The following is a 54,552-nucleotide window of genomic DNA, read 5'->3' on the forward strand; positions in this document are numbered from 1 at the left end:
CTTTCGAAAAACGGGTTATCCGAATCCTCGTTTTACTCCAGGGGCTTACTTGGGCCAGCCCTTCCATAGTATCTAAGGCCCGGTGGCAATGCGGTCAGCCCGCCTGTGCCGCGGCTATGCCGGATCGCCGCGGCGCAGCCTGGCGAAATCCGCAGGACGTTTCCCCAGGAAGGCGGCAATGCCCTCCGCGGCTTCGGCGCTGCCCTGGGCCACGGCCATCGCGCCCCGTTCAGCCTCGAGTTGCTCATCGAGCGAGCGCTCGTGCGCATGGCGGCACAGCGCCTTGATTGATCCCAGTGCCTGCTGTGGGCCCTGGGCAAGCCGCGCCGCCAGCGCGATCGCCGCCGCGCCGGCCTGGCCCGCCTCAACCAGTTGATTGACGACGCCGAAGTGCTGAAGTTGCTCGGCCGTGATGCGGTCGCCAGTCAACGCCAACTGCGTCAGCACCTGCCGCGAGAGGCTCTGCGCCAGCAGGCCGGTGATGCCGCCATCCGGTGTCAGCCCCACCTTCACATAGGCGATCGAGAACGCTGCGCCGGCGGAAGCCACCAGCAAATCGCAGGCCAGTGCCAGCGAGAAGCCCGCACCTGCCGCACCGCCTTCGACCGCTGCGACGATCGGCTTGGGAAAGTCGCGCAGCTTGCACACCACGTCGTGCAGATGCCCCAGCCTCTCGATGCGCTCCTCGTAGGTCAGTTCGCGCCGCTTGCTGATCAATTCCAGGTCGCCGCCCGCACAGAAGTAGTCGCCGGCCCCGGTCAGCACGATCGCGCCAACCGCCGGATCCTCTGCGGCATTGGCCAGTGCGGCGCGGATATTGTCATAGAGATCCGCCGCGATGGCGTTGCGTTTACCCGGATTGTTGATGGCAAGGACCAGCACGCTGCCTTCCGTGCGCTGCAACAGGGAGGAAAAGGTAGTCATGTCGTGATTCGTGATTTCCATGAATGGGCGAGGACTGCTCAGCCAGCAGTCTGGTGCGCAGCGCGCTGGCCCTGATAGACCTGCAGGTGGCAATATGCCGCACGGCTCAACGGAAGTTCATGCCCGTACCCGGCTGCGCGCTTGATGAGGTCGCCGACGATGACGTCGGCTTCTATGCGTGGGGCGCCCTGCGCAATATCCCGCATCATCGAGGCAGCCCAGGTCGATGCTTCGTCCAGCAGTCGGGCCTGCATGGCAGCGACAACGGGTTCAGGGATGGCATGGCCGTGCAGTTGCGCCACCGTGCGGCACTCCGCAATCGCGTCAAGCATCAGGCGGCGGCCATCCTGGGTCTTCATGATGTCCGCCACGGTCCCGCGCATCAGGCATGTCATCACTGCGCCGGCGGCAATCATGGCCCACTTGTTCCACAGCTCCTGCCCGATGGCGCCCGATAGCTCACGCGTACCCGCCGCCCTGGACACCAGCGCATGGAAATCCGCGGCCAATGCCGACGCCTGCGCGGCGCGCGGGCCGACTACCAGCCGGTCCATGCGGCCGGCATGCACGACGGTTCCGTCCGCCGCCAGCGTTGTCGCGATGTATGCGACTCCACCCAGCACGCGTTGCCTGCCAAAGCACTGGTCGAGCCGGTCATAGGCGTCAAGGCCGTTGAGCAGAGGCAATACCGCAGTGTCCCGGCCAACGGCCGGGCTGACGGTCCGGATCGCGTCGGCAAGGTCGTAGGCCTTGCATGCCAGCAGGACCAGGTCGAACTGCGCGGCGACCTGACCGGCCAGGACCATTTTTACCGGGCGATGGAAATCGCCAAGTTCGCTACGCACGGCCAAGCCAGCCTGTTCCAGTGCTCGCGCACGGCCGGGCCGCAACATGAAGGTGACATCGGCGCCCGCCTCGATCAGGCGAGCGCCATAGTAGCCGCCCATGGCCCCGGCACCGAGTACAAGAATCTTCATGATGCCTCTGCCTGCGCGGCGGCTGCGGGGCGCCGCTGGACGATCAGGTTGGCGGTGAAAACCTGCACTGCCTCGCCGGCCTGGTTGAAGGTTGTGGTACGCACCTTCACGATGCCCTGGTCGGGGCGCGATTTCGAAATCCGCACTTCCAGTATCTCGCTCTCGATATGCAGTTCATCGCCGGGGCGTACCGGTTTTGGCCAGCGCAGTTCCTCGAAGCCCGCGCCGAGGATGCCGCCTGCGGGCCGGAATTCGCCGTCGACCAGCAGGCGCATCGTCAGCGCAGCGGTATGCCAACCGCTCGCAGCCAGTCCACCAAATAGCGTGTCGCGGGCGGCTGCTTCATCGAGATGGAAAGGCTGCGGGTCGAACTCGGCAGCAAAGGCCTTGATCCTTTCAGGCTCGACGGTCAGACGCCCCGAACCGTATTTCTGGCCCGGCGCGAGGTCCTCAATGTATTGAATGTTCATTTTTGCTCCTCCAGAAGATTTGCCGCTGATCTCACCGATGCATGCACGCCCGTTACGGGAACAGACGGATCAGGCCAGCGCCTCGAGCGCCAGCGCAATCCCTTGTCCGCCGCCGATGCACAGCGTGACGATGCCGCGCCGTATGCCGTCGGCGCGCATGGCATGCAGCAGCCGCGTCGTCAGCACCGCGCCGGTCGCACCGATCGGATGGCCGTGGGCAACGGCACCACCGTCGACGTTGATGATGTCGTGCGGCAATCCGAGCTCGGCCGCGACGGCCAGCGGCACCGCGGCAAATGCTTCATTGATCTCGATGCGTTCAATGTCGCCCAGCTCCCAACCGGCGCGTTGCAGCGCCTGCCGCACCGCCGGGACCGGGCCCAGCCCGAACATGCCGGGCTCCACGGCCCCGACACCGTAAGCGGCCAATCGTCCCAACGGCTCCAGCCCCCTGGCTTCAGCCAGCGAACGTTCGGCAACGATCATGGCCGCTGCGCCGCTGTTGAGCCCGGGCGCATTGCCGGCGGTAATCGTGCCGTCCGGGCGAAACGCCGGCTTGAGCCGGCCAAGCGTATCGAGGCTGGTATCAGGGCGGTTGGCTTCGTCCACCTCGAACATGGCCGTACCGCCCTTCCCCTTGATGGTCACCCCGGCAATCTGGCCGGTGAATCGCCCGTTCGCCTGCGCCAGCGCGAAGTTCCGCTGCGAACGCTCGGCCCAGCGGTCCTGGGCCTCGCGGGTCAGCGCGTAGCGGGCGACAAGGTCCTCGGTATGCCATCCGGAGTGCTCACCGGAGAAGGCGTCAAACAGGCCGTCGTGCAGCATGCTGTCGTACAGGACGGAATCGCCCATGCGCTGCCCCCAGCGGCCGGACGGCATCAGGTAAGGCGCACGGTCCATGTTCTCCATGCCGCCGGCGACAGCGATGTCGACATAGCCGAGCCGCACCTCGTCCGCGGCCGTGGCAATCGCCTGCGCTCCCGAGCCGCAGACGCGGTTGACGGTCATCGCGGGAACCGAAACCGGCAGCCCTGCCCCGATGGCAGCCTGCCGGGCCGGGTTCATGCGGTTGCCGGCCTGGATCACGTTTCCGAACACCACGCTGCCGACCTCGCCTGGATCGATTCCCGCCCGTGCCACGGTTGCCCGTATCGCCGCGGCGCCGAGATCAACCGCCGGAACGGCCTTCAGTGAGCCGTTGTAGGCGCCAATAGCGGTGCGCACCGGCTGGCACAGCACGACATCTCTTGCATGCATCGCATTCTCCCTACCAAACAACCAGTTTCAATCGGCCGCACGCACTCCAACCGGTATGCGCCCGGTGGCCGGGCCTTGAAGGTTGGAACAAGAATTAGCTGCGCGGGAAATCCGGCTCAGGCTTCCGCCGAGCGGGACAGCCGCTGGCGCACGCGGTCGCTGGCGGCGGGGCCGGGCGCAAGGTGATAGTCGGCATCGGTGACCGGGCGCCCGCTGGCGGGGTCGACCAGCACAGGCTCCACGCGCACGCCGGTGCGCCGGTTGGCCAACTGCACGCTTTCGCCTTCAGGCGCGAGATGCTTGTTGCCCCAGGCCAGCATCGCCAGCAGCACCTGGCGGAAATCGCGCCCGCGCTCGGTCAGGATGTACTCGGAGCGGGGTGGGCGGTCGCAGTACTGGCGACGCTCAAGCATGCCTTCTTCGACAAGCGAGTTCAGGCGACGCGTGAGCATATTGGGCGCGATAGCCAGGTTTTGCTGGAACTCGTCGAACCGGGTCACGCCGTAAAAGGCTTCGCGCAGGATCAATACGCTCCAGCTGTCGGCAACGCGGGCCGCGGTGCGTGCGATCGGACACGGCGTTTCGCCCAGTGGCTTCTTCTGCATGATTGGCTTCCTCGAAAAACCTACTTGCTATCGGTTTGATAGTTAGTCTAGGGTAGTCACTATCATTATGCAAGTTCGTTTTTCGCTTGTACTGTATTCCGCGCCCGTCAGGCACCGAAAGCACGCGCCTGCCCACACCGTCTGTGTCGAGGACGCTACCCCAGCGCCGATTCCGTACACTGCCCGGCCCCAACCGTTTACTTCGCGCGCGAACTATCTATATACTTCGCATGCGAACTTAATCGCGATGCCTGCACGGCAGGCGTGCAACTCTCACCTGGAGACCGACCAATGACCCCCGAAATCCGCGTTGACCTCACCGGCGGCGTGCTGACCATGACGCTTGCCCGGCCGGACAAGATGAACGCCTTGACGAACGAGATGTACGGCGCGCTTGCCGATACTATCGAGCAGGCACAGCAGGACCGGGCTATCCGGGTATTGCTGTTGCAGGGGGACGGGAACACCTTTACCGCCGGCAATGATCTCGGCGAATTCGCGGCGATCGCATCGGGAAATGGCCCCGGCGAACGTCACGTGCATCGCTTCCTGCGCGCCCTTGCCAATTCGACCGTACCGATTGTCGCCGCGGTCAATGGCAAGGCCGTCGGCGTCGGGACCACCATGCTGCTGCATTGTGATTACGTCGTGCTCGGCCAGGACGCGCAACTGATCACGCCTTTCGTCAATCTCGCCCTGGTTCCCGAAGCGGCTTCGAGTTACCTGCTCCCGCTGCGGATCGGACACGTCAGGGCCTTCGAGATGTTCGCGCTGGGCGAGCCGCTTGATGCGCAAACCGCCGTGGCATGGGGCATTGCGAACAAGGTTTGCGCAAATGACCAGCTGCGCACGGATGCGCGCCGGATGGCCGAGAAGATTGCCGCCAGGCCGGCGGGCTCCCTGAGCGCAATGAAACAACTCATGCGCGATGCGGAAAAACTGGTTTCGCAGATGAACAGCGAAAGCGCCAGGTTCGAGGAGCGGCTGGCCAGTGCGGAAGCCCGGGAAGCATTCTCGGCCTTCGCCGAAAAACGCAAACCAGACTTCACCAGGGTTGCCGGGCAGTAAGTCGACTGCCTCGCTTTCCGGCCGCTGCCAGGCTACACCTCGCCCTCGTCCGCGGCCGGAAACTTTGTCTGCAGGCTGGTCAGCCAGCGCGCCACCACGTCGATCTCGGCGGCGGTGAAACCTTCGGTCAGCCTGGTATTCAATGCCTTCATGCTCGCCTTGGAACGCTGGCGTGCCAGGCGCCCTGCCTCCGTCAGCCACAGGCGCGAGGCACGGCCATCATTCTCGTCCGGCCGGCGCTCGATCAGGCCGGCCCTTTCGGTCCGCTCCGCCAGGCCGCTCATCCCCGGCGCGCCCAGGTCCAGCGCCGCGGCAGCCTCGCTCGTCAGCGCGCCATCGTTGCTGCCCAGGAAGAAAAGCAGTCCGGCCTGGGCTGATGTCACGCCACCCGCGGCAGTGCGCGCTTGTGACCACCGGTGCAGGCGCCGCTGGCCCACGTTCAACAGGTAGACGAGGCGATGTTCCATGTCTGGTGCGTCATAAAGGGTGAGATTTCGTTCGCATGCGAATATTATCATGCGCCGGTGTCCCGAATAGCGAAGCGAAGCGCAGCGCCCGGCCTGCACTTGCATTGATGCGAAGCTGTCGCCTTGCCGCTCTCCGTCACACGGCGGCCGACTCCGCGATGCGCCGCGCACGGGCGGCACGCTTGAGGGATTGCGGCGGCTCGCCGAAGATCCGCAGGAACGCTCGCCGCATGCGCTCCGGGTCGGAGAAGCCGGTCTTGCTCGCGATGCGCTCGATTGTCAGCGCGTCGGCCTCCACGAGCACGCGGGCCATGTCGGCGCGCAAGCGCTCGACGGCACGTGCCGGGGACTGGCCCGTGCTCTGCCGGAACTCGCGGCTGAAATGTCGCGGGCTCATGTTGGCGGCGCTGGCGAGCAGCTCCACCCCGCGCACCTGGGCTGAGCGCGCCTACCCCAGGCTGACCTACTTCAACAAGGTCGACAAGGGAGGCCACTTCGCGGCATGGGAAGAGCCGCAGCTGTTCGCTCAAGAGCTGCGCGCAGCGTTCAGGTCGCTGCGCTGAGCGCGGCAGGCGGGCGGCGGCGGGTGCTGGGGCATGGCAATGCCCTCAGCGCCCGGGCCGCCCTTGTTTCGTGCCCGCTTATCCGGGCGCATGGTCCGGGGCATGCCCGACCATGCGCACCGATGGCCTGCGCCGCCCAGCTCCGATGCCAGCGCCGACAGCGTCATGGCAGCCAGTATCAGCAAGCTGCGCATTGCGCCCCTCATGCGTCAGCGCCTGTCAACATCGAGCACCGCCTGCGCAAATGCGGTGGGCGCTTCCTGCGGCGGGTTGTGGCCGATCCCGCCTGTCAGGTTCCGGTGCTCGTAGCGGCCCGTGAACTTGCTGGCATAGGCGCTCGGCTCGGGGTGCGGCGCGCCGTTGGCATCGCCTTCCATGGTGATGGTGGGCACGCCGATGGCGGGCGCCGTGGCGAGCCGCTTCTCGAGGTCGTCGAACCTGGCTTCCCCGCTGGCCAACCCCTGCCGCCAGCGGTAGTTGTGAATGGTGATTTCAACGTGGTCGGGATTGTCGAAGGCGGCGGCGCTGCGGTTGAACGTCGCATCATCGAACTGCCATTGCGGCGATGCCAGTTTCCAGATCAGCCTGGCGAACTGGTGCGTGTACTTCTGGTAGCCGGCGCGGCCCCGATCGGTGGAGAAATAGAACTGGTACCACCACTGGAGCTCGGCCTCAGGCGGTAGCGGCTGCTTGCCGGCTGCCTGGTTGCCGATCAGGTACCCGCTGACAGAAACCAGCCCCCTGCAGCGGTCCGGCCAGATCGCCGCCATGATGTCGGCGGTGCGCGCGCCCCAGTCAAAGCCGGCCACTACGGCGTTGCGGATATTCAGCGCGTCCATCAGCGCGATCATGTCGGCGGCGATCGCCACGGGCTGGCCGTTGCGCATGGTGTCGGCAGAGAGGAAGGACGTCGAGCCAAAGCCACGCAGGTGGGGAATGATCACCCGGTAGCCGCGGGCCGCCAGCAGCGGTGCCACGTCGACAAAGCTGTGGATGTCGTAGGGCCAGCCGTGCAGCAGCAGCGCGACGGGCCCTGTGGCAGGGCCGGCCTCGGCGTAGCCGATATTGAGCACGCCGGCGTTGACGTGCTTGACCGGGGCGAAGCTGGCATGGGTGCCCGGCGTGGTCAAGGGCACCGCCGGCGCCTTCGACATACCGGTTTGCGCGCGGGCGGCCTGCGGCAGCCCGAACGGCGCGGTGGCCAGCGTCACTGCCGCTGCACCCAGAAAGCCTCGACGAGGTAGATCGACTGTCTTCGACATTTTCTTCTCCTGTTTGCGTGATCAATGTGAGCACGAGTCTAGGCGGCCATGGCACGCGGCATGTGTCGGATTTCAGGCGATTTGTATCGCTGTGTATTGATCCGCGATGGCGACATACTTGGATACAAAGCAGCCCGGCTGAAGGACTGGTCAAGTGGACTCTCCCTGCGGCACGCCTTGCGGCATTGGCCTGTTGCCCTGATCTGGAAGATTGCAATAAGCATTAGCTGCACGAGCGCACGCCACACCGTTGTCGCGCGGGCGCTCCCCCGCATACGCCACCGTGGCGCTCCCCGCGATCAGCGCGACAGACAGGAACCGCTTGCACATACTGATTTTCATGATCTTTTCGTCATCAATGCGCGTCTGCCGACGGGCCCTTCGGCGCTCCAACCTTGCGCATCAGCGGCACCATGGCGGTGGCGATCGCGAAGCAGACCAGGATCAGCAGGAAGATGTCGCCAAAGGTCTGGGTCTGCGCCTCGCGCCAGGCCAGCCCCCACAATTGCCTGAGGGCCGCGGTCTGCGCATCGAGAGCATCGTGCCCGACCGCGACGAACTGGTCGCTGATCCCTTGCAACAGGTTGCCCATGGCTTCATTGCGGATGTTCAGGTGCTCTGCCTCGCGCAGGAAGTGCATGTTGCCGCGGTTGTTGAGCGCGGTCGCGCAGGCCGCGATGCCGATGGCCCCGCCCAGGTTGCGCATCAGGTTGAACAGCCCGGACGCAAGCTTGAGCCGCGCCGGCGGCAGGCTGCCCAGGGTCAGAGTCACCGTGGGCGCCACCGCGAACTGCTGGGCCATGCCGCGCAGCGCCTGCGGCAGCAGCAGTTGCGCCGCGCCCCAGTCGTGCGTGATGGGCGCGAAGTACCACATCGACACCGCGAACAGCCCCAGGCCGATCATCATCAGCCAGCGCAGGTCGACCCGGTTGGCCAGGAAGGCATAGAGCGGGATCGACGCCATCTGGAACACGCCCGTCGAAAACACCGCCAGCCCGATATCGAGCGCGCTGAAGCCGCGCACGCGCCCCAGGAACAGCGGGGTCAGGTAGATGGTGGCAAAGATGCCGATGCCGGTGACAAAGGAAAAGAAGCAGCCGAGCGCGAAGTTCCGGTCCTTGAGCGCGCGCAGGTCCACCACGGGGTTGGCATAGGTCAGCGTGCGCCAGATGAAGCCCACGCCCGACAGGCCGGCGATCCAGGCGGTGGCCAGGATCACGTCGTCGCCGAACCAGTCCCAGCGCGGCCCTTCCTCCAGCGTGTATTCGAGGCAGCCCAGGAACAGCGCCATCAGGCCCATGCCCAGGTAGTCGGCACCGCGCACCAGCGACCAGTCGGGCCGGTCGACCTTGACCAGCAGCGGCACGGCAATGGTGACGAAGATGCCTGGCACCAGGTTGATGAAGAACAGCCAGTGCCAGGAATAATGATCGGTGATCCAGCCGCCGATGGTGGGCCCCAGCGTCGGCGCCAGCGAGGCCAGCCCGCCGACCGTAGCGGCGGCGATGACACGCTGGGGGCCGACGAAGAAGGCAAAAGCCGTGGTGAACACCATCGGGATCATCGAGCCGCCCAGGAAACCCTGCAGCGCCCGGAACACGATCATGCTGTTGATGTCCCACGCCACCCCGCACAGCAGGCTGGCCACCGTGAAGCCCGCCGCGGAGGCGGCGAACAGCCAGCGCGTCGACATCACGCGCGACAGCCAGCCGGACAAGGGAATGACGATGATCTCGGCGATCAGGTAGCTGGTCTGCACCCAGACGGTTTCATCGGCGCCGGCCGAGAGCGCGCCGCCGATATCGCGCAACGAGGCGGATACGATCTGGATATCCAGCAAGGCGATGAACATGCCCACGCACATCGTGCTGAAGGCGAACACCTTGGCGGCGGTGGACATCTCGTCCGGCATCGCCACGGCGGACGCGGGGGTGGTCAGGGTGGCCGTGGTCATCACTGCACCTGCTTGCCTGGCTGCGTGTTGACCTGGGCGATCACCGACAGCCCCGGGCGCAGGACGCCAAGCCGGGCGTCCTGCTCGTCCAGGCGGATCCGCACCGGCACGCGCTGGACGATCTTGGTGAAGTTGCCGGTGGCATTCTCCGGCGGCAACACGCTGAACTGCGCACCGGTGGCCGGCGCCAGGCTGGCGACGTGGCCATGGAAGACCCGCCCCGGCAGCACATCGGCTTCAATTTCAACCGCCATGCCGGGGCGCATGTGCGCCAGCTGCCCTTCCTTGAAGTTGGCGTCCACCCACAGCCCGCTGGCCGGCACGATGGACAGCAGCTGGCTGCCGGCACCGGCAAAGGCGCCGACGCGGGCGCGCCGGTTGCCCACGGTGCCGTCCACAGGCGCGCGCAGTTCCGTATAGCCAAGGTTCAGCTTCGCGATGTCGCGCTCGGCGGTCGCCTGCGCCAGTGACGCCTGCGCCTGCTGCTTCTGCGTGCCGATCACGTCCAGCTGGCGCTGCGCGGCCAGCAGCGCGGCACGCGCCTTCTCGCCATTGGCCTGGGCCTGCTTGTAGTCCGAGTCAGCCTTCTGCGAGCTCTGGATGGAGACAGCTGCCTTCGCCACCAGGCTGGCGTAGCGCACCTGGTCGTCGCGCGCCCGTACGGTGTCGGCATTGGTGGCGGCGATGCCGGCCTTGGCCTGGGCGATGACCGCCTCTTGCAGGCGCGCGGTGGCATCCAGGTTTGCCAGCAGTGCCTGTTGCGCCGCCACGGCGCCTTCGGCCTTGGCCAGTGCAGCGCGGTAGTCGCGGTCGTCGATGCGCACCAGCACGTCGCCCGCGTGGACCGTCTGGTTGTCCGTCACCGCGACTTCCGCGATGTAGCCCCCGACCTTGGCGCCGATCACCGTGACATCGCCGCCGACGTAGGCGTCGTCGGTACGCTGCAGGTGGCGAGCCGATGTCCACCAGTGGTAGCCGTATCCGATCGCGGCCAATCCGGCCACAACCAGCGCGCCGGTTGCCAGCAGCCGCTTGGGGCTGGCCTTGGATTTCGAAGCGGGAACGGGTTCGGTACCCGCCCGTTCAGTCAGCGTATTACTGCTCATGGCACTTCCTTTCTGCTTTGAGGACTTATCCCGCCTGCGAGGCGGCATGGGTGGAGGGTTCGGTAGGGTTCGGGAGAGTTCGGGTCAGGCTTCGGCCGAGCGGTCCAGCCGGCGCCGCAGGCCGTCGGTAGCCGCCGGCCCGGGGGCGATGTGGAAATCGGGGTCGGTGACGGGGCGGCCGCTGGCGGCATCGACCAGTACCGGCTCGACACGCTCGCCGGTGAGTCGGTTGGCCAGCTGCACGCTTTGGCCCTCGGGCGCGAGATGCTTGTTGCCCCAGGCCAGCATGGCCAGCAGGACCGGGCGGAAGTCATGGCCGCGCTCGGTCAGGATGTACTCGGAACGGGGCGGGCGGTCGCAGTACGGGCGGCGCTCCAGCATGCCGTCTTCGACCAGCGAGTTCAGGCGGCGGGTCAGCATGTTGGGGGCGATGCCCAGGTTCTGCTGGAACTCATCAAAGCGCGTCACGCCGTAGAACGCTTCGCGCAGGATCAGGACGGTCCAGCTGTCGGCAACGCGGGCCACCGTGCGAGCGATGGGGCATGGGGTTTCAGCAAGCGGCTTTCTCTTCATGACTGGCTTCCTCCGAAATTGGGGTTGCTATCAATTTGAAAGTTAGTCTAGAGTAGTAACTATCATCATGCAAGTTAGTTTTTGGCTTGTGCTTTATTCGTCGCTGTTGAAAGGTGCCCGTCATGCCCCAAAGTCCATTCCGTCCCCCGCTCCGGCGCACCCGCGCCGGTATCGCCCGCCTCCTGCCCACCCTGCTTGCGGCCAGCGCCGCGGCCGCCCTGGTGGCCTGCGCGGCCGGCCCCGACTACCACATGCCGGCCTCGGACATGCCCGCGGCCTATCCGCACGCAGCGGCACTGGACGCCCGGGACGCGGCCCGGCCGGCGCCGTCACTGGACAGCTGGTGGCTGGGCTTTGACGATCCCGCGCTGACGCGTGTGATCCAGCGCGCGCTGGAGCAGAACCTCGACCTGGCGGCGGCGATTGCGCGGGTCGACCAGGCCCGCGCCGCGGCCAGCCACGCCGGCGCCGAACTGCTGCCGCAGGCATCGTTGTCCGGCAGCGTGGCCAGGCAGCGCCAGTCGCTGGAAGGGCCTTTGGGCAGCCTCGGCAAGAACGCGCCGGGCTTTGACCGCAACAAGACGGTGTACAGCGCTGGTGTGGGAGCAAGCTGGGAGATCGACGTGGCCGGCGGCCTGCGGCGCGGCGCCGAGGCCGCCAGCGCGGAGGCCCAGGCCGCGGAAGCCGAGCACATGGGCGTGCGCGTGCTGGTAACCGCCGAAGCGGCCGATGCCTACTTCCGCGTGCGCGGCGCGCAGCAGCGCATCGCCATCGCGCAACAGCAGGTGCGGACCAATGCCAAGCTGCTCGAGCTGGTGCAGCTGCGGCTGGCCGATGGCATCGGCGCCGAGCGGGAACGCGCGCAGGCGGAAGCACAGCTGGCACAGACCCGCGTGACCATCCCGCCGCTGCAGATCGAACTGGAAACGCAGCTGAACCGCCTCGATGTCTTGATGGGCGCGCATCCGGGCACCTATGCCGCCGAACTCCTGACGCCGACCGAGCGCACCGCCGTGCCGCAGATCGCCGTGGCGCAAGGTCCGGCCAACCTGCTGCAACGCCGCCCGGACGTGATTGCCGCGGAGCGCCGGCTGGCGGCATCCAGTGCCCGCATCGGCGTGGCCACTGCCGAGTACTACCCGAAGCTGTCGCTGTCAGCGCTGCTCGGCTTCGAGAGCCTCTCCGCCGGCAAGCTGTTCACCGGGTCCGCCTTCCAGCCCGCCGCGATCGCGGGACTGCGCTGGCGGCTGTTCGACTTCGGCCGGGTGGATGCCGAAGTGGCGCAGGCCAAGGGCGCCAACGCCGAAGCCCTGGCCACCTACCGCAAGGCCATGCTGCGCGCCACCGAGGACGTGGAGAACGCGATCATTACGCTGACCCAGCTGGAGTTGCAGGGCAAGGAGCTGACCGTGGAAGTGGCTGCCCACGCGCGCTCGCGCGGCGCCGCCGAGGACGCCTACAAGGGCGGCGCGGTCAGCCTGTTCGAAGTGCTGGAGGAAGACCGCCTGCTGCTGGCCGCGCGCGACCAGCAGGCACGTGTGGGCGCCGACAATGCCCGCGCGGCGGTGGCAACGTTCCGTGCGCTGGGGGGCGGCTGGTAACGTGGCGGGCGGCGGCTCAACCCACCCTGAGCCGCGCCTCCAGGCCACCGCCCTCGCGATTGCGCAGCGTCAGCGAGCCGCCGATCGCCAGCGCAAGCTGGTGAGCAATCGCCAGGCCCAGGCCGGTGCCGCCGGTCTCCCGGTTGCGCGATGCCTCAAGCCGGACAAACGGCTGCAGCACGGACTCTAGCTGCTCTGCCGGGATGCCGGGCCCGCGGTCGAGCACGCTGATGGTCACCGCGCCGCCGTCCTCGCGGTGCACGCTCAGCTCCGCCGCCCCGCCGAACTTGAGGGCGTTGTCGGTCAGGTTGGTCAGGATGCGGCGCAAGGCGTGCGGGCGCGTGTCGAGGGTACCGCCGGCACGCTGCAGGATGGTGACCGCCTTGCCGGTGTCCTGGTAGTCGTAGACCAGGCTCTCGACGAACGAGCCGATGTCGATCCGCGACCGCGTCTCGCCATCGCCATGCATGGCGCGCGCATAGGCCAGCCCCTCCTTCACCAGCGTCTCGATCTCGGTGAGGTCTTGCACCAGCTTGCGCTTGTCTTCAGAGTCTTCCGTCATTTCGGCGCGCAGCTTCATCCGCGTGATCGGCGTCTGCAGGTCGTGGGAGATCGCGGCCAGGATCTGCACGCGCTCCTCGACAAAGCTGGCAATGCGCTCGCGCATGGCATTGAATGCGCGCGCTGCGCGTACCAGTTCGGTGGGCCCGGTCTCGCCCAGCGGCTGGGTCCTGGCATTCGGGTCGAGCGCGTCGGCGGCGTTGGCCAGCGCCACCAGCGGGCGGATCGCCAGGCGCACGGCAAGCCAGCAGCACAGGACCAGCAGCAGCAACTGGATCAGCAGCACATAAGGCAGCCATTGCGCGACCGGCGTCGGCTTCGGATGCACGTCGATGGTCAGCGGGCTGCCATCGCTGAGGGTCAGGTGGGCCTGCATGCGCTTGCCCTGGCCGGGGATGGACTCGACCCTGACCGCGAAGCGGCCGCCGCTCGCTTCCATGATCCGGTCGGCAACTTCCGTGGCCTGCGCGGACATCTCCGGCACGCCTGGCAGGCCCGGGCCCAGGATGTATTGGTAGGCGCCGCGATTCACGTGGCGCAGCCACTGCGGGCGCTCCGCCGCGGGCAGGCGGTCCAGGATGGCGATCGAGGTGGAGACGTCGGTCTCCAGGGTGCCGAGCATGACCTTGCGCGCGGTGATGTAGCGCTCGGCAAACAGTACGCCGAACGACAGGCCGTGGGCGACGATAAGCCCGGCCAACAGGATCAGGAACAGCCGCGAGCCCATCGTACGGGGCCAGGGCAAGGCACGGAGATTCACTGGCGTGCCTCCCGGATCTCCACGGGCGTCGAGAAGACATAGCCCTCGCTGCGCACGGTCTTGATGTAGCGGGGCTCGCGCGCATCGTCCCTGAGGTGCTGGCGCAAGCGGCTGACCAGCAGGTCGATCGAGCGTTCGAACATTTCCGCTTCGCGGCCCTGCGTGAGGCTGAGCAGCTGGTCGCGGTTGAGCACGCGCTGGGGATGGTCGACAAAGACGCGCAGCAGCCGGTATTCCGCGCCGCTCAGCGCGACGATGACGCCATCCTGGTCAATCAGGTGGCGCGCGGTGGTGTCCAGCTGCCAGTCGCCAAATGCAAGCAGCTGCCCGGCCTCGGTGATCTGCAGGTTGGGCGGAAGCATCCGGGTCCGCCGCAGCACCGCCTTGATGCGGGCCAGCAGCTCGCGTGCGGCGAAAGGCTTGGCAAGGTAGTCGTCGGCGCCCATCTCCAGGCCGACGATGCGGTCGGTCTCGTCGCTGCGCGCGGTCAGCATCAGCACCGGGGTGGCCTTGTGCTTGCCTGCCCGCAGTTCACGGCACAGCACCAGGCCATCGTCGCCCGGCATCATTACATCCAGCACGATCAGGTCGACGCTGTTGACGTCCAGGAACGACCGCATGTGCCGCCCGTCTGGCACCACGGTAACGCGCAAGCCGTTCTTGGTGAGGTAGGTTGAGACCAGTTCACGGATTTCGCGGTCGTCATCCACGATCAGGATGTGGTCGGTGTGTGCGTCCATCGGCGTCACCTTGGCAGATTGATTGAAAACCGCCAGGCGCGGCGCCGGGCACCGAAAGATTAACGCAATACGGCGCGACGGGTATTCCCCCATCGCGCCGTCGGGAACCACCCGCGGTGCGCCGGCGCGCGCCGCGGGGGTGTCCGCTCAATGCCCTGCGCTCTGGCCGCCGTCTACATGCAGGATCTCGCCCGTGACGAACGGCGCGTTGTCGAGATACAGGACAGCATCGACGATATCGCGCATCTCGCCCATATGACCCACCGGGTGCAGCGCGCCCAGTCCCGCATGGGTTTCGGGCGGATGCATCGGCGACTTGATGATGCCGGGCGAGACAGCATTCGCGCGGATGCCGGTCTTGGCGTACTCGATGGCCAGCGACTTGGTCGCGGCGTTCAGGCCACCCTTGGTCAGCGAGGCCAGCACCGACGGCACCCCGCTGATCGCATGGTCGACCAGGCTGGTCGTGATGCTGACCACGTGGCCGCTGCGCTGCTTCTCCATTTCGGCGATGGCCAGCTGCGTGATATGGAAGAAACCCGTCAGGTTGATGCCAGTGGCGGCCGCGTAGTCCTCGTCGGTATAGCTGGTGAACGGCTTGGCGATGAAGATGCCGGCGTTGTTGACCAGGGTGTCGATGCGCCCGAACCTTGCCACGGCCTCGGCGATGACGCGGCGCGCCGTGGACGGATCGGCAATATCGCCGGCGACTGCCAGGATGTCCTGGTCGTCTGACTGCTTGATGGTGCGCGCCGTGGCGACAACGCGATGGCCGCGTTCCCGGAACGCCTTGACCAGTTCAGCGCCAATGCCTTGCGATGCGCCCGTGATGACAACGACTTTCTGTGCTGCGCTCATTTTCTTGAACCTCGATGTAGATTGAATCGGCTTGCTTGCCGATCGGGCCGGCGGCTCCGATGGGTTCCAATCTAGGCAATTCGCTTGCGCATTCGAAGACCCTGGCGGCACAAACAGTCTTGCGCCACAAGCACTAATAGCGCGGGACCAATCCTCCGGCGGGAATGGCGTGCGCAGCCTCGCGGTCACTTCGGCGCCAGCCACGGCCCGGACATCGACTTCTGCCAGTGGCGCACATATGATGGATACATCGCTTGATCCGGTGCGAGAAATGAAACGGCAATTCGACGACCTCCAACTTGGCAGCATCGAGCTGTTCTGCCTGGCCGCCGAGCTGGGCAGCTTCACCGCGGCGGCGGTGGCCGCTGGCGTGACACCGCCCGCAGTCAGCCGCACTGTGCAAAGGCTGGAAGAGCGCCTGGGGGTGCGGCTGTTCGTGCGGACCACGCGGCAGATCCGCCTGACCGACGAAGGACGGGTGTATTTCGAGCAGAGCCGCGGCGCACTGGCGCAGCTGGTGGATGCGGAGCGCCAGATCAGCGGCCAGCAGGCTGCCCCTGCGGGGCGCTTGCGGATCAGCCTGCCGACCCCCTACGCGCACTATCGCGTGCTGCCAGTGCTGCCGGCATTCCGCGAGCGCTACCCCGAAGTCGAGATCGACGTGCACATCAGCAACCGCAACGTCGACTTCGCCGATGACACCTATGACCTGTCGGTGCGCGGGCGTGCGCCGGATGACTCGAACCTGATCGCGCGCAAGCTGGAAGACGCTGAGCTGGTGGTGGTGGCAACGCCTGGCTATCTGCGGCGTGCCGGCACGCCGCAGTCATTGGAAGACCTGCTCAGGCATGAGTGCATCCAGTTCGAGCGCCCGAGCAGCGGCCGGCGGATCCCATGGACGTTCCAGGTCAACGGCGAGGACACGGATATCGTGACCGCCGGCTCGTATGCGGCCTCAGAAGACATCCTGGGCGGGGCCACGCTGGTGCGCGCCGGCGCGGGCCTGTTCCAGACCTACCGCTTCGTGGTGGAACAGGACCTGCGCGACGGCACGCTGGTGGAGGTGCTGAAGGACTACGGCGGCAGTACCCGCCCCTTTGTGCTGCTATACCCATCCGCCCGCCACGTCTCGCGCCGGGTACGGGCGTTCGTCGACTTCCTGGTCGAGAAATTCTCGGCGTAACGGCACACGCCGCGCTGCTTATTCAGTCCGGATCTGGGCAATGACCACGAGGATCACGGCCGCATTCGCCGGCTGCTGGAAGTGCGAGGAAATGGTTCGCGCGTGGCCGGCCTTCTCTGCCAGCACCTCGCCAAACAGGTCGGAGGCACCGTCGAGCACCGCCGGCTGCCCGAACCAGCCGGGCGCGCTGGAAATGTGCCCGTCGACGCGGACGATGTGGTCCAGGCGCTCGAAGCCACCCAGGTAGGCATGGATCTGCGCCAGCACGTTGAGCGCCGCCAGCTCGGCGGCACGCTTGCCCTGCCCGACATCCAGGTCCTTGCCGACCTGGCCTTGCCAGACCACCTTGCCATCCTGCAAGGGCAACTGCCCGGAAATGAACAGGAGGTCGCCGGCCTGGCTGACCGCGGTATAGCTGCCCAGGGGCTGCGGGGGCTGCGGCAGCACCAGGCCGCGCGCTGCGAGACGTTCTTGCACAGACATGCTGGCTCCAATCAGGTGAGGGTCACGCGACCAACTCTATGTGCGCGCCGGCCTGGGATAAAGGCATGGCGGGGAACAGGAATTGGTACCTGGGGTAACAAGTCGGATGCCCGACTTCCTGGCATGCCCCTGTACCGGCACGGCCGCCCCTACGCAGTCTGCAATTCGTCGCCGCGCGCCATGCGCCGGATCGCCTGCGGCGGTTGGCCGAACGCCCGCAGGAACGCACGCCGCATGCGCTCGCGGTCACCGAAGCCGGTATCCCGCGCCACCACATCGATGGCATGGCGGCCGCTTTCCATCATCAGCCTGGCCGCCTCCACGCGCAGGTGCTCCACGGCCTTGGCGGGGGTCTGCCCGGTCTCGTCACGGAATGCGCGCGCGAACTGCCGCGGGCTCAGGTGCGCCGCATCCGCCAGTTGGTCCACCGAAAGTTCCTGTTGCAGGTTCTGCCGCGCGAAATCCAGCGCGGCACGAATGCGGTCCGAGCGCGGTTCCAGGTCCAGCAGTGCCGAGAACTGTGACTGCCCGCCGGCGCGCCGGTGATACACGACCAGTGACTTCGCCACATCGCGCGCAACCGCGCCACCGGCGTCTTTCTCCACCAGCGCCAGCGCCAGGTCGATGCAGGCCGACATCCCGGCCGAGGTCCAGACCGGACCGTCGATGATGAAGATGCGGTCCTCTTCCACGCTGACGTTCGGGAAGCGCCGCCGCAACTGCTCCGCGTAGTACCAGTGCGTGGTGGCGCGGCGGCCTTCCAGCACCCCGGCCTCGGCCAAGTTGAAGGCACCGGTGCAGGTGGCGCCGATGCGCCGCGAAGTCCGCGCGGCACGTTGCAGGAACTTCACCAGCGCGGGCGCCGTGGGCAGCACGTCGTTGTCACCCACCACCAGCACGGTATCGAAGCGGCGCTTGCCGAACGGCTCGGTGCTGACGAAAAAGCCACCGGAACTCAACACGGATCCGCCATGCTCGGACAGCAGGTGGACCTGGTACAGCGGCTCGCCAAGCGAGCGGTTGGCGAACTCCAGCACTGTTGAGACCGCAAGGTTCAGCACCTGGAAGCCGGGATAGAGGGCAAGGGCCACGTGATGCATGTCGAACTCCTCCTGGCAGTGAAAGGCATTCTGCGTGCGTGGCAGAAAAGGTGGCATCTATGACATTGGTGTCATGGCCATTGTGCTCCTAATCTTGGTTTCACGCAGCCGGCCGATCCGGGCCGACCGCCACGAATACTCCCTCCCTCATTGAATCCGGAGCTTTGACATGACCACGCACAACCATTCCGGCACCGCCCTCATCACCGGCGCTTCTTCCGGCATCGGCGCCATCTATGCGGAGCGCCTGGCGCGCAGGGGCCACGACCTGATCCTGGTGGCGCGCAACCGCGCGCGGCTGGAAGCACTGGCCCGCCGCATTACCGACGATACCGGCCGCTCGGTCGAGATCGTGACCGCGGACCTTGGCCAGGCAGCCGATGTACGACGCATCGAAGAGATCCTGCGCACGGATGCAAGCATCACCACGCTGGTCAACAACGCCGGCTTCGGCGGCGCTGCACCGCTGCTGGAATCGGATGTCGACACGATGCAGGCAATGATCGAGCTCAACGTCACGGCGCTGACCCGGCTCACCTACGCCGCCGCCCCGGCCTTCGTCGCGCGCGGCGAGGGCACCATCATCAATATCGCCTCGGTCGTGGCGGTCGCGCCCGAGGTCCTGAACGGTGTCTACGGCGGCTCCAAGGCGTTTGTACTGGCCTTTACCCAGTCGCTGCAGCATGAGCTTGCCGGCAAGGGCGTGCGCATCCAGGCCGTGCTGCCGGGGGCCACCCGCACCGAGTTCTGGGACACCGCGGGCCAGCCGGTCGAGAACCTGCCGCAATCCATGGTCATGAGCGGCGACGACCTGGTCGACGCGGCCCTGGCTGGGCTGGACCAGGGCGAGGTGATGACCGTGCCGTCGTTGCCCGACGTGGCCGACTGGAACACGTTCGAGGCAGCACGCGCCGCGCTCGGCCCCAATCTTTCGCGTGACCAGCCCGCTGCCCGGTACGGCGTCGCGCGGTAACGGCCCATCCTCAGACGGGGCGCGGCTTTTACGCCACGTCCCCTTCTGGTAACCCATGCCAGAACGCTCCTCCCGTGGCCCCGTTTGTACCGCTATGTATCAAGCGCAGGAATCGTTACGTGCCCTGACAGAAACAGGGTCTCCACGCTATAGCGCAGATACACCGGTTTCCTTTAATGCATCTCGTGAACCGACGGCATACGTCGACAAGACGATCCCCCGGCCGCGCAGTTCAACCCAGACCTCAAGGAAACCGACCATGACTACCGATCTCACCAAGCGCATTGTTCTCGCCCTCGCCCTGGCAGCTGCCGCCGCCAGCGCCCAGGCCGCCGGTCCCGGCGCGCGCGATCCGTTCAGCGAAGGCGCACGTTCCGTGCAGGACGCACGCAACGCATTCACCGACGGCGCCCGCGCCGTGCAGGACGCACGCGACCCGTACACCGAGGGCGCGCGCAATGTCGATCCGTACGACAAGGGTGGACGCATCCTGGCCGGGTGGGACCGCACGGGTCCGTCCGCTGATCCGGCGCGCAGCTTCGATCCCTACCAGGACGGCGCCCACGCCTGACAGCCGGCATTGGCCTCGGCTATTCCGCTGCGCGCGGTGCTGCCGTGGAACCGCGCACGATCAGTTGCGGCGTCAGTTGCACGGTGACGGCATCGGAGGCTGGCTTGTCGATCTTCCTGAGCAGGAGGCGGGCAGCCTCCTCGCCCATTTCGTGGACGGCAATGCGCACGGTGGTCAGCGGCGGCGTAAGGGCGTCGGCGAACGGCATGTCGTTGTGGCCCACCACCGAGACGTCCTCGGGGCAACGCATGCCGCGCTCGCGCAGGAAGTCGTAGCAACCCATCGCCACCAGGTCATTGCCGGCGGCGATGGCGGTCATCTGCGGGAATGCCGCGAAGAGCTGCTCGCAAGCGATCCGTCCGGCTTCACGCGAATAGCTGGCGGCTTCCATGACTTGCCATTCCGCGCGGCGCAGGCGGTGGCGCTTTACCGCCTGAAGGAAGCCCTCGCGACGCAGGAAGCCGGTCGACAGCGAGGCTGGCCCGGCAATATGCCCGATGCGGCGGTGGCCCAGGCCGACCAGGTGGTCGACCGTCTGCCGCATGGCCAGCAGGTTGTCACTCACCACGCAGGACACCCGGCCCGTGTCTTCGCCCCGGTTGACCGTGACCACGGGGATATGCTGCTTGAGGCAGTAGGCGAGTATCGGATCGTCCCGTTCCGCGGTGGCAAGCACCAGTCCTTCGACTTGCCGGCCGATCATCTGGTCGATGACAAACCGCTGCCGGCTTTTGTCGGTACCGGCATTGACCACGATTGGCACGTAGCCTTGCTGCGCCAGCACGGATTCAATCCCGGCCAGGATGGGCGGAAACACCGGGTTGGAAATATCCGGCAGCACCACGCCCACCAATCCGGAACGCTGGGTGCGCAGCCCCGCCGCGATGCGGTTGGGGCGGAAGCCGCGGGCCTCGGCAACCGCCAGGATGCGGGCCGCCACGTCCTCAGCCACCAGGTGCCGCGTGGCCGGGTTCATCACTCGCGAGACGGTCGAGTAATGCACGTCGATCTCGGCAGCCAGGTCTTTCAGGGTGAGGCGCTTGCGCTCGGGCATGACGGCGGTTGGCGGGGCGGCAGCCCGGGGAGAGTTCGAATACGCCATTCTAAGCCACCCCCGCGCCGTCGCCGCTCGCCTTCGGGCTAGCGCTACTGCCCTGCCTTCACGCCGGATTGCCTGATCACCGGCGCCAGCTTGCCGATCTCCGCCTGGATATAGGCGGCAAACTCCTGCGGCGACGAGCGCTTTGGCTCCGCGCCCTGGGCGGCCAGGCGTTCGCGCACATCCGGCGCGGCCAATGCCTTGCCGATCTCGGCATTGAGCGCATCGACGACTTCCTTCGGGGTGCCGGCGGGCGCCAGCACGCCGAACCAGGAGTCGAACGCGTAGCCGGGGAACCCGGACTCCGCCACCGTGGGAATATCCGGCAGCGCGCTGGCGCGCCTGGCCGTGGTGACCGCCAGCGCCCGCAGCTTGCCCTGTTTGACGAACGGCATGGCCGATACGCTGGGCGCAAACATCATGTCGCCCCGGCCAGCCATGACGTCGGTCAGCGCTTCGCCCGTGCCCTTGTACGGGATATGGACGATGTCGATGCCGGCCTGCATCTTGAACATCTCGCCGCTCAGGTGGGTGGAGCTGCCGGAACCCGCCGAGTCGAAATTCAGCGCGCCCGGCGTCGCCTTGGCGGCGTTGACGACATCCCGCACCGATTTGTACTTGCTGCCGGCATTGACCACCAGCACATTGGGGACCGTGGCCACCAGCGAGACCGGTGCGAAGTCCTTCACCGTGTCATACGAGAGCTTGGGATACAGCGTGGCGTTGATGGCGTGCCCGACCGAAACCAGGATCAGCGTGTAGCCATCCGGCGCCGCCTTGGCCACGCCGGTGGCGCCCAGGGTGCCGCCGGGGCCGGGGCGGTTGTCGACGATCACCTGGTAGGTGCCGCCCTCGCCCATCTTGCTGCCGATGATGCGCGCCAGGATGTCGGTGGCACTGCCCGCCGAGAACGGCACCACCAGCCGGATCGGCTTGCTGGGATATTGCGGTTGCGCGTGGGCCGCGGGTGCTGCCGCCAGCATGAGCGATGACGCCAGCGCCAGCAGGGTGCCTTGGATGGATCGGATCATTCTGTGTCTCCTCACTTCAGAAGAAGTGCCGCATGCCGAGCGCGACCGTCTGCGGGTCTGCACCCGCGCTCACGCCCAGTTCATTGATGGCAAAGTCATAGATCGCATTGCGCTTGTTGTTGATGCGGCTGTAGTACGCATACAGCGCGGTGCGCTTGGACAGCGGATAGTCGTAGCCGACCGTGATCTGCGTGGCGCCCGTTTCCGCACCGCTGCGGAAGAAGCCCACGGTCTCGGTCGCATTGCCCGCGCCATTGCTGGCAAGGCCAAAGCCGACGCGCACGCTGCCCGGCCCGAGCTTCTGCACCAGCGAGGCGTAGTACCCGTTGCGGGTCAGGTCGCCGGTCGCGGTGCGGTAGTGGAGCCGTTCATAGAGCAGCGCCACGGTGGTGGTGGGGAACTTGTACGAGACGCCCGCCTTCATCGCGTCATCGTTGCGGCCGGCGGTCTGGTAGTGCTGGTGGACTTCATAGGCCAGCGCCACGTTGAGCGGGCCGTTGTCGTAGGCGGCCGAGAACGAATACAGGCCGGGATTGCGCGGTACGGTGGTCTTCTCCTCGTTCACGCCCCACGCCGCGGCACCGCTGAAGCCGGCGAACGACGGCGTCTTGTAGACGATGATGTTCTTCTGCCGGCGGTCGAACGAGCTGGTGTCCTGCACGTTGTCGGAACTGGAGGTGGAGCCGTTGCCAATCAGCGCCATATAGCCGGCGGTAGTCGGATAGTACGGGTCGTAGGCCAGCGTCGATTCGGTATATGGGGTCTGCCAGTGCCCCAGGAACAGCGTGCCGGCATCTCCCTGCAGCCCCACCCGCGTATTGCGCCCGGCCACCTGGCCCTGGCCGGTATCGAGCGAGAAATTGCTTTCGATCTGCCAGATCGCTTTCAGGCTGCCGCCCAGGGCTTCTTCGCCGCGCATGCCGAAGACCGAGCGGTTGTTGGTCAGGCGCCCCACGCCGCCAAGGCGGGTGCCGTCGGTCGCGGTGTTGGCATAGGAATACTCCAGTGCCGTATTGATGCGCCCGTACAGGGTCACGGCTGACTGCGCGCAGGCCTCGCCGCCACAGCCTGCGGCCATGGCCAGCATGAGCAGATGGCTGCGCCTTCTGATGGATTTCATTTGTCTCCCCTTGGTTTGCGGTGGTTGTTGTGGGCGGGCCGACTGCTCCGCTCTTTTTGCAATCGTTTGCAGTACGGCCCGAGAAAATCAGCCCTTGGGATACGGCATCGCCAGCAGCAGCATCGCCGGCCGGTTGCCCGGGTTCGACACCTGCCGCGCCTCACCCGGCGCCAGGCGCACGGAATCGAACTGGCCCAGCGTCACGACCTCGTCGGGCGTGGCGATGCGGACTTCGCCCTCCAGCACGACATAGTGCTTTTCCACCGGCGAGGCATCCATCGATGTATGGCCGCCCGGCAGCACCACCGAGACCCCCATCCACAAGGCTTCGGACGGTCCCGCTTCATGCCCTTGCAGGCGCAGGCAGTGCATGCCTTCATGATTGGGCGGGAAGTAGGCTGGCGCCTGTGCGAACCGGGTCGTGTTCATGGCTTCAGCACCACGCGTTCGGTAGCGCCTTGCAGAACCGCCCGGTAGGCCTCCTTGGCATCGGAGAGCGCATAGGTGTAGTCGGAAAGGACCGGGAACGGCCGCAGCGCACCCGAGGCAAACATCGGTGCGAGCTGGTCAAGGATGCCCGCGCAGGCGTTGCTGTCCAGCGCAAGGGTGTCGACGCCCACATAGGTGTGCTGGCCACGATAGAAGGCGAAGATATCGAACGGCACCGGCTTCTCGATGGTCGAGATGAAGATCTGCGCCGCGCCGATCGCCATGGCCTGGTTGGCCTGTTCGAAGTAGGGGCTTCCCACCGTGTTGTAGACGATATCCGCACCGTGTCCGTCGGTCTCTTCGCGCACCACGGCGGCAATGGATTCGCTGCTCGCATCGATCATGCGCACGTCGCCGCTGGCATGGCCACGATAGGCCTCCGCGGTGCGCTCCACGGCAAAGACGCGCGCGCCGAGCGCCGTGGCGATCTGGATCGTTGCCTGCCCCACCTTGCCGTTGCCGCCACACACCAGCACGGTGCTGCCAGCCTGCGGCATGCCTGCGCGGCGCAGCCCTTCATAGGCGGTAATGAACGGCACACCCACGGCGCCGGCTTCCAGCAGTGACACCGACGCCGGCTTGGCGCGCACCGCGCTGGCCTGGATGCGCAGATACTTGCCATGCGTGCCGTCGCGGCGGATGCCGAGTTCGCCGCCGCTGCCCCAGACCTGCTGGCCCAGCAGCTCGGAGGGTCCGTCGACCACCAGGCCTGCATAGTCGCGGCCTGGCGTGCGCGGCCAGACCGCATGCGGCATCAGGCCGAGCGTTGCCTTCACGTCGCTCGGGTTAACCCCGGCGCTGGCCACCTCGATGATGACCTGACCCGGCGCCGCTTCCGGGCGCGGCACGCCGAGCAGCTCCAGTTGCAGGGCATCGATATTGGCGGCTTTCTCGCTGACTCGAATGGTGTTCATGGTGATTCCTTCTTGAAATGTTTAGTTCGGTATGGCCGGGATCAGGCCTCGCGCAGGCCAAGCGTGCGCCGGGCCTCGGCCGACGATGCAATCTCGCCGCCGAGCGACCTGACGATGTCGCGCGCCTTGGCGACCAGCGCCGCGTTGCTTGGCGCCAGCACGCCCTTCTCCAGATAGATGTTGTCTTCCATGCCGACACGCACGTGTCCGCCTGCAAGCCATGCCTGGGCCACGATCGGGAACTCCGCGCGGCCGATGCCGAAGGCCGACCAGTGGGCGCCGGCGGGCAGCATGTTGCGCGCGTAGAAGATGGTTTCCGGCGTGGGCGCAAAGCCGTACTTCACGCCCAGCACGAAGGTCCACAGGCCGGGGCCGTCCAGCACGCCCTCACGGATGAAGTCGAGCGCCATGTTGAGGTCGCCGGAATCGAAGATCTCCAGCTCGGGCATGACGCCAGCCGCGCGGATCACGCCGGCCATCTTGCGCACGTTGGTGGGCGTGTTGATGACCACGTCGCCGCCGGAGTTCATGGTGTTCAGGTCGAGCGAGCAGACGTCCGGACGCAGCGCCGCGATGTGTTCGACGCGCTTGGCGGGATGCAGCAGCGTGGTGCCGGGCGCGGCCACGCGCGGCTCGTCCTCGCTCGGCACGAAGCGGCCGCCGGGTCCGGTGGTGAGGTTGATGATCAGCGAGCGGTTGCGCTTGCGGATGCGGTCGATGACATCGGCGTAGTAGTCGAGCGACATCGACGGCCGCCCGGTTTCGGGGTCGCGCACGTGGATGTGGGCGGCAGCTGCGCCGGCCTCGGCGGCTTCCAGCGCGGCGTCGGCAATCTGGGCCGGCGTGACCGGCAAGCCGGGGTGCTGCTCCGGGGTGACGATATTGCCGGTCACCGCGCAGGTGATGATGGTCTTGCGTGCGTGCATGAGCGAAGGTCAGTGATGGAAATGCGGTTGGGTAAGCAAGCAGGGCCTGGCCTATCCGAGCTGGCGGCCGCCGTCCACGACGATGGTGGTGCCAGTGGCAAAGCGCAGTGAGGTCGCGCAGGCAGCGATGGCATCGGCCACATCCTGTGCCTGGCCGACGCGCTTGAGCGGCGTCGACTTGGCGGCGCGCTCGTTGAAACCGCTGTCGCGTCCCGGCACGAAGGCGGTATCGACCACGCCCGGTGAAATGTTCAGCACGCGGATATGCGGCGCCAGCGCGCGCCCGAGCGACATCGCCATGACATCGAGCCCGGCCTTGGCAGCGCAGTACGCAACATTGCTGCCCTGCCCCGTACGGCCGGCGATAGACCCGACATTGACGACCAGCCCGTCGCCATTGGCGCGCAGGTGCGGCGCGAACGCACGGATCGCGGCAAACTGCCCGCGCCAGTTGACGGCAAACAGTTCATCGATCAGCGCATCGTCCAGGGCGTCGAGGTCGGCGTGCGGGATCGCCCGCGTAAAGCCCGCGGTGTTCACCAGGATATCGACGCGGCCGTAGTGATGGCTGACCTCGTCGGACAGCGCGCGCAGCGAGGCGCTGTCGGCAATCTCGGCCACGGCGGCAAGATGGTTGCCGGCCGGCAAGGCCGCCGCGGCACTGGCCGCCTTGTCGGCGTCGCGCCCGGTCAGCACGACGCTTGCGCCAAGGCGCGCCAGCGTTTCACCGGCGGCAAAGCCGATGGCGCCGGTGCCGCCGAGGATCACGGCCACCTTGCCGGAAAGAGAAGTAGCACTCATGGTTTCAATGTGGGAATGGGTCAGGGGAAGCCGATCCGGCGATCAGTCGATCGGCGGCTTCGGGAAGGTCTGCTCGCCGGGCTCGAGCGTGAAATCAAACGCCAGCGTGTAGAACGGTGCCGGCACATCGCCCCACGGGCTGGGGCCTTGGTGGTGCAGCCGGAGATCGCCAACCAGTTGCCGATGCACGCCGAAGGTGACATCGGATTCCAGCTTGTCCGGCGCGTCGGCAAACACCTGGGTGACGAGCGTCCGGTAGCCCGACGCCGCGACGATGAAATGGATATGCGCCGGCCGGTACGGATGGCGCTGCTGCTCGGCCAGTAGCGTGCCTACCGGGCCGTGGGTCGGCACCGGATAGCCGGCAGGCCGCACCGTGCGAAAGTGATAGCCGCCGCTTTCATCGGTATGGAAGCAGCCGCGCAGGTTGCGGTCGGGCTGGGTCGGATCCTGGTTGTCATACAGTCCCACCGGCGACGCCTGCCAGATCTCGACCAGCGCGCCTGGCAGCGGCGTGCCATCGGTCGCGCGCACGGTGCCGCTGACCAGCAGCGGCAAGCCAGGCGCGTCGTCCTGCACCACGCAGTCACCGCAGTCATAACGCGGCGCGTTGGCGCGATAGAACGGGCCGAGCAGCGCGCCGGGCGTGCGCCCGTCCCTGGTGCTGTTGTTCATGACGGTCACCAGCGTCGACAGCCCCAGCACGTCGGCAGCCAGGACAACCTCGTTATGTTTGGCATTGGTCGCATGGCCCAGGCTGGCGATATACCCCAGGGCAAGCTCGAATTCCTCGTCGGACAGCCGCACCTCGGACAGGAACCCGTGAAGGTGCCGCACCAGGGAATCCATGATGAAGCGCAGGCGGGGATTGGTGGTATTGGCCATGGCCGCCTGGACCACGCCTGTCACCGAGTGTTCGTCCTCGATCAGCGCCAGACGCTCGCCTTGTGGCGCCTGCCGCTCGCTGGAAGTTTCCATGTTTTGCCTCCTTTGCAAACGTTTGCATTATCGGCGGTTTCGACGGATGGTCAAGGTCGAAGTTGGTCACCGCCACGACTAGCAACGGCTGCGGTTCAACCAGAATCACAATCAAAACAAGGGAGTACGGAGGATTTTCGGGAGAAACCCTAGGTGCATGCAGAGGCGCAGAATGTGGCGCATAAGCCTGTCCGAGTCCCCTGCCGATGCGGCTCCCCAGCCCGTTCGCGCATGAATTTGTACCCGTCTGTATCACGCAGCTGCAACGATACGTGTTTCGACAGAGACACCCCTCACGCGCTACGGGCCAGATACATCGATCGCCTTAAATGCATTCCGTGGCCCGGCGGCGAACCTCAACAAAGCCAGTCCCTGCCGCGCAATACCGAACCCAAACCTTTAAGGAAGACGATCATGACTACCCACAACATCGCCAAGCGCTTTGTCTTCGCCATCGCCCTGGTTGCCGCCGCTGCCGGTGCGCAGGCCGCCGCACTGTCCCAGCCGGGCGCGCGAGACCCCTTCACCGACGGTGCCCGCTCCGTGCAAGAGGCACGCAGCCCGTACAGCGACGGCGCGCGTGCCGTCGACCCGTTCACGGACGGTGCGCGCAACGTTGATCCGTACTACGACGGCGCACGCACCCTGTCCGGCCTGGACCGCACCGGCGTGTCGGCGGACCCGGCGCGCAGTGTCGACCCCTATCTTGACGGCGCCTACGCCTGAACCCCAACTCTCTGAATGACCAAGGAACGCATCATGACCCGTATCGAAAAAGTGCTGTACACCGGCAAAGTCCACATCACCGCAGGTGGACGCGACGGCGAAGCCCACAGCGACGACGGCCGGCTGAACCTTCAACTGTCCTCGCCGGGCACCAAAGGCCCGGGCACGAACCCGGAGCAATTGCTCGCCGCGGGATGGTCGGCATGCTTTATCGGCGCGATCGGGCTGGCCGCCGGCAAGATGAAAGTGAAGCTGCCGGCCGAGCTTTCGGTCGACGCCGAAGTTGATCTGGGCACGGCTGGCGAGGCCTATTTGCTGCAGGCCCGGCTCAATGTCCACATCCCCGGCATCGAACCTGAAGTGGCCCAGGCATTGGTAGATACCGCGCACCGGACCTGCCCGTACTCGAAGGCCCTGCACGGCAGCATCCACGTCGAAACCAAGCTGGTCTGACGCACACCTGACCTGCCTGCGGCAACCAGGCAGGTCATCTTCCACAACCAAAGCGGACCCTCTGTCCGGCGCAGTCGCGTTCCATGCGACGTTCTAACGGTTGCGCGCGTAGAGACTCGGTGGCTGGCCGACGTGCCGGCTGAACGCGGTGCTGAAGGTACTTGCCGAGCCGTAGCCGACCCGTTCGGCAACTTCGGCGATCCCGAAGTCATGGCGACGGAGCAGGTCCTTCGCCACGGCCATGCGCCAGGCGATCAGGTATTCCATCGGCGGCATTCCCACGGCGCGCGTGAAGCGCTCAAAAAAGGTCGAGCGCGACAGCGCCGCCTTCTTTGCGAGTTGGGCCACCGTCCACGCGCGCGCGGGATCGGCGTGCATCTGCCGCATCGCTGACGCGAGTCGGGCATCGGCCAGGCCGCGCAGCAAGCCCGGGGGCGCATCCTCCCCCGACGTTGAGCGCAGCGCTTCGATCAGCAGCACCTCCACCAGGCGCGTGAGCACGAGCTCGCGGCCCGACCTCCGTTCACCCGATTCCTCGCCGACGAGCCGAACGATGGCCGAAAGCCGCTCGGCGCCGCGCACATGCACCAGCGCCGGCAACAGCGACACCAGCAATGCGGCATTGGACGAGTCGAAGACAAAGTAGCCGCCGAGCAGGCGCACATCGGGACGTCCACCGCGCCTGCCGTGACGGACTTCGCCCGTCGGCGCAGACGTCACCTTGGGGTCGATGCGCTCGGGCGCCACCGGCTCAAAACCCGACAAGGTGAAGCCCGGCGTTGCCGGCAGGAGCACGAAGTCGCCTGCCTCAAGCGTGATGGCATGGTGGCCGTCGACGGCGAGACGACAACTGCCCTCGAGCACGGCGCAGAAGCTTGGCTGGCCGAAGTCAGCGTAGCGAACGCCCCAGCGGCCGGCGCCGCTGATGGACTTGGAGAACACGGCACGCGGCTGCAGCAGCGAGATGACTTCTGACAGGGGATCGCTCATCACCGGACGATTGCAAATGAAATCTGGACTTTTCATTGTAGGCAGTCCGTCGCAGCCACGCTATCGTTGCCGGCATCCAATCCACCACCGAAACCCCCATGAAAACCGTGCTGATTACCGGCTGCTCCTCTGGCTATGGCCTTGAAACCGCGCGCCACTTCCACGCGCAGGGCTGGAACGTCATCGCCACCATGCGAACGCCGAACGAAGAACTCTTGCCCCGATCCCACCGGATCCGCGTGCTGGCGCTCGACGTGACGAAGCCGGACAGCATCGCCGCCGCGCTTGAAGCAAGCGGGCCCATCGACGTGCTCGTCAACAACGCGGGCATCGGCCTGTTTGGCGCCTTCGAGGCCACGCCGATGGCCACGACGCGCGAGGTGTTCGAGACCAACACCTTCGGCGTGATGGCGATGACCCAGGCGGTGCTGCCCCAGTTCCGTGCGCGCAGGTCGGGCGTGGTGGTGAACGTGACCTCAAGCACGACGCTGGCGCCGATGCCGATGGTGGCCATCTACACCGCGAGCAAGATGGCCATCGAAGGCTTCACCGCATCGCTCGCGTTCGAGCTCGAAGCGTTCAACGTGAGCGTGAAGCTGGTCGAGCCAGGCTACGGACCGACCACGCGCTTTACCAGCAACGGGGGGCCGCGCATGGAGGGCCTGATCCCCGAGGTATACGCGTCTTTCACGCAGCGCATCTTTGCTTCACTCTCGCAGCCGGCAGCGGTGACGACCGAGGCCGATGTGGCCGAAGCGGTTTGGCGTGCCGCCAACGACAGGTCCGGGCTGCTTCGGTTTCCGGCAGGTGCCGATGCGGTAGCGCTGGCTCAGTCGAGATAAGAGGCGAAGAGCGTCTCGCCGCACGAGGTATCGGAGCGCAATCGAATGGCCCGGAGGCTGGCAGATCCCGACACGCCCGAGGCATAATCGTGAAACTGGTTTCACCGAGACCCGAATCCTATGCCGCGCCCTGTTATCCGACCTGTGTCCGACCAGAAACCCGCAGAGAAACTCACCATCCAGGACGTTGCCGACTATGCGGGCGTCTCCAAGGCAACCGTATCGCGCTACCTGAACCGGGGCGGCGAGCAGTTGTCCGCGGACGTGGAGGCGCGCGTGGCCGCGGCCATCCGCGCGCTCGGCTATAGCCCCAGCCCGATGGCGCAGGGGCTCAAGCGCGGCAAGTCGCGCCTGATCGGGCTGGTGGTCGCGGATGTCTCCAATTCATTCTCGGTGGCTGTGCTGCGCGGCGTCGAGAAGGCCTGTCGCGACGCCGGCTATATGGTGATGCTGTTCAACCTCGGCAATGACGAGCAACTTGAGCGCGAAGCCATTCGCTCGCTGTCGGCCTACCGGGTCGAGGGCTTTATCCTGCACACGCTGGGCCACGATGCCGGCGCCCTGGCCGATGCGGCGCAGCTGGGCAAGCCAGTGGTACTGGTCGACCGCAAGGTCGGCGATGCCGAAGTCGACCTGGTGGCCCTGGACAACCAGACCGCCGTCCAGGAAGCCGCCGGCCACCTGGTCGAAGCCGGCTACCGGCACCTGCTGTTCATCAGCGAGCCGATCAAGGCCATCAGCTCGCGCAACGAGCGCGCGCGCGCGTTCCAGGCCTTTGTCGCCGAACACGCGGACACGGTTGGCGGGACCGTTTTTGAAGCCCAGCGGGGTGACGACGAGGCCCTGGATGAAGCGCTGCGCGCCCTGCGCCGTGGCGCCGGACAGGCACCCGTTGCCGTGCTGGCGGCCAACGCAGTGATCTCGCTGCGCGTGGCCGCATCAGCCGCCAGACTGGGGTGGCAACTTGGCGCCGACCTAGGGCTGATCGGTTTCGATGATCCGGAATGGGCGGCATTGGTTGGTCCTGGCCTCAGCGCCATTTCCCAGCCCACCGACGATATCGGGCGCGTCGCCACCAACTGCCTGATCGAGCGCCTGCAAGGCGCGCAACTGCCGCCGCGCCGGGTGCTGTTGCCCGGCACCCTGGTCACGCGCGGATCCACCCGCCGCGCCTGATTGCAGAGCCCTTCCCCGCCGGCGTCCGCCGTGCCCGCCTGATCCACGCCTGATCCACGCCTGCTCCCGCTTGGCACGGCCAGCGGGTGCCTGACGTGCCTGTTTCCGCATCCGCCAAACGCGGTTTCTGCCCGTAAGGGTTTCCACTGCTGGATCTCTGAAACCGGTTTCCTATAATTCTGAAACCGGTTTCAAGACGGTGCTTGCCAAACGCTGCGACGCCAGCGACACATTCCATAACCGTGCAGGAGACATTGATGAACGTCCAACGCTTGTTGCGCCGCGTAGCCGCGCCCGTGCTGACTCTGCTGGTCCTGACCAGCGCCGCTTTCACCGCCCAGGCGCAGACCGTCGCCGAGATCGTCAAGAAGGGCAAGGTCACCATCGGCGTGGTAACCGGTGCGCCGCCCTTCGGCACCACGGACGCCACCGGCAAACCCGCCGGCTATGACGTCGACGTGGCCAACCTGCTCGGCAAGTACCTGGGCGTTCCGGTCGATATCGTCCCGCTCACCTCGCCCAGCCGGATCCCGGCGCTGGAGGCCGGCAAGGTCGATTTCCTGGTCGCGACGCTGGCGCCGACGCCCGAACGCGCGCGGGCCATCATGTTCAGTGCGCCCTACAGCGCGTTCGAGCTGACGATCTTTGCTCCCACCGCTGCCAAGTACGCCAAGCTGACTGAACTCGGAAAGAAGAAGGTCGGCGTGACGCGCGGCACCACGCAGGACAGCGCGCTGACCCGCCTGGCCGTGCCCGGCATGAACATCGTCCGCTTCGAGGACGATGCCACCTGCGCGCAGGCCCTGATCAGCAACCAGGTCGAAGCCATTGCCCTGCCCAATACCACCGGCAACGAGATCATGAAGGCGCGCGGCGCCGGCAAGTTCGACGCCAAGTTCGCATTCTCGGTGCAGCCCAATTCGATGGCCGTGCGCCGCGACGCCTTCGAGCTGCGCCAGTGGCTCAACACCACCATCTCCTACGTCAAGCTCAATGGCGAACTCGATGCCATTGCGCAGAAGTGGACCGGCAAGGCGCTGCCCACGCTGCAAGCGTTCTGATCCAGGCCGTCTGAGGTTGCGCGCCGGCGCCAGCCGGCGCGCCAGGAGACCCACATGAACTACCAATTCGAATGGACCCCGGTGCTGTCGCAGCTGGATCGCTTCGCGGAAGGTGCGGCGATGACGCTGGCGCTCAGCTTCGGCTCGATCCTGCTTGGCACCGTGGTCGGCACCGCCGGCGCCATTGCTGCCGCATTCGGCGGTCCGTGGCTGCAGCGTGCCACCAGGGCCTACGTCGAGGCGATCCGCAATACGCCCTTCCTGATCCAGCTCTTCATCATCTTCTTCGGCTTGCCCACCGTGGGCCTGCAGATCGATGCCGTCACCGCCGCGGTGATTGCCATGACCGTAAACCTCGGCGCCTACTCGACGGAAATCATCCGAGCCGGCCTGCAGGCGGTGCACCGCTCGCAACTCGAGGCCGCCGCAGCGCTGGGCATGACACGTTGGCAGCTGATCCGCCACGTCGCCCTGGTGCCGGCCTTCGAGAAGGTCTATCCAGCCCTGACCAGCCAGTTCACGCTGATGATGCTGACCTCGAGCGTGGTGTCGACGATCTCGGTGGAAGAGCTGACGGCGGTCGCCAGCCAGGTCGATTCGCAGACCTTCCGCACCTTCGAGAGCTACATCCTGGTCATGTTCGTCTATATCGGCCTGGCACTGCTGCTGCGCGCCATGTTCGCCCTGATCGGCAACCTGGTGTTCAAGCGGCGCCGCGTGGTGGCGCGCGCACGAAAGCTGGCCCGCACAGCCCGCGTCGTGCCGCTGGCGCAAACGGATCTGACGGCAGCGGTTGCAGGGAGCGCGAAATGATCACCGAGTTCTCCTGGAATCATCTTGAAATCCTGCTGCTGGCGGCACGCTGGACGCTGTGGGTGACCCTGCTTGCCTTCGTCGGCGGCACGCTGGCCGGGTTCCTGGTGGCGCTGGCACGCACCTCCAGAAGCCCGCTGCTGCGCCTCGCCAGCACGGCCTATATCCAGGTCGTGCAAGGGACGCCGGTGCTGATCGTGCTGTTCCTGAGCTACTACGGACTCTCCGTTCTCGGACTCAAGCTGTCGCCGATGGTCGCGGCCATGCTGGCGATGTCGATCTACGCCAGCGCCTACCTTGGCGAGATCTGGCGCGGCTGCATCGAGGCCGTACCGCAAGGACAGTGGGAAGCCAGCGAAGCGCTCGCCCTCACCCGCTGGCAGCAGCTGCGCCACGTGGTGCTGCCGCAGGCCGTGCGGCTGGCCTTGCCGCCCACGGTGGGGTTCTCGGTCCAGCTGGTGAAGAACACTTCGATCACTTCCATCATCGGCGTCATCGAACTGACCCGCGCCGGCCAGCTGATCAACAACGCGACCTTCCAGCCCTTCGCGGTCTTCGTCGTCGTCGCACTTATCTACTTCGCGCTCTGCTTCCCGCTGTCGGCGGCAGCCCGGCGCATGGAAAGGAGGCTCCATGTCAATCGTTGAAGCACAAGGCGTGCACAAGTCTTATGGCGCCGTCGAAGTCCTGAAGGGCGTTTCGTTTGCGATCGAGCCGGGCCAGGTGGTCGCCATCATCGGCCGCAGTGGCTCCGGCAAGAGCACCATGCTGCGATGCCTGAATGGCCTGGAGACGATCAACGCCGGCAATATCACCGTCGCCGGGCACAAGCTGGATCACGACCGCAAGCGCTTGCTCGACCTGCGCCGCGACGTGGGCATGGTGTTCCAGAGCTACAACCTGTTTCCGCACCTGACCGTGGGCGAGAACATCGCGTTGGCACCGTCCATCGTGAAGAAGATGGCCGCAAGCAAGATCGACGGCATCGTCGACCAGGTGCTGACCCAGGTCGGCCTGCTCGACAAGAAGGACTGCTACCCCGAGCAGCTCTCGGGCGGCCAGCAGCAGCGCGTGGCCATTGCCCGTTCGCTGGCGATGGAGCCCAAGGTGATGCTGTTCGACGAGGTCACCTCCGCGCTCGATCCCGAGCTGACGGCGGAAGTGCTTCGGGTCATGGAGAACCTGGCCGCCTCCGGCATGACCATGGTGCTGGTCACGCATGAGATGGAGTTCGCGCGCCGCATGGCGCATACCACCATCTTCATGCACCAGGGCAAGGTGCACGAGGCGGGCCCGTCGAAGGCGCTGTTCGCGCAGCCGCGGACACCGGAACTGCAGCAATTCCTCAGCGCGGGAGCCCTGAAATGAGCCAGTGGCAAGCAGATGGTGCTTCGCGCCCGCCGGTGCTGATCTCGCTGACGGCCTATGGCGCCGACCTCGCCCTGCGCGACGGACAGGCCGCGCTCGCGCGGATTGCCGCGGCAGCCGGCGCGGACGGCGTGGAATTCCGCGGCGAACTCCAGCGTGGGCACAAGGAGGAAGTCATTGAACAGCGCGAGGTCGCCCAGCAGCACGGGCTGAGCGTGGTCTGGTCCAGCCCGGAAGGCCTGTGGAATGACGCAGGCAGCCTCGATGCCGCCGCGCTCGACCGCGCCTTCACCACCGCGCTTTCGCTCGGTGCGACCCGGGTCAAGATGTCGCTTGGCGGCTATCGGGAGGGCACGGCGCTGGAAGCGCTGCTTCCCTGGCTGCGGCACGATGGCATCGAACTCGTCGTGGAAAACGACCAGACCGCCCAGGCCGGCACCGTACCGCCGCTGCGCGACTTCTTCACGCGTATCGCGGCGCTCGGCGAGAGCGTGCCGATGACCTTCGACATGGGCAACTGGCACTGGACCGGCGAAGACCCGCTCGACGCCGCGCAGGTCTTCGGCGCCGGCGTCGGCTACGTGCACTGCAAAGGCGTGCAGCGCACGCCCGCCAAATGGATCGCGGTGCCGCTTGACCAGTCGGCGGCACCCTGGCGCAGCGTCTTGCGCCGCCTGCCCACGCACGTTGCGCGTGCGATCGAATTCCCGCTGCAAGGCGAAGACCTGGTGCAGGTCACGCGCCATCATGTCGAACTGCTGCGTTCGGTGGAGATTCCCGCATGAGCACCGATCTTGACGTAGTCACCCTGGGCGAGGCGATGCTGATGCTGGTCGCCGGCGAAGCCGGGCCGCTCGAAGGCGCGCAGACCTTCCACAAGCGCACCGCCGGTGCCGAGACCAACGTGGCCATCGGCCTATCGCGCCTGGGCCTGAAGGTTGGCTGGGCCAGCCGGCTGGGCGACGACTCGATGGCGCGCTACCTGCTCGGTGAAATGCAGCGCGAAGGCGTGGATTGCAGCCAGGTGGTGTGCGAGCCCGGCGAGCGCACCGGCTTCCAGTTCAAGGGCCGGGTCGACGACGGCAGCGAACCGCCCGTCGAATACCACCGCCGTGGCTCGGCGGCGAGCCGCATGAACCCGGAGCACCTGGATGGCAGGTGGCTGCGGCGCTCGCGGCATCTGCACGTCACCGGCGTGTTCCCCGCGCTGGCCGCAGGCACGCAGGCTGCCACGCGCCAGGCCATCGCCACCATGCAGGCCGCCGGCCGCACGATCTCGTTCGATCCCAACCTGCGGCCCACGCTGTGGGCCTCGCCCGAGCTGATGCGGGACACGCTGAACGACCTGGCGCAGCAGTGCGACTGGGTGCTGCCCGGCATCGAAGAAGGCCGCTTCCTCACCGGGCATGCCGAGCCGGAGCGCATTGCCGCCTTCTACCGTGCCCGCGGCGCCAGGCTGGTGGTGGTGAAGCTGGGTGCCGACGGCGCCTACTTCGATGGCGAAGGCGGCACCGGCCATGTCGAGGCATTCAGCGTCGAGCATGTTGTCGATACCGTTGGCGCCGGCGATGGCTTTGCCGTCGGCGTGATCAGCGCGCTGCTGGAGGGCCGGCCAGTGCGCGACGCCGTCCGGCGCGGCGCCTGGATCGGCGCGCGGGCGGTGCAGGTGCGGGGCGATACCGAAGGCCTGCCGACCCATGCCCAACTGGCGGCCGCCAGTTTGTGAAGCCCCAGCAAGGATTACCCATGCGCAAGAATGTTCTAGTGTTCCGCCCGGTTCCTGATGACCTGCTCGCCAGGATCGAGTCGGAACACGATGTGATCGTGGCCGACCCGCGCCAGCCGGCACAACGGCCGGCCTTCCGCGCCGCGCTGGCCAACGCCCATGGCCTGATCGGCTCCAGCGTGAAGCTCGGCGCCGTGGAACTGGCCGACGCCAGCCGGCTGGAGGTGATCTCGAGTATTTCGGTCGGAGTCGACAACTACGACCTTCCCTGCCTGCACCGGCGCGGCATCACCCTGTGCCATACGCCCGGCGTACTCACCGAGACCACCGCCGACACCGTCTTCGCGCTCATCATGGCCACCAGCCGCCGCCTGGTCGAGCTGGCGGCCCATGTGAGCGAAGGCCGCTGGACCGCCAATATCGGTGAAAGCCTGTTCGGCTGGGACGTCCACGGCAAGACCCTGGCGATCCTGGGCTTCGGGCGCATCGGCCAGGCCGTGGCGCGACGCGCGGCGCTCGGCTTCGGCATGGAGGTGCTCTACGTCAACGAGACCGCAGCGGAACCGCCTGACCTGGTGGGACGCGCCACCCGGACGGAACTCGACGATGCCTTGCGCAGGGCCGATATCGTCGCCGTCACGCTGCCCCTGACCGACAGCACGCGTGGCCTGTTGGGCCGGCGCGAGTTCGCGCTGATGAAGCCCGGCGCCATCTTTGTCAACGGCGCCCGCGGCCAGATCGTGCAGGAAGACGCGCTGCTCGCGGCGCTTGAAAGCGGCCACCTGCGCGCGGCCGGGCTGGACGTCTTCGCCACCGAGCCGCTGCCTCAGGATTCACCGCTGCGCAGCCATCCCAGGGTGACAGCCCTGCCCCATATCGGCTCGGCCACGCATGAGACCCGGCGCGCCATGGCCGAACTTGCCACGCGCAACCTGCTGGACGCGCTCGCCGGGCGGCAACCCGCTGCGCGCTTCGACCTGGCGGCCTTTGCCGTCCAGGCAGCCGCCTGATTTTCCCCGCAAGGACACCCCGCAATGCCCGGTTCCATTCCCACGCTGTGCGGCTCGATCATGGGCGAGCCCTTCACCTTCAATGTGCGCATCCACAATGCCGCCTACCGGGCGCTCGGTATCGACTACACCTTTGTCTGTTTCGGGGTGCAGGACGTGCCCGGCGCGGTGCAATCGATCCGCTCGCTCGGCGTGCGCGGCATGAATGTCTCGATGCCGCACAAGCAGGCCGTGATCGCGCACCTCGACCATCTCGACGAGACCGCCCGCGCCATCGGCGCGGTCAACACCATCAACAATATCGATGGCGTGCTGACCGGCTACAACACCGACTGCATCGGCGCCGTGCGGGCGTTCCAGGAGGTGACGGAAGTGGCCGGCAAGCGCATTGCGCTGCTGGGCGCGGGCGGCGCGGCGCGGGCGATGGCTTATGGCTTGCGCCAGTCCGGCGCCAGCGTGACCGTGTTCAACCGCACGGCGGCGCGCGGCGAGGAACTGGCCGCCTCGCTTGGCCTGCGCTTTGGCGGCGGCTTGACGGACTTCCGCGCGGCGGACTTCGACATGCTCGCCAACGCGACCGCCGCCGGCTTTCGCGCACCCGATGTCAACCCCGTCGCTGGGCAGCTCGCCGCACATCTGATCGTCATGGACGCTGCCTTCATCCCGGTCAGGAGCAAGCTGATCCGGGATGCTGCCGCGCTTGGCTGCCGCACCATCGACGGCACGCGCATGATGCTGCACCAGGCGTGCGCCCAGGTCGAGTTCTACACCGGCTGCGCACGCGCGCCGATCGAGGCGATGGAGACCGCGTTGCTTGAGGAGATTGCGCGCCTGTCTTGAGCCGCCCTTGGCCCTTCTGGATCGATGCGGACGCACTGCCTCACTTGCTGAGGTTGGTCTTCGCCACGAGTGCCTTCATCACCGCGTTGTCTGCCGCGATCATCGCCTTGAACGTCGCCGCGTCGGCATAGGCAATGCCCAGGTTCTGCCGGCGCAGCGCTGCCACGAACACAGGATCCGCCACCGCTTTGCGGCTGGCGGCCGCAAGGGTTTCGAGCACTTCGGGTGGCGTGCCTTTGGGCGCGGCCAGCCCGCGCCATGTGCCGATCGAGAGGTCGATACCGCGCTCACGCAGCGTCGGAACGCTCTCGAAACCCCTGACACGCTGCTCGGACATCACCGCGAGCGTCTTCACCTTGCCTGCGGCCACATAGGCCGATACCTCGGCGGGACTGACGGCCACCGCGTCGATGTGCCCGCCCATCAACGCCACCAGGGCCGGCGCGGCACCGGAGAACGGCACATGATTGAACCTGACGTGCGCCTTGTCCTCCAGCGCCGTCGCCGCCAGGTGCCAGATCGAGCCCGGGCCGGAATTCCCGACCTGCACCTCCCCCGGGCGCGCCGCGGCGAATGCCAGGAACGCCTCGATGGTGTTCCAGCGCGCGTCGGCCTTGACCGTGATGGCGGACGGATCGGCATTCAGGCGCGCGATCGGCACCAGCTCGGCGGCGTCGAGGGTGGTCGGCCCGAGATGCGGGACGATCACGGCTTCGGCGATGATGATGCCGAGCTTGTAGCCATCGGGCTTGGCGCGGGCCACATCCGTCATGCCGATGGCGCCGCTGGCCCCTGGCTTGTTCACCACGGTCAGCGGCTGCGGCAGATACTTTCGCATGGCTTCGCTGAAGGCCCGCGCAACCGTGTCAGTACCACCGCCCGCCGCGCTCGGCACCACGAGTTCGACAGGATGATCCGGGTAGGGCGCCGCGCGCGTCTGGCCGACGACGGCAAGTGAGGCCAGCAGGGCGGCCATGTGAAACAGCTTGCGGGGCGATCGCATCTATGGCTCTCAATTCAGGGGGGTCGGAGAAGTTGATTCCGTTGGGGGAAGCCTCGGACACACGACGTGAAAGACCATCGCATCCCGGATATGGGTTCTTGTCCGAGAGCGCGGATTTTGCCGAAGCCGTTGGAAGGGACGGGTTGGTATGCATCGGGCCTACCGCGGCTTCGATCCGGCGCATGGGCGACAAGGTCAGCGCCAAACGCGCCATGATCGAAGCCGGTGTCCCCGGCGTTCCGCGCTCCGAGGGCGCACTGGCAGATTCTACGCCAGCCCCCTGGCCGAAGAGACCTACTCGCTGCTCGACCGCACAGTCGAAGCCGGCGAGAGAGTGGGTGGCTTACCTCCGTGTCGGTTTAGTGCGGTGAACGCAGGAGAGCGCGGCGTGCCAGGCTCGCAGCTTGCCGACAGCGGTACGCTGGTTGGCTAACGGGCGGACTCCTTCCTTGCCGCACGCGTGCGAGCGGCCTTGCGGGCCGCTTCGGAGCGACCGGCAGCTCCCTTGGTGCTGGCGGCCTTCTTCGCGGCAGCCGAGCGATCGGTCGCCGTGCGCTTGCTTGCCGCGCTCTTCGCCTGGGCAGACAGCGCCTTGGGAGAAGCACCGGCGGTGCTCTCGCGCTTGAGTGCCTTGAGCGCAGCCTGGGACCGCTTGGCCGTGCTTTCTGAACTCGCCCGTCGCGGTGCGGCCTTGGCGGCAGCAGCCTTGGTTTCCGCCTTGGTCGCGCCCTTCTTTGGCGGCACGTCGACGCCAGCGCGGCGTGCCTCCGACAAACCGATCGCTATGGCCTGCTTGGCCGAGCGCACGCCGTGCTTACCCTTTCGCACGGCTTCGATCTCGTCACGAACGAAATGGCCGGCCTGGGTGGTCGGCGACTTGCCTGCTCTCTTGTCTGCCCTGGCTTGGGCTATGCTCGATGCCCTTGGCATGGTCGTCTCCATGACGGCCGCGGTCATCCGGCACGGGCCATGGCAGATGCAATGTCCGCGGCGCTGTTCAGGGCCCGCCATCTGCCGGCGGGTTAAAAAAATCCCTCGCAAATGTCGTTCCAGGCGTGCAACGGGCGCGCCACTGCCACTCATAGAGGCGACGGTTGTACTGCCGCGTGCGAAATCTGCACACCTTGGGCCAAATCTACCCTGCGAGACGCGGTCTACACCAGGCAACGCGGCGCCTGGAATTCGATTACGTCCTTGATGACATCGCGCATCTCCGTGATCAGCAGGCGCGCGTCGTCGCGACGCCATTGCACGACATAGTGCAGCGGTTCCAGCGCGCCGCCCTTCTTCAGGATCTGCAACACCCCGCGCGCTTCCAGCGCTTCGGCCCACTGCCTTGGCATGAAGGCGAAACCCAGCCCCTCCGCCACCATGCCGACCACGGCGCCCCAGCTGTTGCACACCAGGCGACGGTTGACCGCCATGCCACGGGTGGCCAGCCACTGGTCGAGCACCCGGGTGCCGCCCGCGCCGACCGGCAGGGACAGCAGCAATTGCTCCGCCATCAGCCGCCGCGGATCGTCGGTGCCGGTCTGGTCGATAAAAGACTCGCTCGCGACCCAGACAAAGTCGACCTGCGCGATCCGCTCCGACGCGAGGCTGCTGCGCGATGACGGCCCGGCGATCACCGCGAGGTCGAGTTCGCCATCTTCCAGGCGCTGCTCCAGCACCTGACCGATATCGACGTAGGGCTCGAGCTGAAGCTCGGGGTGCCGGATGGCCGTCTGCCGTACCAGCCGGGGCAGCCAGGTCAGGCCGCTCAGTTCGCCCAGGCCCACGCAGCAACGGCCTTGCAGGCCACGGCTCTGCCCCGCTGACTGCTGCAACTCGGCCGCGACCCGCAGCAGTTCGCGGATACGCGGCAGCATCTGCTCGCCCTGCGCCGTCAGCTCGGCGCGGCGGCCACTTCGGTCGAACAGCTGCACGCCGAGGGAGGTTTCAAGCTCGGCCACCCGCTTGGACAGCGAAGACACGGACAGGTGGCAGCGGTCGGCGGCTACCGAGAAGTTGAGGCAGGTCGCGGCCCAGTAGAAGGCTTCCAGTTGCTTGAGGGTCATGGGATCCGCGCCGCGGGCGGCGATTGTCGGTTTCCTAAAAGCGAAATTATAGCTTCGTTATTTTTCGCTTTTATCGATTCCTTGCGGTTGCTAGATTGAAGCCTCGTCGTCGCCTTGGCCCCCTATCGATCATGTCAGCTCTTCATGCCCCTGCTGCAGAAAACGCCGCTGACCGCGCCACAGATGCCGTCGGCGCCGCTTCCGCGCCGCGCGTGACGACTGCAAGCGCAAGCGGCGCAGGTACCTTGCGCAGCCAAGTGCTTTCGCTGAACGACCTTGAACCGCTCGCCCGCCGCCGCCTGCCCCGGCCGCTGTACGCCTACGTCAGCGGTGCGGTGGAGGACAGTGTCTCGCTGGCGGAGAATCGCCGCGCCTTCACAGAGATCGCGTTGCGGCCACGCGTGCTTGCCGGCGTGGCCACGCGCGAACTGGGCTTCGAGCTGTTCGGCAGGCGCTATGCCGCCCCCTTCGGCGTTGCGCCCATGGGCATCGCCGCGCTGTTCGCTTACCGCGGCGATATCGTGCTGGCGCAGGCCGCGCAGCGGGCCGCGGTGCCGGCGATCATGAGCGGTTCATCGCTGATCCGGCTGGAAGAAGTGATGGCGGCCGCGCCCGGCACCTGGTTCCAGGCCTACCTTCCCGGCGACATGGCACAGATCGACGGGCTGTTGTCGCGCGTCGAGGCGGCAGGTGTATCGACGCTGGTAATCACCGTCGATACGCCCGTTGCGGGCAATCGCGAGAACAACGTGCGCGCCGGCTTCTCGACTCCGCTGCGGCCAACCCTGAGCCTGGCATGGCAAGGCATCACGCATCCGCGCTGGCTGCTTGGCACCTTTGCGCGCACGCTGCTGCGGCACGGCATGCCGCATTTCGAGAACGCCTATGCGCACCGCGGCGCGCCCATCCTGTCATCGCGCGTGCTGCGCGACTTCTCCGACCGCGCGCATTTCACCTGGACGCACCTTGAAGCCATCCGCCGGCGCTGGCAAGGCACGCTGGTGGTCAAGGGCATCCTGACCGCGGAAGATGCCTTGCTGGCGCGTCGGCACGGTGTGGACGGGATCATCGTTTCGAACCACGGCGGCCGGCAACTGGACGGCGCCATCGCGCCGCTGCGCGTCCTGCCTGAGATCGTGCACGCCGTGCCCGACCTGCCGGTGATGCTCGACAGCGGCGTACGCCGCGGCACCGACGTAATCAAGGCGCTCGCGCTCGGCGCGCGTTGCGTCTTTGTCGGCCGGCCGTTCGCCTATGCGGCGACGGTCGGGTCCACCCCCGGCGTGGCGCACGCCATCGACTTGTTGCAGGCCGAGATCTCGCGCGATATGGCAATGCTCGGCCTGACCCGGCTGGCAGACATCGGCCCTGCCTGCATCCGGCCTGCCGCTTCGCTACCCCACATGCCCCCTCACCCGGAGACTTATCGATGAGCACGCTTCACGGCTTTCGCATCCACCCCAAGCCGGCGCCGACTGTCAGCAACGCGCTGCTGGAACGCTACCGCAGCTTCCCGGTAGCCAATGTCAGCGACGCAATGTGCCGCACCGTCGGCACCACGCGGCTGCGACCCTATCACCGGCGCGATGGCGTCCTGGCCGGCCGCGCCCTCACCGTGCGCACGCGCCCGGGCGACAACCTGATGGTGCACAAGGCCCTCGACCTCTGCGGACCCGGCGATGTGATCGTCGTCGATGCCGGCGGCGCCGGTCCCAATGCCATCATCGGCGAGATCATGCTGGCGCTGGCGATCGCGCGCGGCGCAGCGGGCTTCGTCATCGACGGCCTGATCCGCGACAGCGATACGATCGGCAAGGAGACGTTGCCCGTCTATGCGCGCGGGGTCTCGCACCGCGGTCCTTACAAGGACGGTCCCGGCGAATTGCATGTACCCGTCTGCATCGACGGCATGGTGGTGCGCCCCGGTGACCTGGTGCTGGGCGATGGCGACGGCCTGCTGGTCGTTGCGGCCGAGGATGCCGAGGAAATCGCCGCGCGCGTGGAGAACGTACAACGCACCGAAGCAGCGGTGCTCGAGTCGATCGCGCAAGGCCGCGCCGATCGGAGCTGGGTCGAGCGCACGCTGCGCGAAAAGGGGGTGGCCGTATGAACGCGCCCGTCCTGCCGATGCCTGCCGCCGGCACGGTGGTCCGTTTCGACCACTGGCTGGACGCGGCCTTTGACCGCATCATTACGGCCACGCCAGGCCTGACGCTGCATACCTGCGCCCGCGAAGGCGCCGACGCGGCCGCCTGGGACCGGCTTTCCGGCGCCCTTGTCTACCAGATCTCGGCCGCCAAGGACGAGATCCCGCGCCGCTGGTTCGCCGACGCCGCGCTGCTGGCGCGCTGCCCTAACCTGCTGGCGGTATCGTCAAGCGGCTCCGGCTGCGACACCATCGACATCGATGCCTGCACCGAGGCCGGCGTCGCGGTGCTCAACCAGGCCGGCGGCAACGCCGACTCGGTGGCGGAGATGACGCTGGGCCTGATGCTCGCGGTACTGCGCCGCATCGCCGAATCCGACCGCAGCCTGCGCGCGCACAACTGCGAGAGCCGTGAGGACCTGATGGGCCACGAACTGCGCGGCCGCACGCTCGGCCTGGTCGGCGTGGGCCACGCCGGCCGCCGCGTCGCCGCACTCGGCCGCGCCTTCGGCATGCGCGTGATCGGGTGCGACCCGGCGCTGGATGCAGCGGAGCTGGCCGCGCGCGGCGCACAGGCGGTGTCGTTCGAGGAATTGCTGCGCAGTGCCGACGTGGTCTCGCTGCATTGCCCGCGCGACGCCACCACGCTGCGCATGATGGATGGCGCCGCCTTTGCCGCGATGCGGCCGGGCAGCATCTTCGTCAGCACCGCGCGCGGCGGCATCCACGATGAGGGCGCGCTGCATGCGGCGCTGGCCAGTGGCCGTCTTGCCGGCGCCGGTCTGGACGTGTGGGACCAGGAGCCGCCGCCGCGCGCCCACCCCTTGCTCGCGCTGGACAACGTCGTCGCCACCTTCCACACCGCTGGCGTTACTCACGAGGCACGGCGCAGGAACGCCGAACTGGCCGCCACTCAAATCGTCACGCTGCTGGCCAGTGGCGAGCGGCCCGAGCGGCTGGTCAACCCCGAAGTCTGGCCGCGTGCGCAACAGCGCATCGCGGCAGCGTTGCAGGATGCCGCCGTGTCATCGGTCACACCTTAGCCCGCAATTCCGCGGACTATTCTTTACACATAACACGCTGGCATACCAAACCGGCGAGGAGACACCAACCATGCACCCGACCCAAGACCAATGGCGCCGGCGCTTTCCCCTTCGCCTGGCCGGCGCGCTCGCGCTGGCCTGCGGCCTCGCCGCCGCGACCGGCGCACAGGCAGAGGCGCCCTATCCCAACCGCCCTATCCAGATGATCGTGGCCTACGGTCCCGGGGGCGGGACGGACCTGGTGGCACGCCTGCTGGCCCGCCACCTCGAGAAGCAACTCGGCGGTGCCACGGTGGTGGTACAGAACAAGCCCGGCGCGGGCGGCGCCATCGGCTTCGCCGAACTGGCACGGTCCGCGCCGGACGGCTACACCCTCGGCTTTATCAATACGCCGAACCTGCTGACTATTCCCATCGAACGCAAGACCACCTTCACCTGGCGCAGCTTCGACCTGATCGGCAACCTGGTCGACGATCCGGGCGGCTTCACGGTACACAACGGCAATCGCATTGACTCGCTGGCCGCGCTGGTGCGCCATGCCAAGGCGCATCCGGGAGAGGTGTCAGTCGGCACCACCGGCGTCGGCTCGGACGACCACCTCGCCATGCTGCTGTTCGAGAAGGCCGCGGGCGTCAAGCTGACCCATGTCGGCTACAAGGGCGCAGGCGACGTCCGCGCGGCGCTGGTCGGCCAGCAGCTCACCATCGGTGCCATCAACGTGGGCGAAGCGCTGCAGTACCAGAAAGGCGGCTCGCCGATCAAGTTCATTGGCCAGATGGGCGCAACACGGGCAGCACTGGCCCCGAACGTGCCCACCTTCCGCGAACAGGGCTTCGACATCGAACTGGCTTCGCTGCGCGGCCTGGCGGCGCCCAAGGGCCTGCCTGAACCGGTCAGGAAGAAACTGGTGGAGGCGATGGCGCGCGTGGTCGCGGATCCGCAGTTCCGCGAGCAGGCCGAAGCGATGTATGCGCCGTTGCGCTATCTGGCGCCGGCGGCCTACAGCGCAGAGCTGGAGCGCGGCGAGGCGGGCTTCCAGAAACTGTGGAAGGAGATGCCGTGGCAGGAAAACTGAGCGTGCTGGCGGCTATCGCTTAGTGCTCTTTGCAGGCTTGCGCCCGGCATCCTTGCGTCGCTTCAGCGAGGCGTCATCTGCTGGCAATGCGGGGATCGCCGGATACTGATCGAAGGTCTGCTTGACGAGCTGCCGCAACCAGACGATCGCGGGATCGTGGTGAAAGCGCGGGTGCCAGTACTGGCTCAACGCGAACGGTGGCAAGGCAACCGGCGGTTTCACCACGCGCACCACGCCATATCGGCTGAAGACGTTGGCGAGCTCCTCGGGCACGGTGGCGATCAGGTCAGGCTCCCGGTCCATCAGCAGCGGCACGCTCAGGAAGTGCGGTGTGTAGACATAGACGCGCCGCTTCAGTCCGTGGCTCTCAAATGCGGCGTCATAGGCCGGGCTCGAGCGCCCCGCCAGGCTGACCGCAATGTGCGGCATGGTCTCGAACTGCTCGACAGTCAGCGTGTCGCCAACCGTCTGGTTGCGGCTGCTGACGATGGTCACGAATCCATGCATGAACAGCTGCTGCTGGAACAGCGCCACGGGTGCGGTACGCACTGAGCCGAGCACCAGATCCGCCTCGCCCGAGGCGAGCAGCGCCTCGATCTGCGGCATCGGTACCTGCAAGGTGCGCAGCGAGCAGCGCGGCGCGATGGCGCGCAGGCGCTGCATCAGCGGCGGCAGGAATACCAGCTCGCCCATGTCCGTCATGCATAGCGTGAACGTGCGCTGCATGGTCGCCGGGTCGAAGCTCGACTGCGGCAGCACGCGCGTCTGCATGGTCGTCATGACGTCGAGGATCGGCCCGGCCAGGCCCTCGGCCTTGGTCGTCGGCGTCATCCCGTGCGCGGTCTTGACAAACAGCGGGTCATCGAAATAGCTGCGCAGCCGGTTCAGCGCATGGCTCATCGCGCTTTGCGTCAGGCCTAGCTGCTCCGCCGCACGCGTCACATTGCGCTCGCGGAGCATGGCGTCGAACACGGCAAGCAGGTTGTAGTCGAACGGAGCGTTATGCACTGCGTACATCCTTACTATGTTCTGCATGCGATTGACGCATAGTGAGCCCCTGCCTAATCTCCTGTCAAGGCGGCCCCAGAGAGGCCGCAAATCGATATAGGAGACAGAGGATGTTTGTCAGGAACACCTGGTATGTGGCGGGCTGGGACAAGGAAGTCGGGGCCAGCGACTTGTTCAGCCGGACCATCATCGGCATCCCGGTGCTGATGTATCGGGCCGAAGACGGAACGTTGGTGGCGATGGAGGACCGCTGCTGCCATCGCGGCGCGCCGCTGTCGGTGGGTCGGCGCGAAGGCGACTGCCTGCGCTGCATGTACCACGGGCTCAAGTTCGATCCCACCGGCCAATGCATCGAAGCGCCGGCGCAGCAGCGGATCCCGCCGCAAGCGCGCGTGCGGACCTTCCCCGTGGTCGAGCGCAATCGCTGGATCTGGATCTGGATGGGTGACGCGGAAGCGGCTGATCCGGCGCTGATCCCTGACACCCACTGGTTGGACGATCCGGCGTGGCGCAGCCTCGATGGCTACATCCACTACGACGTCAACTACCTGTTGATCGCAGACAACCTGCTGGACTTCTCGCACTTGCCGTTCGTGCATCCCACCACGCTTGGGGGCAGCGAGGACTACGCGGGCGTACAGCCGAAGGTCGAGCGTCTCGAAGATGGCGTGCGCATTACCCGCTGGACCATCGATACCGAGGCCCCGCCATTTGCGAAGCAGGTCAAGGACTGGCCGGGAAAGGTCGACCGCTGGAACATCTACAACTTCACGCTGCCGGCAATCCTGCTGATGGACTCCGGCATGGCGCCGACCGGGACCGGGGCACCGGAAGGCAGGCGCATCGACGCCGCGGAATTTCGCGGCTGCCAGGCACTGACGCCGGAAACCGAGAACTCTACGCACTACTTCTTTGCCCATCCGCATAACTTCGCGATCGACCAGCCGGAGGTCACCCGGTCCATCCACCAGGCCGTAGTGGCCGCGTTCGACGAGGACCGCGACATCATCACCGCGCAGCAGCGCTCGCTGGCACTCGCGCCCGACTTCAAGATGATCCCGTTCTCCATCGACGCGGCCCTGTCCCAGTTCCGCTGGGTGGTCGCGCGCCGGCTGGAAGAAGAAGCCGCCCAGCGTGGGCGGGTGCGGCAACTAACGGAGGCATGACGTGATGGAACTGGTTGTCACCGGATTGCGCGCGGAAGCAGAGGGCGTGCTGGGCGTTGAGTTGCGCTGCCCGTCGCGTGCAGCGCTGCCAGGCTTTGATCCCGGCGCACACGTCGACGTGTCGCTTCCCAACGGCCTGACGAGGCAATACTCGATTGCCAGTTCGGCTGCCGATATCAGACGCTATTGCCTTGGCATCGGCCTGGCGCCGGCATCCCGCGGCGGATCGCGCTATGCACATGAGCAATTGCGAGTGGGCGATCGCGTGCAGGTCGGCACGCCGCGATCGTTGTTTCGCCTGGAAGCGTCCGCGCCAGGACATCTGTTTATTGCGGGCGGCATCGGCATCACACCGATCCTCAGCATGATCCGCTGGTGCGTCGAGCATGGACGCGAGTGGCGCCTGTTGTACTGCGTGCGCTCGCGCGGCGGCGCCGCCTACCTCGATCGGCTTGCGTCCCATGCCGATCGCGTTGTCGTGCATGCCGATGACGAGCATCGCGGCGAACGGGTCGACCTGGGCGCTGCGCTGCGTGAGATGCCTGCCGGCTGGCACGTGTACTGTTGCGGCCCGGGACCGATGATGGACGCCGTGTCGGATTGTGGCCGGGCGGCCGGGATCGAGTCCGGCGCCGTACACTTCGAACGCTTCGGCGCCGATGCCGACCGGAGCGACAAGCCAGACGGCGCGTTCGAAGTCAGCTTGCTGCGGCATGGCGGGCGTTTCACCATTCCCGCCGGTGACAGCATCCTGTCCGTGCTGGAAGCGAATGGCCTGTGCCTGCCCTCAGCGTGTCGCGAAGGCCTGTGCCGGAGTTGCGAAGTTCCGCTCCTTGCCGGCGCCGCGGACCATCGCGACTATGTACTGAGCGAGGGCGAGCGGGCCGCGAATCGGTCCATCCTGATCTGTGTTTCCCGGGCGCAAGGCGCAGAGCTGGTGCTGGATCTCTGACGACTGGGAGACCGCGGAAGAAAAAACGACCCGCTCGAAGGCGGGTCGCAAGGTCCAGGAGACCACGGAAGCAAAACCTCAGAACGACCGCGGCATCCCCAGGATGTGCTCGCCGACGTAGGAAAGAATCAGGTTGGTCGAGATCGGCGCCACCTGGTAGAGCCGGGTCTCGCGGAACTTGCGCTCGACGTCGTACTCCGCCGCGAAGCCAAAGCCGCCGTGATACTGCAGGCAGGCGTTGGCCGCTTCCCACGACGCGTCCGCGGCCAGCAGCTTCGCCATATTGGCTTCGGCGCCGCAGGGCTGGTGCGCGTCGAACAGCTTCGCCGCCTTGAACCGCATCAGGTTGGCCGCTTCCACGTTGACGAAGGCCCTGGCGATAGGGAACTGCACGCCCTGATTCTGGCCGATCGGCCGGCCGAAGACGATGCGCTCGTTGACGTACTTGGTTACCTTGTCGATGAACCAGTAGCCGTCGCCGATGCACTCGGCGGCGATCAGCGTGCGCTCGGCGTTGAGGCCGTCGAGGATGTACTTGAAGCCCTTGCCTTCCTCGCCGATCAGGTTTTCCGCCGGGATTTCCAGGTTGTCGAAGAACAGCTCATTGGTCTCGTGGTTGACCATGTTGATGATCGGCTGGACCGTCAGGCCCTTGCCGATGGCCTCGCGCAAGTCCACCAGGAAGATCGACATGCCTTCGGACTTCTTCCTGCACTCAGCCAGCGGAGTGGTGCGGGCCAGCAGGATCATCAGGTCCGAATGCTGGACGCGCGAGATCCACACCTTCTGGCCATTCACGACATACTTGTCGCCCTTGCGCACCGCTGTGGTCTTGATCTTGGTCGTGTCCGTACCGGTGGTCGGCTCGGTCACGGCCATCGACTGCAGGCGCAGTTCGCCGCTGGCGATCTTGGGCAAGTACAGCTTCTTCTGCTCGGCAGAACCGTGGCGCAGCAGCGTGCCCATGTTGTACATCTGGCCGTGGCAGGCGCCGGAATTGCCGCCGGCACGGTTGATTTCCTCCATGATGACGGACGCCTGGGTCAGGCCCAGGCCCGAGCCGCCGTACTCCTCCGGGATCAGCGCGGCCAGCCAGCCGGCCTGGGTCAGCGCGTTAACGAATTCCTCGGGATAGCCCCGTACTTCGTCAACCTTTCGGAAGTATTCCGACGAGAACTGGCCGCACAGATCGCGCACGGCTTCACGGATTTCCTGGTATTCATCGATTCTGTTCTGCACAGCCTGGTCTCCAACAACATTTTGGGTTAGTTCAGTTCAGCGGTCGCGCTCATCGCGAGGGCGCCGTCTTCATGGCGAATCCACAGTTTGACGGTCTTGCCGTCCTCGCTGCGCTTGCCGCAGACGAAGATGCGCTGCGGAACGAAAGTCGGCCGAACGCCCCGGAACGAGAAGGTCTTGACCACTGCGCCCGGCAGGTTCGTGCGCACCAGTTCCAGCATCAGCAGTGCCAGCAGCGGGCCGTGGACGATCAGGTCCGGATAGTGCTCGATCGCCGTCACGTACTGTTTGTCGTAGTGGATGCGATGGCCATTGAACGTCAGCGCGGAGAAGCGGAACAACAGCACCGGATCCGTGACCACCTCGTGCACCCATTCTTCGCCCTGCGGCGCCGGAACCGGTTCCGGTGCAGGCGCGTTCGGCAATGCGTTTTCCCGGTAGACGATGTCATGTTCTTCGGTAACCGCGAGTCCGTTGTCGCCGTAGTACTTGTGCTCCACCGTCACGAAGGCGAGCGAGCCGCTGCGTCCGGATTTGGCACTGACATCGAGGATGCGCGACACCTTGGAGGCGGCATCGCCGATGCGCAGCGGCTGGTGGAACCACAGGCGGCCGCCGGCCCACATGCGGCGCGGCAGCGGCACCGGCGGCAGGAAGCCGCCGCGGCTGGCATGGCCATCGGAACCGATCTCGGATTGCCGGTGCAGCGGCAGGAAATAGAGCCAGTGCCAGAGCGGTGCAATGGCATCGCCGCGAACGGGCGCCGGGTCATCGTAGTCGAGCGTCGCCGCGAGTGCCTTGACGGGAAACGCCGTGACCTCGTCCTGGCTTTCGGTCGTCTTCCCAACCCATTCTTTCAACTTCACAACGTCCATCACGTCTCTCTGTGGTCTGATTGCCTGGCCTCCACTATGCACGGTGCCGCCGCTGCTTCCAATTCGAAAGTTCGGAACGAGCCATTCGCTTCGACAGAAAGCATGGGTCTGTCGGATACCCGAATGCACTGTTCGGAAGAAACGGATTTACGTGGGACCGAAGTGCAGCGAGCATCTGGGCACGACATATGTTGAACTTCTTCCCATGCGAGTCCAGATTCGTTGCCGCAGCCGTGTTTCCCTGCACAGGCTCGTCCCGGCCTTTCCCCTGCAGATCACCGCCTCCCGGGGACAGCACATACTTGCCGCACGCGGCTTCTCCCGCACCCTGCGTGAGGGTCAGACCGTCAGCATTTCAGCGTTCGCGTCCATCGACCTGCACCTGGCAGGTAGCCTGTTCAGTGCCAGCGCCTGCGACCTCCTGCTGGACGACGCCGCGGTGGACCTGCGCACCGTCATGAAGGTCGGGGCAACGGCTCCCAAGGTCGAATACTTGCGCGAACTGATCTCCGGGACCGTGTTCTACCACCCGCACCAGGAGTGGAATGCGCGGGTGATGGCCAGTGCGCTCCAGACTACCCCGGACCGGATCCGCACTGCGCTGTTCCGGCAGGGCGCCGCCTTTACCCAGATCTGCCGGACGCAGCGGCTGATGCGGGCGCTGTTCGAGTCGATCCAGTCGAACCTGTCCGTGGCGGACCTGAAAGCCCGCATTGGCTGGGTGGACAGCCGGGATCTGGAGGCGTCCTTCTACGACTGGTTCGGCGTCTCCCTGCAGACGGTTTCGCGTCTGCGGGAAGACAGCCTGTAGGCCGCTGCCGGCCTATTGCAGCTCGATCAACAACTGGCCGGCCCGGACCAGCGTGCCGGGCTGGACCAGAATGCTCTTCACAGTGCCGCTGGCCTCGGCGACGACGCTGGTCTCCATCTTCATCGCCTCGATCGCAGCCAGCGTGTCGCCCTTGGCGACAGCCTGGCCGGGCTGGACGCCCACCGAAATCACGCTGCCCTGCATCGGCGACGCCACCTGCATCGGGTCATTCGCGTTCGCCATGCGCTCAGCCTGGGCAGCCTTGCCCTCCTGGCGCTTCAAGGCGCGGACCGCACGCGGCTGGCCGTTGACGTCGAAGTACATGCGCACGCCACCATGCCCATCCGCTTCCGCCTGGGCATTCAGGCCCACGTATAGCGTCTTGCCTTTCTCCAGCTCGACCGCGATCTCCTGGCCGGCTTCCAGGCCATAGAAGAACACCGGCGTCGGCAGGATGGAGACATCGTCGTAGTGCTCCTGGTGCGCGCAGAAGTCCCTGAAGACCTTCGGATACATCAGCCAGGAGGCGAGGTCGTTGTCGGACAGGGGCCGGCCAACCTCGCCCTGCGCCTGCTTGCGGGCCCCTTCCAGGTCGACCGGCGGAATATGCGCACCGGCCCTGCCCTCGATCGGCGCGGCGCCGCGCAGCAGTTTCTTCTGCAGCGCTTCGGGAAAGCCATCCGCCGGATAGCCCATCTCGCCGCGGCACATCGAGATGACGGAGTCCGGTACCGAGACCTCCTTAGCCGGGTCGAGGATTTCGGCCGTCGACAGCTTGTTGGCGACTAGGTGCAGCGCCATGTCGCCCACGACCTTGGACGACGGCGTGACCTTGACGATGTCGCCGAACATCACATTGACGTCGGCATACGCCTGCGCGACCTCCGGCCATTGCGACGCCAGCCCCAGCGAGCGCGCCTGCTCGCGCAGGTTGGTGTATTGGCCGCCCGGCATTTCATGCCGGTAGACGTCGGACGTGCCGGCGCACATATCCGCCTCGAAGGGCTCGTAGTTCCTGCGCACGGACTCCCAGTAGGTGCAGAACGGCTGCAGGTCACGGTAGCCGACCACGGGCTTGCGCGCGCTGTGCTCGAGCGCCGCGCAGATGGCGCCGAGGCTTGGTTGCGAAGTCAGCCCGCTCATCGAGTCCATGGCACCATCCACGGCGTCGACGCCGGCATCGACCGCAGCCAGCACCGAGGCCACCGAGGCACCGCTGGTATCGTGCGTATGGAAGTGGACCGGCAGGCCGACCTCTTCCTTCAACGCCTTTACCAGCGCGTGGACTGCCTGCGGGCGGCACACACCGGCCATGTCCTTGAGGCCCAGGATGTGGACGCCAGCCTTCTCGAGCGCCTTGGCCAATTCGACGTAGTAGCGGATGTCGTACTTGCTGCGCGACGGGTCGAAGAGATTTCCGGTATAGCAGATGGTGCCCTCGCACAGCGCGCCGGCGTCGAGCACCGCATCGATTGCCACGCGCATGTTCTCGACCCAGTTGAAGGAGTCGAACACGCGGAACAGGTCCACCCCGCTGGCGGCTGCCCGCGTGACGAAGTACTGGACCACGTTGTCCGCGTAGTTCGTATAGCCGACCGCGTTGGAGCCCCGCAGCAGCATCTGGAACAGGATATTGGGGACGGCCTCGCGCAGTGCTGCCAGCCGCTGCCACGAATCTTCCTTCAGGAACCGCATCGCCACGTCGAAAGTAGCGCCGCCCCAGCACTCCATCGAGAACAGCCCCGGCAACTGCCGCGCGTAGTACGGAGCGATGGCCGTCATGTCGGTGGTCCGCATGCGGGTCGCCAGCAACGACTGGTGGGCGTCGCGCATGGTGGTGTCGGTCAGCAGGACGGCGTGGCTCGCCTTCATCCATTCGGCGAAGGCGCGCGGTCCGATGCTGGCCAGTCGCGTACGCGTACCTTCCGGAACCGCTGCAGCCGAGTCTATAGCCGGCAGCGGATGCGACAGCACTATCCGTGAGGGCGCGGCGCGTCCCTTGACGTCCGGGTTGCCGTTGACATTGACGTCGGCAATGAAGTTCAGCAGCTTGGTCGCCCGGTCCCGGCGCTGGCGGAAGTTGAACAGCTCGGGCGTGTTGTCGATAAAGCGCGTGGTACAGCGCCCCGAGCGGAATTCCTCGTGCTCGATGACGTTCTCGAGGAAGGCCAGGTTGGTGGCCACGCCGCGTACGCGGAACTCGCGCAACGCGCGGATCATACGCTCGTTAGCCTCGTCGGCATCGCGTCCCTTGCAGGTCACCTTGACCAGCAAAGAGTCGTAGTACGGCGTCACCACGGCCCCGGTATAGGCGGTGCCGGCGTCCAGCCGGATGCCGAAACCGGCGGCGCTGCGATATGTGGTCACCTTGCCGTGGTCGGGTGCAAAGCCGTTCTCCGGATCTTCAGTGGTCACGCGGCACTGGACGGCGTGCCCGCGCAGTCTGATCTCTTCCTGGCGCGGCACGGACGAAGCGGCATCCCCGATCTGCGTGCCTTCCGTGATGCGGATCTGCGCCTTCACGATATCGACCCCGGTGACTTCCTCGGTCACCGTGTGCTCGACCTGGACGCGGGGATTGACTTCGATGAAGTAGAAGTCCTCCGTGTCGGCGTCCATCAGAAACTCGACCGTACCCGCATGCGTGTACGAGACGGCTCTCGCGAGCTTGAGCGCTTCCCCGCACAGCGCCTGGCGCCTGGCATCGTCCAGATACGGGGCCGGTGCCCGCTCGACGACCTTCTGGTTGCGCCGCTGC

57 protein-coding genes and 2 pseudogenes (1 of these 59 only partly in view) are annotated in these 54,552 nt (G+C 66.5%); 26 read left to right on the forward strand and 33 right to left on the reverse strand.

Annotation, left to right across the window (positions count from 1 at the left end):
- Positions 1-114: 114 nt before the first annotated feature.
- From AC07UK_RS30605 to AC07UK_RS30625, 5 genes are all read right to left on the reverse strand, one after another.
- A complete protein-coding gene (locus tag AC07UK_RS30605; protein ID WP_436225182.1) occupies positions 115-924 on the reverse strand; it encodes an oxepin-CoA hydrolase, alternative type in 810 nt (269 codons plus the stop codon).
- A gap of 38 nt (positions 925-962) precedes the next feature.
- Entirely contained in the window at positions 963-1,901 is a 939-nt protein-coding gene (locus tag AC07UK_RS30610) for a 2-dehydropantoate 2-reductase (protein WP_436225181.1), read from the reverse strand.
- The gene (locus tag AC07UK_RS30615) at positions 1,898-2,371 is read right to left on the reverse strand and encodes a MaoC family dehydratase (protein WP_436225180.1); all 474 of its coding nucleotides are present in this window, start codon (positions 2,369-2,371) and stop codon (positions 1,898-1,900) included. The genes AC07UK_RS30610 and AC07UK_RS30615 overlap by 4 nt, the downstream gene beginning before the upstream one ends.
- Before the next feature lie 69 nt (positions 2,372-2,440).
- Positions 2,441-3,628: a thiolase family protein gene (locus tag AC07UK_RS30620; protein ID WP_436225179.1), complete on the reverse strand. Its 1,188-nt coding sequence runs from the start codon at positions 3,626-3,628 to the stop codon at positions 2,441-2,443.
- 116 nt (positions 3,629-3,744) lie between these two features.
- On the reverse strand, positions 3,745-4,233 hold the full coding sequence (locus AC07UK_RS30625; protein ID WP_436225178.1) for a winged helix-turn-helix transcriptional regulator: 489 nt from the start codon (positions 4,231-4,233) through the stop codon (positions 3,745-3,747).
- Positions 4,234-4,524: 291 nt separating this feature from the next.
- On the opposite strand from AC07UK_RS30625, the gene AC07UK_RS30630 reads away from it, so the two are divergent.
- Complete coding sequence (locus tag AC07UK_RS30630; RefSeq protein WP_494687125.1) at positions 4,525-5,301, forward strand: enoyl-CoA hydratase; 777 nt, start codon at positions 4,525-4,527, stop codon at positions 5,299-5,301.
- A 32-nt stretch (positions 5,302-5,333) separates the two neighbouring features.
- Here the strand turns inward: AC07UK_RS30630 and AC07UK_RS30635 are convergent, their stop codons facing one another.
- Both AC07UK_RS30635 and AC07UK_RS30640 read right to left on the reverse strand, forming a co-directional pair.
- The gene (locus tag AC07UK_RS30635; protein WP_436225176.1) at positions 5,334-5,768 is read right to left on the reverse strand and encodes a MarR family winged helix-turn-helix transcriptional regulator; all 435 of its coding nucleotides are present in this window, start codon (positions 5,766-5,768) and stop codon (positions 5,334-5,336) included.
- 136 nt (positions 5,769-5,904) lie between these two features.
- Complete coding sequence (locus AC07UK_RS30640; protein WP_494687126.1) at positions 5,905-6,192, reverse strand: helix-turn-helix domain-containing protein; 288 nt, start codon at positions 6,190-6,192, stop codon at positions 5,905-5,907.
- A 1-nt stretch (position 6,193) separates the two neighbouring features.
- On the opposite strand from AC07UK_RS30640, the pseudogene AC07UK_RS30645 reads away from it, so the two are divergent.
- Positions 6,194-6,331 (forward strand): annotated as a pseudogene (locus AC07UK_RS30645) (epoxide hydrolase); the annotation flags it as partial.
- Positions 6,332-6,540: 209 nt separating this feature from the next.
- Here the strand turns inward: AC07UK_RS30645 and AC07UK_RS30650 are convergent.
- From AC07UK_RS30650 to AC07UK_RS30670, 5 genes are all read right to left on the reverse strand, one after another.
- On the reverse strand, positions 6,541-7,593 hold the full coding sequence (locus tag AC07UK_RS30650; RefSeq protein ID WP_436225175.1) for an alpha/beta fold hydrolase: 1,053 nt from the start codon (positions 7,591-7,593) through the stop codon (positions 6,541-6,543).
- A gap of 150 nt (positions 7,594-7,743) precedes the next feature.
- Complete coding sequence (locus AC07UK_RS30655) at positions 7,744-7,935, reverse strand: hypothetical protein (protein WP_436225174.1); 192 nt, start codon at positions 7,933-7,935, stop codon at positions 7,744-7,746.
- 13 nt (positions 7,936-7,948) lie between these two features.
- A complete protein-coding gene (locus AC07UK_RS30660; protein ID WP_436225173.1) occupies positions 7,949-9,547 on the reverse strand; it encodes a DHA2 family efflux MFS transporter permease subunit in 1,599 nt (532 codons plus the stop codon).
- The gene (locus AC07UK_RS30665) at positions 9,547-10,653 is read right to left on the reverse strand and encodes an HlyD family secretion protein (RefSeq protein ID WP_436225172.1); all 1,107 of its coding nucleotides are present in this window, start codon (positions 10,651-10,653) and stop codon (positions 9,547-9,549) included. Before AC07UK_RS30665 ends, AC07UK_RS30660 begins: the two co-directional genes overlap by 1 nt.
- 84 nt (positions 10,654-10,737) lie before the next feature.
- The gene (locus AC07UK_RS30670) at positions 10,738-11,226 is read right to left on the reverse strand and encodes a winged helix-turn-helix transcriptional regulator (RefSeq protein ID WP_494687127.1); all 489 of its coding nucleotides are present in this window, start codon (positions 11,224-11,226) and stop codon (positions 10,738-10,740) included.
- Between the two features lie 122 nt (positions 11,227-11,348).
- On the opposite strand from AC07UK_RS30670, the gene AC07UK_RS30675 reads away from it, so the two are divergent.
- Positions 11,349-12,827, forward strand: a complete 1,479-nt coding sequence (locus tag AC07UK_RS30675) for an efflux transporter outer membrane subunit (protein WP_494687128.1) — start codon at positions 11,349-11,351, stop codon at positions 12,825-12,827.
- Positions 12,828-12,843: 16 nt separating this feature from the next.
- On the opposite strand, the gene AC07UK_RS30680 is transcribed toward AC07UK_RS30675, so the two are convergent.
- The 3 genes from AC07UK_RS30680 to AC07UK_RS30690 form a co-directional block, all read right to left on the reverse strand.
- On the reverse strand, positions 12,844-14,148 hold the full coding sequence (locus AC07UK_RS30680; RefSeq protein ID WP_436225169.1) for an ATP-binding protein: 1,305 nt from the start codon (positions 14,146-14,148) through the stop codon (positions 12,844-12,846).
- Positions 14,145-14,888 (reverse strand): response regulator, encoded by a 744-nt coding sequence (locus AC07UK_RS30685; RefSeq protein WP_013953371.1) that lies wholly within the window; start codon positions 14,886-14,888, stop codon positions 14,145-14,147. Before AC07UK_RS30685 ends, AC07UK_RS30680 begins: the two co-directional genes overlap by 4 nt.
- Before the next feature lie 147 nt (positions 14,889-15,035).
- Positions 15,036-15,746, reverse strand: a complete 711-nt coding sequence (locus AC07UK_RS30690; protein WP_436225168.1) for an SDR family NAD(P)-dependent oxidoreductase — start codon at positions 15,744-15,746, stop codon at positions 15,036-15,038.
- Positions 15,747-16,017: 271 nt separating this feature from the next.
- Here AC07UK_RS30690 and AC07UK_RS30695 point away from each other — a divergent pair, with 271 nt between their 5' ends.
- The gene (locus AC07UK_RS30695) at positions 16,018-16,929 is read left to right on the forward strand and encodes a LysR family transcriptional regulator (protein ID WP_316156989.1); all 912 of its coding nucleotides are present in this window, start codon (positions 16,018-16,020) and stop codon (positions 16,927-16,929) included.
- An 18-nt stretch (positions 16,930-16,947) separates the two neighbouring features.
- Here the strand turns inward: AC07UK_RS30695 and AC07UK_RS30700 are convergent, their stop codons facing one another.
- On the reverse strand, positions 16,948-17,412 hold the full coding sequence (locus AC07UK_RS30700) for a RidA family protein (protein WP_436225167.1): 465 nt from the start codon (positions 17,410-17,412) through the stop codon (positions 16,948-16,950).
- A 149-nt stretch (positions 17,413-17,561) separates the two neighbouring features.
- Positions 17,562-18,512 (reverse strand): GlxA family transcriptional regulator, encoded by a 951-nt coding sequence (locus tag AC07UK_RS30705; protein ID WP_494687129.1) that lies wholly within the window; start codon positions 18,510-18,512, stop codon positions 17,562-17,564.
- A 169-nt stretch (positions 18,513-18,681) separates the two neighbouring features.
- On the opposite strand from AC07UK_RS30705, the gene AC07UK_RS30710 reads away from it, so the two are divergent.
- Together AC07UK_RS30710 and AC07UK_RS30715 are read left to right on the forward strand one after the other, a co-directional pair.
- Positions 18,682-19,485 carry an SDR family NAD(P)-dependent oxidoreductase gene (locus AC07UK_RS30710; RefSeq protein WP_494687130.1) on the forward strand — a complete coding sequence of 268 codons (804 nt, stop codon included), beginning with the start codon at positions 18,682-18,684 and terminating at the stop codon, positions 19,483-19,485.
- A 259-nt stretch (positions 19,486-19,744) separates the two neighbouring features.
- Positions 19,745-20,056 (forward strand): hydroxyquinol 1,2-dioxygenase, encoded by a 312-nt coding sequence (locus AC07UK_RS30715; protein WP_494687131.1) that lies wholly within the window; start codon positions 19,745-19,747, stop codon positions 20,054-20,056.
- 19 nt (positions 20,057-20,075) lie between these two features.
- Here the strand turns inward: AC07UK_RS30715 and AC07UK_RS30720 are convergent, their stop codons facing one another.
- The 8 genes from AC07UK_RS30720 to AC07UK_RS30755 all read right to left on the reverse strand — a co-directional run bounded on the left by AC07UK_RS30720 (position 20,076) and on the right by AC07UK_RS30755 (position 27,414).
- On the reverse strand, positions 20,076-21,110 hold the full coding sequence (locus tag AC07UK_RS30720) for a LacI family DNA-binding transcriptional regulator (protein WP_494687132.1): 1,035 nt from the start codon (positions 21,108-21,110) through the stop codon (positions 20,076-20,078).
- A 92-nt stretch (positions 21,111-21,202) separates the two neighbouring features.
- The gene (locus AC07UK_RS30725; RefSeq protein WP_494687133.1) at positions 21,203-22,186 is read right to left on the reverse strand and encodes a tripartite tricarboxylate transporter substrate binding protein; all 984 of its coding nucleotides are present in this window, start codon (positions 22,184-22,186) and stop codon (positions 21,203-21,205) included.
- 16 nt (positions 22,187-22,202) lie between these two features.
- Complete coding sequence (locus AC07UK_RS30730) at positions 22,203-23,306, reverse strand: porin (RefSeq protein ID WP_436225162.1); 1,104 nt, start codon at positions 23,304-23,306, stop codon at positions 22,203-22,205.
- Positions 23,307-23,393: 87 nt separating this feature from the next.
- Positions 23,394-23,735: a cupin domain-containing protein gene (locus AC07UK_RS30735; RefSeq protein ID WP_494687134.1), complete on the reverse strand. Its 342-nt coding sequence runs from the start codon at positions 23,733-23,735 to the stop codon at positions 23,394-23,396.
- Positions 23,732-24,709 (reverse strand): quinone oxidoreductase family protein, encoded by a 978-nt coding sequence (locus AC07UK_RS30740; RefSeq protein ID WP_436225160.1) that lies wholly within the window; start codon positions 24,707-24,709, stop codon positions 23,732-23,734. The genes AC07UK_RS30735 and AC07UK_RS30740 overlap by 4 nt, the downstream gene beginning before the upstream one ends.
- Positions 24,710-24,750: 41 nt before the next feature.
- A complete protein-coding gene (locus tag AC07UK_RS30745) occupies positions 24,751-25,635 on the reverse strand; it encodes a beta-keto acid cleavage family enzyme (protein WP_013953383.1) in 885 nt (294 codons plus the stop codon).
- Between the two features lie 51 nt (positions 25,636-25,686).
- Positions 25,687-26,436, reverse strand: a complete 750-nt coding sequence (locus AC07UK_RS30750; protein WP_436225159.1) for an SDR family NAD(P)-dependent oxidoreductase — start codon at positions 26,434-26,436, stop codon at positions 25,687-25,689.
- 42 nt (positions 26,437-26,478) lie between these two features.
- Positions 26,479-27,414: a dioxygenase family protein gene (locus AC07UK_RS30755; protein ID WP_494687135.1), complete on the reverse strand. Its 936-nt coding sequence runs from the start codon at positions 27,412-27,414 to the stop codon at positions 26,479-26,481.
- Positions 27,415-27,828: 414 nt separating this feature from the next.
- Here AC07UK_RS30755 and AC07UK_RS30760 point away from each other — a divergent pair, with 414 nt between their 5' ends.
- Positions 27,829-28,140 carry a hypothetical protein gene (locus AC07UK_RS30760; protein WP_010810276.1) on the forward strand — a complete coding sequence of 104 codons (312 nt, stop codon included), beginning with the start codon at positions 27,829-27,831 and terminating at the stop codon, positions 28,138-28,140.
- 33 nt (positions 28,141-28,173) lie between these two features.
- Complete coding sequence (locus tag AC07UK_RS30765) at positions 28,174-28,593, forward strand: organic hydroperoxide resistance protein (protein ID WP_494687136.1); 420 nt, start codon at positions 28,174-28,176, stop codon at positions 28,591-28,593.
- Positions 28,594-28,686: 93 nt separating this feature from the next.
- On the opposite strand, the gene AC07UK_RS30770 is transcribed toward AC07UK_RS30765, so the two are convergent.
- A complete protein-coding gene (locus AC07UK_RS30770) occupies positions 28,687-29,583 on the reverse strand; it encodes an AraC family transcriptional regulator (RefSeq protein ID WP_494687137.1) in 897 nt (298 codons plus the stop codon).
- Positions 29,584-29,681: 98 nt separating this feature from the next.
- On the opposite strand from AC07UK_RS30770, the gene AC07UK_RS30775 reads away from it, so the two are divergent.
- The 10 genes from AC07UK_RS30775 (at position 29,682) to AC07UK_RS30820 (ending at position 38,419) form a co-directional block, all read left to right on the forward strand.
- Positions 29,682-30,425, forward strand: a complete 744-nt coding sequence (locus AC07UK_RS30775) for an SDR family oxidoreductase (RefSeq protein ID WP_494687138.1) — start codon at positions 29,682-29,684, stop codon at positions 30,423-30,425.
- Between the two features lie 120 nt (positions 30,426-30,545).
- Positions 30,546-31,601, forward strand: a complete 1,056-nt coding sequence (locus AC07UK_RS30780; protein ID WP_494687139.1) for a LacI family DNA-binding transcriptional regulator — start codon at positions 30,546-30,548, stop codon at positions 31,599-31,601.
- Positions 31,602-31,858: 257 nt separating this feature from the next.
- Positions 31,859-32,662: a transporter substrate-binding domain-containing protein gene (locus tag AC07UK_RS30785; protein ID WP_494687140.1), complete on the forward strand. Its 804-nt coding sequence runs from the start codon at positions 31,859-31,861 to the stop codon at positions 32,660-32,662.
- Between the two features lie 54 nt (positions 32,663-32,716).
- The gene (locus tag AC07UK_RS30790) at positions 32,717-33,475 is read left to right on the forward strand and encodes an amino acid ABC transporter permease (protein WP_436225152.1); all 759 of its coding nucleotides are present in this window, start codon (positions 32,717-32,719) and stop codon (positions 33,473-33,475) included.
- Positions 33,472-34,122, forward strand: a complete 651-nt coding sequence (locus AC07UK_RS30795; RefSeq protein WP_494687141.1) for an amino acid ABC transporter permease — start codon at positions 33,472-33,474, stop codon at positions 34,120-34,122. The genes AC07UK_RS30790 and AC07UK_RS30795 overlap by 4 nt, the downstream gene beginning before the upstream one ends.
- Positions 34,109-34,843: an amino acid ABC transporter ATP-binding protein gene (locus AC07UK_RS30800; RefSeq protein ID WP_316156969.1), complete on the forward strand. Its 735-nt coding sequence runs from the start codon at positions 34,109-34,111 to the stop codon at positions 34,841-34,843. The genes AC07UK_RS30795 and AC07UK_RS30800 overlap by 14 nt, the downstream gene beginning before the upstream one ends.
- Complete coding sequence (locus tag AC07UK_RS30805) at positions 34,840-35,628, forward strand: sugar phosphate isomerase/epimerase family protein (RefSeq protein ID WP_494687142.1); 789 nt, start codon at positions 34,840-34,842, stop codon at positions 35,626-35,628. Before AC07UK_RS30800 ends, AC07UK_RS30805 begins: the two co-directional genes overlap by 4 nt.
- Positions 35,625-36,569: a sugar kinase gene (locus tag AC07UK_RS30810; protein ID WP_494687143.1), complete on the forward strand. Its 945-nt coding sequence runs from the start codon at positions 35,625-35,627 to the stop codon at positions 36,567-36,569. The genes AC07UK_RS30805 and AC07UK_RS30810 overlap by 4 nt, the downstream gene beginning before the upstream one ends.
- A gap of 20 nt (positions 36,570-36,589) precedes the next feature.
- A complete protein-coding gene (locus AC07UK_RS30815; RefSeq protein WP_494687144.1) occupies positions 36,590-37,579 on the forward strand; it encodes a 2-hydroxyacid dehydrogenase in 990 nt (329 codons plus the stop codon).
- Between the two features lie 24 nt (positions 37,580-37,603).
- A complete protein-coding gene (locus AC07UK_RS30820; RefSeq protein ID WP_494687145.1) occupies positions 37,604-38,419 on the forward strand; it encodes a shikimate dehydrogenase family protein in 816 nt (271 codons plus the stop codon).
- 40 nt (positions 38,420-38,459) lie between these two features.
- Here the strand turns inward: AC07UK_RS30820 and AC07UK_RS30825 are convergent, their stop codons facing one another.
- Positions 38,460-39,422 carry a Bug family tripartite tricarboxylate transporter substrate binding protein gene (locus AC07UK_RS30825; RefSeq protein ID WP_494687146.1) on the reverse strand — a complete coding sequence of 321 codons (963 nt, stop codon included), beginning with the start codon at positions 39,420-39,422 and terminating at the stop codon, positions 38,460-38,462.
- 77 nt (positions 39,423-39,499) lie between these two features.
- Between AC07UK_RS30825 and AC07UK_RS30830 the strand changes: the two are divergent.
- Positions 39,500-39,688 (forward strand): annotated as a pseudogene (locus tag AC07UK_RS30830) (biotin carboxylase N-terminal domain-containing protein); the annotation flags it as partial.
- Positions 39,689-39,851: 163 nt separating this feature from the next.
- On the opposite strand, the gene AC07UK_RS30835 reads toward AC07UK_RS30830, so the two are convergent.
- Positions 39,852-40,352 carry a DUF6496 domain-containing protein gene (locus AC07UK_RS30835; protein ID WP_494687147.1) on the reverse strand — a complete coding sequence of 167 codons (501 nt, stop codon included), beginning with the start codon at positions 40,350-40,352 and terminating at the stop codon, positions 39,852-39,854.
- A 224-nt stretch (positions 40,353-40,576) separates the two neighbouring features.
- The gene (locus tag AC07UK_RS30840) at positions 40,577-41,479 is read right to left on the reverse strand and encodes a LysR family transcriptional regulator (protein ID WP_494687148.1); all 903 of its coding nucleotides are present in this window, start codon (positions 41,477-41,479) and stop codon (positions 40,577-40,579) included.
- 257 nt (positions 41,480-41,736) lie between these two features.
- Here AC07UK_RS30840 and AC07UK_RS30845 point away from each other — a divergent pair, with 257 nt between their 5' ends.
- The 4 genes from AC07UK_RS30845 to AC07UK_RS30860 all read left to right on the forward strand — a co-directional run bounded on the left by AC07UK_RS30845 (position 41,737) and on the right by AC07UK_RS30860 (position 45,743).
- Positions 41,737-42,912 (forward strand): alpha-hydroxy acid oxidase, encoded by a 1,176-nt coding sequence (locus AC07UK_RS30845; protein ID WP_494687170.1) that lies wholly within the window; start codon positions 41,737-41,739, stop codon positions 42,910-42,912.
- On the forward strand, positions 42,909-43,589 hold the full coding sequence (locus AC07UK_RS30850) for an RraA family protein (protein ID WP_494687149.1): 681 nt from the start codon (positions 42,909-42,911) through the stop codon (positions 43,587-43,589). Before AC07UK_RS30845 ends, AC07UK_RS30850 begins: the two co-directional genes overlap by 4 nt.
- Positions 43,586-44,668, forward strand: coding sequence for a hydroxyacid dehydrogenase (locus AC07UK_RS30855; protein WP_494687150.1), 1,083 nt, complete (start codon positions 43,586-43,588; stop codon positions 44,666-44,668). Before AC07UK_RS30850 ends, AC07UK_RS30855 begins: the two co-directional genes overlap by 4 nt.
- 70 nt (positions 44,669-44,738) lie before the next feature.
- Positions 44,739-45,743 (forward strand): tripartite tricarboxylate transporter substrate binding protein, encoded by a 1,005-nt coding sequence (locus AC07UK_RS30860; protein ID WP_494687151.1) that lies wholly within the window; start codon positions 44,739-44,741, stop codon positions 45,741-45,743.
- Between the two features lie 12 nt (positions 45,744-45,755).
- Here AC07UK_RS30860 and AC07UK_RS30865 read toward each other — a convergent pair whose 3' ends face one another.
- Positions 45,756-46,760 (reverse strand): LysR family transcriptional regulator, encoded by a 1,005-nt coding sequence (locus AC07UK_RS30865; protein WP_494687152.1) that lies wholly within the window; start codon positions 46,758-46,760, stop codon positions 45,756-45,758.
- Positions 46,761-46,861: 101 nt separating this feature from the next.
- Here AC07UK_RS30865 and AC07UK_RS30870 point away from each other — a divergent pair, with 101 nt between their 5' ends.
- Together AC07UK_RS30870 and AC07UK_RS30875 are read left to right on the forward strand one after the other, a co-directional pair.
- On the forward strand, positions 46,862-47,917 hold the full coding sequence (locus AC07UK_RS30870; protein ID WP_494687153.1) for an aromatic ring-hydroxylating dioxygenase subunit alpha: 1,056 nt from the start codon (positions 46,862-46,864) through the stop codon (positions 47,915-47,917).
- A gap of 4 nt (positions 47,918-47,921) precedes the next feature.
- Positions 47,922-48,869 (forward strand): PDR/VanB family oxidoreductase, encoded by a 948-nt coding sequence (locus tag AC07UK_RS30875; RefSeq protein WP_494687154.1) that lies wholly within the window; start codon positions 47,922-47,924, stop codon positions 48,867-48,869.
- A 78-nt stretch (positions 48,870-48,947) separates the two neighbouring features.
- Here the strand turns inward: AC07UK_RS30875 and AC07UK_RS30880 are convergent, their stop codons facing one another.
- Positions 48,948-50,108, reverse strand: a complete 1,161-nt coding sequence (locus AC07UK_RS30880) for an acyl-CoA dehydrogenase family protein (RefSeq protein ID WP_436225137.1) — start codon at positions 50,106-50,108, stop codon at positions 48,948-48,950.
- A gap of 26 nt (positions 50,109-50,134) precedes the next feature.
- Positions 50,135-50,983, reverse strand: a complete 849-nt coding sequence (locus tag AC07UK_RS30885; RefSeq protein WP_494687155.1) for an HTD2 family dehydratase — start codon at positions 50,981-50,983, stop codon at positions 50,135-50,137.
- Positions 50,984-51,188: 205 nt separating this feature from the next.
- On the opposite strand from AC07UK_RS30885, the gene AC07UK_RS30890 reads away from it, so the two are divergent.
- A complete protein-coding gene (locus AC07UK_RS30890; RefSeq protein WP_494687156.1) occupies positions 51,189-51,794 on the forward strand; it encodes a hypothetical protein in 606 nt (201 codons plus the stop codon).
- A gap of 12 nt (positions 51,795-51,806) precedes the next feature.
- On the opposite strand, the gene AC07UK_RS30895 is transcribed toward AC07UK_RS30890, so the two are convergent.
- Positions 51,807-54,552, reverse strand: partial view of a pyruvate carboxylase gene (locus AC07UK_RS30895; protein ID WP_494687157.1) — the 3' portion only. The gene runs 704 nt beyond the window's last position; 2,746 of the gene's 3,450 nt are visible here — the last part of the coding sequence; its start codon lies off the right edge, out of view — the gene reads right to left on this strand; its stop codon occupies positions 51,807-51,809.

The organism is Cupriavidus sp. GW821-FHT07C08, from assembly GCF_059419025.1.

Bases quoted from the DNA above. Each gene is read 5' to 3' on its own strand.
- AC07UK_RS30605 (WP_436225182.1), bottom strand. From the start codon at position 924: ATGACTACCTTTTCCTCCCTGTTGCAGCGCACGGAAGGCAGCGTGCTG.
- AC07UK_RS30610 (WP_436225181.1), bottom strand. From the start codon at position 1,901: ATGAAGATTCTTGTACTCGGTGCCGGGGCCATGGGCGGCTACTATGGC.
- AC07UK_RS30615 (WP_436225180.1), bottom strand. From the start codon at position 2,371: ATGAACATTCAATACATTGAGGACCTCGCGCCGGGCCAGAAATACGGT.
- AC07UK_RS30620 (WP_436225179.1), bottom strand. From the start codon at position 3,628: ATGCATGCAAGAGATGTCGTGCTGTGCCAGCCGGTGCGCACCGCTATT.
- AC07UK_RS30625 (WP_436225178.1), bottom strand. From the start codon at position 4,233: ATGCAGAAGAAGCCACTGGGCGAAACGCCGTGTCCGATCGCACGCACC.
- AC07UK_RS30630 (WP_494687125.1), top strand. From the start codon at position 4,525: ATGACCCCCGAAATCCGCGTTGACCTCACCGGCGGCGTGCTGACCATG.
- AC07UK_RS30635 (WP_436225176.1), bottom strand. From the start codon at position 5,768: ATGGAACATCGCCTCGTCTACCTGTTGAACGTGGGCCAGCGGCGCCTG.
- AC07UK_RS30650 (WP_436225175.1), bottom strand. From the start codon at position 7,593: ATGTCGAAGACAGTCGATCTACCTCGTCGAGGCTTTCTGGGTGCAGCG.
- AC07UK_RS30655 (WP_436225174.1), bottom strand. From the start codon at position 7,935: ATGAAAATCAGTATGTGCAAGCGGTTCCTGTCTGTCGCGCTGATCGCG.
- AC07UK_RS30660 (WP_436225173.1), bottom strand. From the start codon at position 9,547: ATGACCACGGCCACCCTGACCACCCCCGCGTCCGCCGTGGCGATGCCG.
- AC07UK_RS30665 (WP_436225172.1), bottom strand. From the start codon at position 10,653: ATGAGCAGTAATACGCTGACTGAACGGGCGGGTACCGAACCCGTTCCC.
- AC07UK_RS30670 (WP_494687127.1), bottom strand. From the start codon at position 11,226: ATGAAGAGAAAGCCGCTTGCTGAAACCCCATGCCCCATCGCTCGCACG.
- AC07UK_RS30675 (WP_494687128.1), top strand. From the start codon at position 11,349: ATGCCCCAAAGTCCATTCCGTCCCCCGCTCCGGCGCACCCGCGCCGGT.
- AC07UK_RS30685 (WP_013953371.1), bottom strand. From the start codon at position 14,888: ATGGACGCACACACCGACCACATCCTGATCGTGGATGACGACCGCGAA.
- AC07UK_RS30690 (WP_436225168.1), bottom strand. From the start codon at position 15,746: ATGAGCGCAGCACAGAAAGTCGTTGTCATCACGGGCGCATCGCAAGGC.
- AC07UK_RS30695 (WP_316156989.1), top strand. From the start codon at position 16,018: ATGAAACGGCAATTCGACGACCTCCAACTTGGCAGCATCGAGCTGTTC.
- AC07UK_RS30700 (WP_436225167.1), bottom strand. From the start codon at position 17,412: ATGTCTGTGCAAGAACGTCTCGCAGCGCGCGGCCTGGTGCTGCCGCAG.
- AC07UK_RS30705 (WP_494687129.1), bottom strand. From the start codon at position 18,512: ATGCATCACGTGGCCCTTGCCCTCTATCCCGGCTTCCAGGTGCTGAAC.
- AC07UK_RS30710 (WP_494687130.1), top strand. From the start codon at position 18,682: ATGACCACGCACAACCATTCCGGCACCGCCCTCATCACCGGCGCTTCT.
- AC07UK_RS30715 (WP_494687131.1), top strand. From the start codon at position 19,745: ATGACTACCGATCTCACCAAGCGCATTGTTCTCGCCCTCGCCCTGGCA.
- AC07UK_RS30720 (WP_494687132.1), bottom strand. From the start codon at position 21,110: ATGCCCGAGCGCAAGCGCCTCACCCTGAAAGACCTGGCTGCCGAGATC.
- AC07UK_RS30725 (WP_494687133.1), bottom strand. From the start codon at position 22,186: ATGATCCGATCCATCCAAGGCACCCTGCTGGCGCTGGCGTCATCGCTC.
- AC07UK_RS30730 (WP_436225162.1), bottom strand. From the start codon at position 23,306: ATGAAATCCATCAGAAGGCGCAGCCATCTGCTCATGCTGGCCATGGCC.
- AC07UK_RS30735 (WP_494687134.1), bottom strand. From the start codon at position 23,735: ATGAACACGACCCGGTTCGCACAGGCGCCAGCCTACTTCCCGCCCAAT.
- AC07UK_RS30740 (WP_436225160.1), bottom strand. From the start codon at position 24,709: ATGAACACCATTCGAGTCAGCGAGAAAGCCGCCAATATCGATGCCCTG.
- AC07UK_RS30745 (WP_013953383.1), bottom strand. From the start codon at position 25,635: ATGCACGCACGCAAGACCATCATCACCTGCGCGGTGACCGGCAATATC.
- AC07UK_RS30750 (WP_436225159.1), bottom strand. From the start codon at position 26,436: ATGAGTGCTACTTCTCTTTCCGGCAAGGTGGCCGTGATCCTCGGCGGC.
- AC07UK_RS30755 (WP_494687135.1), bottom strand. From the start codon at position 27,414: ATGGAAACTTCCAGCGAGCGGCAGGCGCCACAAGGCGAGCGTCTGGCG.
- AC07UK_RS30760 (WP_010810276.1), top strand. From the start codon at position 27,829: ATGACTACCCACAACATCGCCAAGCGCTTTGTCTTCGCCATCGCCCTG.
- AC07UK_RS30765 (WP_494687136.1), top strand. From the start codon at position 28,174: ATGACCCGTATCGAAAAAGTGCTGTACACCGGCAAAGTCCACATCACC.
- AC07UK_RS30770 (WP_494687137.1), bottom strand. From the start codon at position 29,583: ATGAGCGATCCCCTGTCAGAAGTCATCTCGCTGCTGCAGCCGCGTGCC.
- AC07UK_RS30775 (WP_494687138.1), top strand. From the start codon at position 29,682: ATGAAAACCGTGCTGATTACCGGCTGCTCCTCTGGCTATGGCCTTGAA.
- AC07UK_RS30780 (WP_494687139.1), top strand. From the start codon at position 30,546: ATGCCGCGCCCTGTTATCCGACCTGTGTCCGACCAGAAACCCGCAGAG.
- AC07UK_RS30785 (WP_494687140.1), top strand. From the start codon at position 31,859: ATGAACGTCCAACGCTTGTTGCGCCGCGTAGCCGCGCCCGTGCTGACT.
- AC07UK_RS30790 (WP_436225152.1), top strand. From the start codon at position 32,717: ATGAACTACCAATTCGAATGGACCCCGGTGCTGTCGCAGCTGGATCGC.
- AC07UK_RS30795 (WP_494687141.1), top strand. From the start codon at position 33,472: ATGATCACCGAGTTCTCCTGGAATCATCTTGAAATCCTGCTGCTGGCG.
- AC07UK_RS30800 (WP_316156969.1), top strand. From the start codon at position 34,109: ATGTCAATCGTTGAAGCACAAGGCGTGCACAAGTCTTATGGCGCCGTC.
- AC07UK_RS30805 (WP_494687142.1), top strand. From the start codon at position 34,840: ATGAGCCAGTGGCAAGCAGATGGTGCTTCGCGCCCGCCGGTGCTGATC.
- AC07UK_RS30810 (WP_494687143.1), top strand. From the start codon at position 35,625: ATGAGCACCGATCTTGACGTAGTCACCCTGGGCGAGGCGATGCTGATG.
- AC07UK_RS30815 (WP_494687144.1), top strand. From the start codon at position 36,590: ATGCGCAAGAATGTTCTAGTGTTCCGCCCGGTTCCTGATGACCTGCTC.
- AC07UK_RS30820 (WP_494687145.1), top strand. From the start codon at position 37,604: ATGCCCGGTTCCATTCCCACGCTGTGCGGCTCGATCATGGGCGAGCCC.
- AC07UK_RS30825 (WP_494687146.1), bottom strand. From the start codon at position 39,422: ATGCGATCGCCCCGCAAGCTGTTTCACATGGCCGCCCTGCTGGCCTCA.
- AC07UK_RS30835 (WP_494687147.1), bottom strand. From the start codon at position 40,352: ATGCCAAGGGCATCGAGCATAGCCCAAGCCAGGGCAGACAAGAGAGCA.
- AC07UK_RS30840 (WP_494687148.1), bottom strand. From the start codon at position 41,479: ATGACCCTCAAGCAACTGGAAGCCTTCTACTGGGCCGCGACCTGCCTC.
- AC07UK_RS30850 (WP_494687149.1), top strand. From the start codon at position 42,909: ATGAGCACGCTTCACGGCTTTCGCATCCACCCCAAGCCGGCGCCGACT.
- AC07UK_RS30855 (WP_494687150.1), top strand. From the start codon at position 43,586: ATGAACGCGCCCGTCCTGCCGATGCCTGCCGCCGGCACGGTGGTCCGT.
- AC07UK_RS30860 (WP_494687151.1), top strand. From the start codon at position 44,739: ATGCACCCGACCCAAGACCAATGGCGCCGGCGCTTTCCCCTTCGCCTG.
- AC07UK_RS30865 (WP_494687152.1), bottom strand. From the start codon at position 46,760: ATGTACGCAGTGCATAACGCTCCGTTCGACTACAACCTGCTTGCCGTG.
- AC07UK_RS30870 (WP_494687153.1), top strand. From the start codon at position 46,862: ATGTTTGTCAGGAACACCTGGTATGTGGCGGGCTGGGACAAGGAAGTC.
- AC07UK_RS30875 (WP_494687154.1), top strand. From the start codon at position 47,922: ATGGAACTGGTTGTCACCGGATTGCGCGCGGAAGCAGAGGGCGTGCTG.
- AC07UK_RS30885 (WP_494687155.1), bottom strand. From the start codon at position 50,983: ATGGACGTTGTGAAGTTGAAAGAATGGGTTGGGAAGACGACCGAAAGC.
- AC07UK_RS30890 (WP_494687156.1), top strand. From the start codon at position 51,189: ATGCGAGTCCAGATTCGTTGCCGCAGCCGTGTTTCCCTGCACAGGCTC.